This is a genomic window from Huaxiibacter chinensis, from assembly GCF_022171985.1.
GTDB classification, from domain to species: Bacteria; Pseudomonadota; Gammaproteobacteria; order Enterobacterales; family Enterobacteriaceae; genus Enterobacter; species Enterobacter chinensis_A.
Genome location: NZ_JAJVHF010000003.1, coordinates 1 through 57,671, shown reverse-complemented (window position 1 = coordinate 57,671; position 57,671 = coordinate 1). Strand labels below are relative to the sequence as shown.

Sequence of the window (57,671 nt, the reverse complement as noted above, 5' to 3'; positions counted from 1 at the left end):
CGGCAGTCCGGTCAATCAGGCGGATATTCCCATGTTCATCGGCAAGACGGAGATATTCAGGTTCCATTTGTAGCCATTCGGCGCTGCCTTCAGAACCATAAATTCGTATCCGCAGACCATTCCGGTAACCCAGCGCGGCTTTGCCGTACCAGTAATTGCACACCATGTCGTCGCCGTAACGGGAAATCAGATTCACCGTATCAACAACATTCGGGACGCGCGCGAACGTGCTATTAATCGCATAGACATCCTCGGCACGTTTATCCGTCAAAAACTCAACCAGTTGATGCACATGGACACCCAGGTCGAGCGAAACGGTGGGAATGTCACCATCAACCCGACGCCACTCCTGAGGCTGAGCCACACTTCCATCATCCCGGCTGCGAATGAACCCTTCCTGAGGCATTTCCACCATGACGTGTTGAATGCTCCCCAGTTCACCGCGACGTAACCGTTCACGCAGCTCGCGCACCATCGGATAGCCGGTATAGTTATAGGTGACGTACAATTGTCCGTTGATGTCCGCTACGCGCTGGGCGATATCGTGCGCATCTGTGACGCTGGCGACCATGGCTTTTTCGCTGATCACCGGAAGACCGTATTCAAGGCAGGCCAGAATAATTTCGCGATGGGCCGGCGTTGGCGTCAGAATAACAACGGCATCCATCTGCGCGTGCTGTTCTTCCAGCAGGGTCGCGGCGTTCGTATAGATGGCGTCATCCTGAAGGCCCCATGCCTGCCCAGTCTGTTTGCTGAGCGACTTGTCGCGACTAAAACAGCCCGTCGTCAACGCGAAATGACCGTCCATTTGACTGGCAATTTTGTGCGTAAGACCAATTGCAGAATTGATTCCTCCGCCAATAAACCCAAGAGATAGAGGCCTGTTCATAGTCCGGTCCTTACAAAGAAGAAAAAGAAAAATAGTTTTTAAGCACAGGCGTATGGCTTGCCATTGCATCAAGATCGCTAAATTCGGCAAAAATTAACCCTGCCCGATCTCCGGGCGCAGGGCCGATTTCATCGCCTGGCTGTTTTAGCGGTATCGCCTGAATAAGGTTGGCTGGCAGAGGGGCACAATCAAAACCGAAGTAAAGGCTTCGATGCAAAGAAGAGACCGTATGCCGGGCAATATTGCGCTGACGTGCAGGACGACGGTGCGAAAACTGACTTGTCTGCCCGATGAAAGGCGCAACGAATTCGCGGGAGTAGTCAACGCCCGTTGAAAGCTCAATCAGTTTCGAATAGAGATCGCCTGGACAGCGGCGAGTGACTTCAATCAGCCAAAACTGCCGTTCGTCGGCAATAAGTTGAGTATGTAAGAGGCCATCGACGAGGCCTAAATCACTGACCATGGCCTGCATACATTCACTGATCTGATTGCGCATCGACTCGGTCAGGTTGACACTCAGACAACTGCTGTTCACCTGCCACGGATAGACCGTGCAATATTCATCGACAAAGAACTCGCAGGTGATTTCACCCCCACGAATAAATGCCGAGTGGCTATACAGCGCCCCCTGGCAGAATGTTTCGATGACACATTCCCCGCCCGCCGACGCAGCACGCGCAACGAGTACCGCCGCATCAAGTTCATCTGGCCGATGAATTAATGAGATCCCTTTTCCACTGTACGCGTCCACGGGCTTCACCAGCAGCGGGAACCGCATCGTGCGCGCTTCCTGCACGCTGCTGGCTGCTTCTGGAATAGGATATCCCTTCTCGCTGGCCCATTTCCTGAAGCGGTCCTTGAGGAAAAGGAGATCGCTGACCTCGGGTGAGTCATAGCCCGGAAGGCCCAGCGCCTGCGCCACGCGGCAGCCAGAAAGATACGAGACGTCCGTCACCCCAGGCGACAAGGCCGTGATGTTTTCCTTGCGGGCGATGGCCAGTACCGCGTCGCTATCAGCGTAATTTTGCTCCCAGGTGGCATCGGCATATTTCATCCCTGCATCCTGGGCTTTCCCGCTGCAGGCAATTGTTCGAAACCCTGCGGCTTTAATAGCCTGCTGTAAGGGCAACGAGGCAAAGCCTGCATCGAGGATCATGGCGGTACGCGTCAGGCTCATACCGCAATCTCCGTCACTGGCGTCGGTTCGTTACCCTGTGCCTGGCCTACCAGGGAAGCACGCTTGAGAGCATTCACGACCCGATCCTGTTCCTCCAGCGTCATTCCTGGATAGATCGGCAAGCACAGCACTTTTTCGGCGATGTCATTGGCAACCGGCAGATGTTCTTCCGCAGATGTCGGGAAACCTCTGTACATGGCAAATGAACTGATGAGCGGATAGAAATAGCGACGCGTCAGAATGGCATCCGCTTTGAATAATTCATACACCCCATCACGACTCATTCCGAAATGTGGTTCGATGAGCACAGGGAAATAGGCGTGGTTCCAGCTCACATCATCGGGTACGTCGACAAATGTTAAACCTTCCAGTCCGTTTAACATTTCACAGTAGCGTTGATAAATGGTCTTTCTTTCGTCCAGTGCTTTATCAATATGTTTAAGCTGGAGAAGACCAAATGCGGCTTCCACCTCATTCATTTTGGCGTTAATACCGGGAGCCACAATGCGTGTTTCACCCGCAAAACCAAAGTTCTTAAGGTAATCAATGCGCTGTTTAGTTTTGAGATCGTGGCTAATAATGGCCCCGCCCTCGAAGGTGTTAAAGACTTTGGTGGCATGGAAACTGAGTACAGATAAATCACCGTGATTTAAAATGCTCGTCTCGTTTTTACGGACATTAAAAGCATGCGCCGCATCATAAATCACCCGCAAACCATACACGTCCGCAATTTTCTGAATCTTCTCGATATCACAGGGGATCCCATAACAGTGAACCGGCAAAATTGCGGTGGTATTAGGGGTAATTAACTCTTCAATGCGATCCGGATTAATATTATAGGTGTGTGGATCGATGTCCGCGAAGACCGGCGTTAATCCGTTCCACAGTAAGCTATGTGAGGTCGCAACAAAGGAGTACGGCGTGGTAATCACTTCGCCGGTCAGACGTAATGCCTGAAATGCCGTCAACAGGGCCAGCGTTCCATTGGCAAAAAGCGAAAGGTGCTTTACTCCCAGATATTCCGCCAGCGCCTGTTCCAGTTGCTGATGAAAAGGCCCGCCGTTTGTCAGCGTTTTATTTTGCCAGATTTGCTCCAGATAAGGGATAAACTCTTCCAGAGGGGGCAAAAACGGACTGGTTACGTAAATTTTACTCATATCCTACCTCGGCAATGATACCGTCAAATTTTGCCCATATGGCTGGTTTAGTTAACCCTTGCGAGTCAGGAATGCAGTTCAGTAATGAGAAACGCATGCGGCTCTTCTCCCCGACAATAAATTCCCCACGCTTCACGCAGCGCCCGTTCAAAGTTTTCGGCAATATTAAAATCTGGCACGTGGTCTACCGGGATCCGGTCTCGCATCCCCCGACGGATTTCAGCAAGTTCTGGAATATGCTGACGCCAGGCGATTGCTTTGGAAATATAATCACCCTCATCATTCGCGATAAACTGTTCGAGCTTGTAAGAACGCATAATATCCACGCCCTGCTGACAGGGAATTGTCGGCCCATTCATCGTAATGGTCGGAACGCCCATCCAGGCACCGTGGTGCGTCGTCGTTCCGCCGCTATACGGGAATGCATCCAGTAAGATATCGATCGTATTGTGTATCGCGAGGTACTCATCCATTTCCACGAGTCCCCTGAAAAGTAATCTGTCGCGAGAAATTCCACGCTGTTCCAGGCGTTCCGTCATGGCCGCAATCATTTCGGCATCGGTCATATTACCGATTAACAGCCTGGCTTCGGGGTAGCCCGTTAAGATTGACGCCCAGGCATCCAGCACCTGGTCGTTAATTTTCTTAGACCGGTTAAAGCTGGCGAAGGTGATATAGCCATTTTTCAGCGCGGGCAACGGGTTAATGTCCGGACTGAGTGGATGGGGTTCAAAACTCTTGCGCGTGGCGACGAACATTGCCTTTTCCACCAGCTGCTGCTGAAGCGTATCGGATTGCGCCAGGCTTGACGAAAGAAGTATATAGTCCATCTCTTTCATGCCTGTCGTACCGGGATAGCCAATCCACGTGATCTGAACGGGAGCTGGTCGCAACGCAAATACAGGTAGCCGGTTGTAGGCTGTATGTCCCGATAAATCGAACAGAATATCAATACCGTCTTCGGCTATCTGTTTCGCCAGTTCACTATCACTAATAGCATCAACCTGACGCCATAACGTTGCGCTCTGGCGAAGATGACAATAGGTGTCATCCTCTTCCAGAAACAGGGTACTGTAAGCGACCAGATCATATTTTTCACGATCGATAGCATCCCAGTAGGGCAGAATGAAATTCGCCACCGGATGCTTGCGTAAATCCCCTGAAACAAAGCCGAGTCGAAGTTTGCGATGAGGATCTCGCGTATTCGAGAGAACCAGTTTTACCCCACTCTCTTGTGCCCAGGCGTCAGCACGGCGACCATATTCAATATGCTTCTCCAGCAGCTCATCGGCCGTTACGCTGGCGTCATGGCTCATCACAAAGAGTAAGTTGCTGAAGTAACCAAAATTGTAATTGCTCAGTTCAACGGCTTTTTCCATAAAATAGCGCGCTTCAGCCATTTTATGGTTATCACTCAGGACAATGCCGGTGAGCCCAAGAGAACTTGCCCCCGGATGCTGAAAACGCATAATTTCTCTGCAGCATTTTTCCGCTAAGGCCATATCTCCATAAGCATGATGAAGCGATGCCAGACTAAGCCAGTAATCGATATTTTTCTTATTCAGACGAAGCAACGTACGGATAATTTGACGTGAGCCGTAGAATTCGCGTTTACGCTGCAACACCGTGGCAAGGTCATAATAAATATCGAGACTGGAGAAGTAATACCCCATTAATTTGCAAAGCGATGCCAGTGCCTCATCCCAGGCCGAGGTCAGCACACAGGTTTTGGAAAAACAGCGCAGCACGTGAATATTATCTGGATGTTTATCCATTAACCCACGGGCATACTCCCGGGCCTCTTTTGAACAGCCTTTATGGATCAGTTTGTTTGCATGCTCATAAATGGCATCCACGTCCGGGTCGGCTAATTCGGGTTCGGCATTTCCTTTCAGAAACATCCCGCCCTGCTCTTTATCGACGCTCAATAATAACAGCAGAGAAAGCTGTGATTTTAATACGTCGAGCATGCCCGCACGCAGAAACACCTGCAGCTGCTTTTTCCAGGCCTCGGGCGATCCTGTCAACAAGCCTTTGATTTTTAATGAGGAGTAATGCTCCCAGTTCGTTTGACTGGCCGTATTCATGTCATAGCGCAGATAAGTCCACTCCTCGGGGGTCAATGCAACCCACTCTCCCCAGAGATTCATCATGCTTATATTTTGTTCCGGGCGTTCTGAAGGCAGTAACCCTGCCAGCGCCAGTTCATCATTTTGCGCGGCGTTGTATGCCCCAGCGGAGCCACTCCAGAAAAAACCGTCCGCACAGGTCATAAACAGCGTGTTTAACGCCTCCCACACCGTCTCGTTGTAATCCTTATTGGTTTCAGGTGCGCGGCAGTTGAGCACGAGCTGTTCAAAACTTAAAGACATCGGCCAGGCGTTACCCAGCAGCTCCATGATTCTGATAACAATGGCATTATCACTACGAATAATCCGGCCGTTGTTATTTCTGAATACGTTAGGCGCTTTTGCAGAATCCCGCTCGACCGGCACAAAGCTTCCTGCCCAATGCAGATTTTTGAGCTGCTCAAGATCCGGGTTAACCGGAGGAGAGGTGCGACTGGCGTGACAGAGCAACGTAAAGCGTTCGTCACGCTGAACGGCATAATCAAGATACTGCTGTGCCATGGTTCGGCTAGCGCCATCGCTGACGGCACCCAGCAGCTGTTCGATTGTCGGGTTAAAGTAGTTTCCCAGTTCCGACTGGGGCAGCACATCCCCCAGGAATTGCAGCCCAATATGTTCAGCCTGTGCGTTAAACGCGCTCAGGGTGCTGGCGCCGTCTGTCGGGCTTAAATAGGCCAGAATCAGTGCGTTATCGTCCATCTCTTCCGCGAGACGAACCTCATTTTTCAGCGCGCTTTCTTCGAGCGTTAAAAGCATAAAGCTCAGCATGGCGCGGGCTGACGCCAGCAGGTCGCTGCCCTCTTCTGCGCGCTCCAGGTGGAAACGCAACGCTTCACCTAACGATATGCGAGCAAAACTGCCCGGCAGTACTGACCATTTTATGGCGACAACGCCGTTGGCAGATAAATGCGCGTGGCACCATGTCAGCAGCGCTTCACGTTCGCTTTTCCCGAGAAAAGCAAAGGTCTGATGAATGATGATGTAATCAAACTCGCCGGGATCCGCTGCAAGCAAATCCCCTAACCCGGTAGCAAACAGTTCAATATTGCGACATCCCAACTCTGCGGCAAACTGCTGCCCCTTCAGGATCGCCTCTTCGTCAATATCAATCCCTATGGCGATACTCTCGGGATGCGCCCAGGCTTGCATAATGAGACGCGTTGCTGAACCACAACCAATCTCCATAACGCGCGCATACGCGGGCATGGGTGTTGTCAGGTGATTAAGCACCGCAGCGGCTTGCAGGGTCCCGGGGCTGACCCGATAGTTCGGATACTGTGTCGTCACGTTTTTTCCAGATTCTGTTTTTGCATTCACAGGACAAGTTTCAGCGTTGGTATGTGCCGCTAAGCGACGTTTTATATGCCTGGAACGACGCATCGGCACTGCCCGATACCCAACAGAATGCGTTCTCGTCAGCCTGGCTATTCAACATGACGCTACGTTCAACACGCTCGATTGCCAGACGATCTTCCGGAGAAAGCTTATCCAGACAGGCAAAGAGGGCGACTTGTTCAAGACCGGGGACGTGATTACCGCTGGCAAGGTTGGTCATAATGAACGACACAACGTGGTCGAAATAGCGTTGCGCGACGCCGCCGGGCGTTGCGTAGATAAAACCGGCAAAGACCTCTTCCCAGAAAGGTGAGGATTCGGTTTGTAAAAGCATAAGTGGGGTTTCTGACGCCACCCACGGTTTACGCACCAGTACTCCAGCGTTGATCGCAAGGACGGGAGTATTAAAGGTTTGCAGTGCATGGCGCAGGAACACGAGACGACGGGCAGCAGTGACCACCGGCTTATTTTCATTCTCGGTAATCTGCTCATGGCTTGCTGAAAGGTTAAGTGCAGGAAGCTGTTCCCGAAGCGCCATCAGGCTATGTTTAATTTCGTCATTGCCGTTAATAAGATGCACGTGTACGTCGAGTACGTCACGATTGGTCTCATACAGGGAATAGAGCATCGGTACAGCGTGTTTGAAATAATCCTCGCTGTCGCACGTCACCAGCACCGTCGTTTTCGACGCTGTCTTTTTTTCAATCCAGTAATCCCAGGATTCATTCACCACTGCGGACTCGCTCGCATTAAGCGATCGGAAATCGATGTACGAATCGGGAAATCCCCCTAACCTGTAGATCCCGCAGGTGATCATCAGCAGGGTCATAGGATCTTCACCAATTAACGCCGAATCTGCGGTCAGCGCCTGGATAACGACCATCGCCTGATTGAAATCATTTTCCATTAAACAGATCAACAGCAGGATTTTCAGCACGGGCGCTGAATTGCTTACCAGCGAAAGATTGTTGTTAATTAAGAACAGCGCTGAGCTAATTTCATTGACGCGGAACAACAGCTGAATGGCGGCGACCAGATAGTTAATGTTGCCGTCAGCTTTCAGTGCCGAAACGACATAGTCTGTCAGCTGGGTAATCGCGTCGGCTGAAAGAGTCTGCTCTTCACCGACAAAGGTCTCGTTCAGGGCGTTATTGGCCAGCACGACGGCACAAAGCATGTCTTTCAACGCCGCATCTTTTTCAGCATCCAGCCCGGTTTTGGCCGCACGAATCATGGGTTCGAGAGCGGTTAACTGAGTGCTTTTAAAACTGAATATTTCCGCCGTGATGTTGGCGGGCATGACATCGGCTTCCGGCAGATCAATGAATCGGGTAAACACATTCCGATAAAACTGACGCATAGCCCGGGTTCGTGCGAATTCACTCATCTTATAACTCTTCGGTAAACTGTCGTCAGACGACCGGAAAAGGAGATTTTAGGCAGAGTAGCACTCTGTGAGAGGGGATGAAGGCGGGAAAACGCTGCTAAATGCAGCCTTATTTTACAGATTACGATCCGGTAATTTTGAGGAAAAATAACGAAAAAAAAGGCTGCTGTTTCCAGCAACCTTTTTAAAGCGTGTGCGTAAATTAACGCAGCAGAGACAGCATTGCCTGTGGAACCTGGTTTGCCTGAGACAGCACGGAAGTACCAGCCTGCTGCAGGATCTGCGCGCGAGACATGTTAGATACTTCAGTTGCGTAGTCAGCGTCCTGGATACGGGACTGAGCAGCAGACAGGTTAGTGATAGAGTTGTTCAGGTTGTTGATGGTAGATTCGAAACGGTTCTGAATCGCACCCATGTTTGAACGAGCTTTATCAATTTTGTTGATAGCGTTGTCAGCAGCAGTGATGAATGCTTTAGCAGAGCTGTTATCGGTGATGGTACCGGTCAGGCCAGCGTCGAGGCTGGTTGCTTTAGCGTCGATCAGTGCGCCAGTGGTGATAGCGATGGTATCAGTTGCACCAGTACCTGCGCCAACCTGGATGTTCAGGGAAGCAGTCTGGCTACCGTCCAGCAGTTTTTTGCCGTTGAAGTTAGCTGCGCCAGCGATACGGTCGATTTCACCCAGACGCTGAGTAATTTCAGTGCTGATTGAGGTGTAGTCAGTAGTACCGTTAGTATCGTTAGCAGCCTGTACAGACAGTTCACGGATACGCTGTAAGTTGGAGTTGATCTCGTTCAGGTTACCTTCAGCGGTCTGAACCAGAGAGATACCGTCGTTGGCGTTACGAGCAGCCTGAGTCATCCCTTTAATCTGAGAGTTCATACGGTTTGCAATCGCCTGACCAGCAGCATCGTCTTTAGAGCTGTTGATACGCAGACCGGAAGACAGACGCTCAATCGCGGTGCCCAGAGAAGACTGAGATTTGTTCAGGTTGTTCTGAGTGGTCAGGGACAACAGGTTAGTATTGATGACTGACATAATTTTAATTCCTTCAAAAATGGTTTCTAGGGTCGGTGCCTAACACTCACGGCGTCTCTCACCGTCATCAAGGTTATCGACGCTCCCACAGCAGACTTTAGAAAATATCGAAGAAAATATTTAATTTATTGTTTTTTAATGATTTATTTTCCATTAAAGCCGTTACCAAGCGCATACTGAATAAAATGTTCACCTCTAAAACCACTTTTTTATTCTGATCTCCCCCCTCTTCTTAACGCGCTTGTTTGATGTAAAAAGACACATTTAGCTCGCTTATTAGGCGATATATTTTTTGAGCTTGCCGTAAACTTTTCAGTAAACAGGCCGATAAACGACTGAAACATCCATTAAGAAGGAACATGATATGGCGACTATCAGTAATCTCGGGGTGGGCTTGCCCGGCCTGTCAGATCTGTACGATAAGCTGCAGGCAGCAGAAGAGACGAAATTAACGGCGATTGCCAAACAGAAAACGACTTACGATGCGCAAATCACCGCGTTTGGTAAATTGCAAAGCGCACTGACGAATCTGCAAACGGCAGCGGCAAAGCTTGGAAAAGTGGATACGTGGAACTCAACGTCCATTAGCAGCACCAATACTGCCTTTTCGGCAACCACCTCCACCGGTGCTAACGTTGGCGATGTCACCATCAACGTTAATAAAATCGCTAAAGGTCAGGTGCTGACCACGGCTGCCGGCACCATCGACAGCAATACAAAACAGTTAGGGGCCACCACGGGCACCAACAGCAGAACCATTACCATTACCCAGGCGGGAGCTGACAGCAAACCCCTGACGGTTACGCTCGCGGATGGTGATACCTCCCTCAATGGGATTGCTAAAGCCATTAACGCGGCCAATGGCGGCGTTTCGGCAAGCGTGGTGAAGGCTGACACTGGCGACTATCGCCTGATGCTGACGTCAAAAACCACCGGTACCGATTCGAATATGACGGTGACGGTGACCGGCGACGATACGCTGAAGTCTATTATTGGCAGCGACGCGCTTAATGAGCAGGTCAAATCACAGAATGCCATCGTTGACGTCAACGGTATCCAGATTGTCCGCCAGAGCAATACCATCACCGACGCCATGCCAGGGGTGACGTTAACGCTTAAAGCACAGAGCACCGCTAACGAAACGCTGACGGTCGCGCGTTCTACTGACGATAACAAAAAAGCGGTAACAGAATGGGTTACTGCCTATAACTCCCTGCAGTCCACTATTGCCACTCTGACAAAATATGAGCCACCTGCCGTGGGTGCAACGGCCCAGTCGTCGAACAACGGCGTGTTGATGGGTGACAGTACTATCCGTGGAGTACAATCCGATCTGCGTGCTTTATTGACCAATGTACAGAGCGGTTCTTATGCCATTATGGCTCAACTTGGCATCACTCAGGATCCGGTTAAAGGCGCTGACGGCGCGTTAGGCAGCCTGAAGATTGATGATAAGAAATTGACCCAGATCCTTACGGATGACCCTTCTGGTATACAGGCCTATTTTGTAGGTGATGGAAAGACGACCGGTTTCGCTACCCAGATGAATAACAAGCTCACTGAAATGTTGAGCACGTCTGCAGGTAAAGAAGGCGTTATTCAGAATGCGAAAGACGGCATCAACAGCACGCTCAAATCCATTGGCAAACGTTATGATGCGATGGAACTGACGATTGAAGCGACGATGGCGCGTTATAAAAAACAATTTAACGATTTGGATAAACTGGTCACTAAATTCAACGGCACGGCCAGTTACCTGACCCAACAGTTCAGCAGTAAGTAAGAAAGGAACCGATATGTATAGCAAATCTGGTGTACAAGCCTATCAGCAGGTAGGTCTTGAATCTGCTGTCTTGAGTGCCAGCCCGCACCAGTTGGTTGTCATGTTGTTCGACGGTATCCATAGCGCGCTAATACGGGCGCGCCTTTTCCTTGAGCAGGGAGACATACCTGCTAAAGGAGAGGCCCTGTCCAAGGCCATCAATATTATTGAAAATGGCCTTAAGGCTGGATTGAATATGGATGTAGGAGGAGATCTCCCCCAAAACCTTTCCGCGCTTTACGACTACATGGTACGCCGTTTGTTACATGCGAACCTGCGCAATGACATTGAGGCCATCACTGAAGTCGAGGCACTACTGCTCAATATTTCCGACGCCTGGAAGCAAATTGGCCCGGGTTATTCCCCTCAGCAGGATTAATGTTAATGAACGACTCCAGCTCATCCCTTAAAAAGTGGCATGCTCTCTATGCGCTTAGCAATACGATGCTGAGCCTTGCTCAATCCGGGAAATGGGATGAGCTCATCGAACAGGAGGTCGCGTACGTTTCACTGGTGGAGAAGATCAGTACTACCCCCTTCCCACCTGACAGTAAACAGATTCAGGACCAGGCGATGGGTATTCTGAAACAGATACTTCAGAATGAACTCCTTCTCAAGGGCTTGTTGCAGGAAAGGATGAGTGAGTTAAGTGGCCTTATTGCTCAAACCAATAAGCAAAAAAACGTTAACGTGACCTACGGGAAGCTTTCAGGAAATATATTATTTCCCGGAGAGATGAATCAATAATCCACATTAGCGATTCATCAGCCATACTCCAGAAGTCAGCCAAACGGCTTCTGGAGCACGGACGAAGATGAAAAACCCCACGCTATTACAATGCTTTCACTGGTATTACCCCACGGGTGGCGGGTTATGGCAGGAAGTAACCGCACTGGCACCCAACCTGAATGAAATCGGCATCAACATGATCTGGTTACCCCCGGCGTACAAAGGTGCATCGGGCGGTTATTCTGTCGGGTATGACTCTTACGATCTCTTTGACCTGGGCGAATTTGACCAAAAAGGCTCCGTCGCGACCAAATACGGTGACAAGGCGCAGTTGCTTGAAGCCATTGCGGCGTTAAAAGCGAACGACATCGCGGTGCTGCTCGACGTGGTGGTGAACCACAAGATGGGCGCCGATGAAAAAGAGCCGGTCAGCGTACAAAGCGTCAATGAGCAGGACCGCACGCAAATCGATGACGACGTGATCGAATGCGAAGCCTGGACGCGTTACACCTTCCCTGCCCGCGCAGGCAAGTACTCTCAGTTTATCTGGGATTACAAATGCTTTAGCGGCGTTGACCATATCGAAAACCCCGACCAGGACGGCATCTTCAAGATTGTTAACGACTATACGGGCGAAGGCTGGAACGAGCAGGTCGACGACGAAATGGGTAATTTCGATTACCTGATGGGCGAAAACATCGACTTCCGTAACCACGCGGTGACCGAGGAGATCAAATACTGGGCGCGTTGGGTGATGGAGCAAACCGAGTGCGATGGTTTCCGTCTCGATGCGGTCAAACATATTCCTGCCTGGTTCTTCAAAGAGTGGATTGAACACGTCCAGGAAGTGGCGGACAAGCCGCTGTTTATCGTGGCGGAATACTGGTCGCACGAAGTCGACAAACTGCAGCAGTATATCGATCAGGTCGAAGGTAAAACCATGCTGTTCGACGCCCCGCTGCAGATGAAATTCCACGATGCCTCGCGTCAGGGTCGGGATTACGACATGAGTCAAATCTTCACCGGCACGCTGGTGGAAGCCGATCCGTTCCACGCGGTGACGCTGGTCGCAAACCACGATACGCAGCCGCTCCAGGCGCTTGAAGCCCCCGTCGAAGCCTGGTTTAAACCTCTCGCCTATGCGCTGATCCTGCTGCGCGAAAACGGCGTCCCGAGCGTCTTCTATCCGGATTTATTCGGCGCCAGCTATGAAGATACCGGCGGCGACGGCGAAACCTACCAGATCGAGATGCCCATTATTGAGCAACTGCACGAACTGATACTGGCCCGTCAGCGTTTCGCCCACGGCGTCCAAACGCTCTATTTCGATCATCCTAACTGCATTGCCTTTAGCCGCAGCGGAACCGATGAAGCACCGGGGTGTGTGGTGGTCATGTCCAACGGCGATGACGGCGAAAAAACCATCTGCCTGGGGGAAAACTACGGAGATAAAAACTGGCGTGATTTCCTTGGCAATCGCGAAGAGATCGTCACCACCGGATCCGATGGTGAAGGGATCTTCACCTGCAACGGCGGCAGCGTCAGTATCTGGGTAATGGAAGACGTGTTATAAGAGCGAACCGGGCAGCGTGCTGACGCTGCCCGGCCTGCAATACTGTTCAGGTCTGTGCCTGAAAAACCCTTCGTCTAAGGGTTAAGGCAAGGTACTTTCGAGAGGATGTTTGGTCAGATACGTTGCGCATTCCACCGTCGGGCGATCCACACGCTGTAACGTCATTCCATCATACTCCAGCCTGCTGCCTTCCGGGTCGAGAGAGTATATGTCCAGCTTACGCGTCACGTTGTAGATTTCATCGGAGCGCATCATGAGTTTACCCGGTACGGCCACAACACGTAGCCACTGACGACAGTCCAGGGTATCCCCCTCTTTGGTCACCACCAGCGTCGCAATAGCTTCCGGGCTGACCATTTTGCTTTGCGGCCCTTTTGACTGCCAGTACCCCATAAGCTCCGCTGGCGCAGGATGCTTAACGACTTCATCGTAATTATCGACCTGTGCACATCCCGCTAACGCCAGCAACACGCCAGCCACTGCTATTTTTTTCATCATCTTTTCCGCATGCGAAGAAAAAAATATTGTGGCATTAAAGCGTTAAAGCCGCCAGCGTAAGATTCTGAGTCGAGCCAGGGTGTTAGACCTGCATGCCCATCACTTCCTGATAGGCTGCCACCAGCTTATTACGCACCTGAATACCCATCTGCATGGAGACAGAGGCTTTTTGTAAGTCGGTCATGACATCGTTCAATGCTACGCCAGGTTCGCCCAGGGTGAATTTTTCGGCCTGGGTACGGGCGACGGTCTGCGTGTCGCTGATGCGATCGAGCGCTGCGTGCAGTTGACCTGCAAAACTCACTTCCGACTGAACGTCTGACACGTTCTGATTACGGGCCGTCATTGCCGCTGCCTGCAGCTGACTGATGACGCCTTCAATGCCCTGTATAGCCATGACTCTCCCCTGGATGGATTTTTACGCGGTCAAGACTAGCACCTTGTCAATAAGATAAAGGCGGTAAATAGCGATAAAAAACCAGGTTATTTGACGCATAGAAAATCCTGATTCATCAAATAATGACGTTGCCATCCATATGGAACTTTTGTCGTGTTTGCCGACCCGGGAGTCTGTTTTGTTTCTCTACACGAATAACGTAATCCACAAAGCCTTACGAGGTGCGAAATGACTGCGACAGTCTCACCTGCGCCGCAAACTAAATCGCTTGAGTGGATGAACCGCCTGCGTGCGAACCCTAAAATCCCGTTGATCGTGGCAGGCGCTGCCGCTATTGCGATTATGGTCGCGATGGTACTGTGGGCAAAAAGCCCCGACTATCGCACCCTGTTCAGTAATCTCTCCGATCAGGACGGCGGGGCCATCGTCACCCAGCTGACCCAAATGAATATCCCTTACCGCTTCGCTGATAACGGCGGCGCGCTGGAAGTCCCTGCCGATAAAGTCCACGAATTACGCCTGCGTCTGGCGCAGCAAGGTCTGCCGAAAGGCGGCGCCGTGGGGTTTGAATTACTGGATCAGGAAAAATTCGGCATCAGCCAGTTTAGCGAGCAGGTCAACTACCAGCGTGCGCTGGAAGGTGAACTGGCCCGCACCATCGAGACGCTCGGCCCGGTAAAAAACGCACGTGTTCACCTGGCCATGCCAAAACCCTCTCTGTTTGTTCGTGAGCAAAAAGCCCCTTCTGCATCCGTTACCGTCACCCTCGAACCGGGTCGCGCACTGGATGAAGGTCAAATTAGCGCCGTGACGCATCTCGTCTCCAGCGCCGTGGCAGGTTTGCCGCCGGGTAACGTTACCCTGGTCGATCAGGGCGGTCATTTACTGACGCAGTCCAACACCAGCGGTCGCGACCTTAACGATGCACAGCTGAAATACGCCACCGATGTTGAAGGCCGCGTACAGCGCCGCATTGAAGCCATTCTTGGCCCCATCGTCGGGAACAGCAATGTTCACGCTCAGGTCACCGCGCAGATCGACTTTGCCAATAAAGAGCAGACCGAAGAGCAATACAGCCCTAACGGTGATGCCTCTCAGGCCGTGATGCGCTCTCGTCAGTTGAATCAAACGGAACAGATTGGCGGGTCAAACGTGGGCGGCGTGCCAGGCGCACTGTCGAACCAACCTGCCCCAGCCAATAATGCGCCGATTTCAACGCCGCCAGCGAACCCGCAAAACGGCCAGCAGAATAATCAGCAGCAAACCACGTCGACCGCGAACAGCACAGGTCCTCGTAACACCAGCCGCAACGAAACCACAAACTACGAAGTGGATCGCACCATTCGCCACACCAAAATGAACGTCGGCGATGTGCAGCGTCTCTCCGTGGCCGTTGTGGTCAACTATAAAGTGCTGCCGGACGGCAAGCCTCTGCCGCTCACTGCCGATCAGATGAAGCAAATCGAAGATCTGACGCGTGAGGCGATGGGCTTCTCTGAAAAACGCGGTGACACGCTGAACGTGGTGAACTCGCCGTTTACCGCCTCTGACGAAAGCGGTGGCGAACTTCCCTTCTGGCAACAGCAGTCGTTTATCGATCAGCTGATGTCCGCGGGCCGCTGGCTGCTGGTGTTGATTGTTGCCTGGCTGTTGTGGCGCAAAGGCATCCGTCCACAGCTTAATCGCCGTGCGGAAGAAGCCAAAGCTCTGCAGGAGAAGATGCAGAACCGTCAGGAAGTGGAAGAGTCGGTGGAAGTACGCCTCAGCAAAGACGAGCAGCTTCAGCAGCGTCGTGCTAATCAGCGCATGGGCGCTGAGGTCATGAGCCAGCGTATTCGTGAAATGTCAGATAACGATCCGCGCGTGGTTGCGCTGGTCATTCGCCAGTGGATGAGCAACGAAGATGAGTAACCTTACCGGTACGGATAAAAGCGTCATCCTGCTGATGACCATCGGTGAAGACCGGGCGGCAGAGGTGTTTAAGCACCTCTCCCAGCGCGAAGTGCAGGTTCTGAGTGCGGCGATGGCCAACGTGCGTCAGATCTCCAATAAACAGCTGACCGAAGTGCTGGCTGAATTCGAGCAGGAAGCGGAACAGTTCGCGGCGCTCAATATTAACGCCAACGACTATCTGCGTTCGGTCCTGGTGAAAGCGCTGGGCGAAGAGCGTGCCTCCAGCCTGCTGGAAGATATTCTGGAAACCCGCGATACCGCCAGCGGCATCGAAACGCTCAACTTTATGGAACCGCAGAGTGCCGCTGACCTTATTCGCGACGAGCACCCGCAGATCATCGCCACTATCCTGGTCCACCTCAAACGTGGTCAGGCAGCCGATATCCTGGCGCTGTTCGACGAGCGTCTGCGTCACGATGTGATGCTGCGTATCGCCACCTTCGGTGGTGTGCAGCCAGCCGCGCTGGCAGAGCTGACCGAAGTCCTGAACAGCCTGCTCGATGGTCAGAACCTCAAGCGCAGCAAAATGGGCGGCGTGAGAACGGCGGCCGAGATTATCAACCTGATGAAAACGCAGCAGGAAGAAGCGGTTATCACCGCCGTGCGCGAATTCGACGGCGAGCTGGCGCAAAAAATTATCGACGAAATGTTCCTCTTCGAAAACCTGGTGGAAGTGGACGACCGCAGCGTGCAACGCCTGCTGCAGGAAGTGGACTCCGAGTCCCTGCTCATCGCCCTCAAAGGTGCCGAACAGCCGCTGCGCGAGAAATTCCTGCGCAACATGTCTCAACGTGCTGCGGATATCCTGCGCGACGACCTTGCCAACCGTGGCCCGGTCCGTCTGTCTCAGGTGGAAAACGAACAGAAGGCAATCCTGCTTATTGTGCGTCGTCTGGCAGAGACCGGCGAGATGGTGATCGGCAGCGGAGACGACACCTATGTCTAATGAGCTGCCGTGGAAACCCTGGACACCTGACGATCTGGCGCCACCTTTAGCCGAGTTCGTCCCGGCGCTGAGCGCATCAGCAGAAGAGGAGTCGGAAGAAGACGCCCCGGAGCTGAGCGAAGAAGAACAGCGTGCGCAGATGCTGGCACAGCTGCAAATGCAGGCGCACGACCAGGGCTATAAGGCGGGCATGAATGAAGGCCGTCAGCAAGGGCATGATCTGGGGTATCAGGAAGGCCTGGCAAAAGGGCTGGAGAACGGCATGGACCAGGCGCGTCAACAGCAGGCGCCTATTCATGCACGCATGCAGCAACTGGTCAGTGAGTTTCAGAATACCCTCGACGCGCTGGACAGCGTCATTGCCTCGCGCCTGATGCAGATGGCGCTGGAGGCCGCGCGTCAGGTCATTGGTCATACCCCGGCCGTAGACAACTCTTCTCTGATTAAACAGATTCAGGGCTTGCTGCAGCAGGAGCCGCTGTTTAGCGGCAAACCTCAGCTTCGCGTTCATCCTGACGATTTACAACGCGTCGAAGAGATGCTCGGCGCGACCTTAAGCCTGCACGGCTGGCGCTTGCGCGGCGATCCGTCGCTGCACCACGGCGGCTGCAAGGTCTCCGCTGACGAAGGCGATCTGGACGCCAGCGTTGCCACACGCTGGCAGGAGCTGTGCCGTCTGGCAGCGCCGGGAGTCGTCTGATGACCGCCCGACTCACGCGCTGGCTGACGACGCTCGACAATTTTGAAACGAAGATGGCTCAGCTGCCGTCCGTGCGTCGCTACGGTCGTCTGACCCGTGCGACCGGGCTGGTTCTGGAAGCCACCGGCCTGCAACTGCCGCTGGGCGCCACCTGCGTTATTGAGCGCCAGGACGGTAACCACACCCAGGAAGTTGAAAGCGAAGTGGTGGGATTTAACGGGCAACTCCTGTTTCTGATGCCGCTTGAAGAAGTCGAAGGCATTCTGCCCGGCGCCCGCGTGTATGCAAAACAGATCGCGGGCGACGGGCTGCACAGCGGCAAACAGTTGCCGTTAGGCCCGGCGCTGTTAGGTCGCGTGCTGGACGGAAGCGGCAAACCGCTGGATGGCCTGCCCTCCCCTGATACAACCGAAACCGGCGCACTGATTACTCAGCCTTTTAACCCGCTCCAGCGTACCGCCATTGAGCATGTCCTGGATACCGGCGTGCGCCCTATCAACGCCCTGCTGACCGTCGGACGCGGTCAACGTATGGGTCTGTTTGCCGGGTCAGGCGTGGGGAAATCGGTTCTGCTCGGCATGATGGCACGCTACACCCAGGCAGACGTCATCGTCGTGGGGCTGATTGGTGAACGTGGCCGCGAAGTCAAAGATTTCATCGAGAACATTCTCGGGGCTGAAGGCCGTGCGCGTTCAGTGGTGATCGCCGCCCCGGCGGACGTTTCACCGCTCCTGCGTATGCAGGGGGCCGCCTACGCCACGCGCATCGCGGAAGATTTTCGCGATCGGGGTCAGCACGTTCTGCTGATCATGGACTCGCTAACGCGCTACGCGATGGCACAGCGTGAGATTGCGCTGGCCATCGGCGAACCGCCTGCGACCAAGGGCTATCCGCCGTCGGTCTTCGCCAAGCTGCCTGCGCTGGTTGAACGCGCCGGGAACGGCATTAACGGCGGTGGTTCGATTACCGCTTTTTATACGGTGTTGACCGAAGGTGACGACCAGCAGGACCCGATTGCGGATGCTGCACGCGCGATCCTCGACGGGCATATTGTGCTGTCGCGCCGTCTGGCGGAAGCCGGTCACTATCCGGCCATTGATATTGAAGCGTCAATCAGCCGCGCCATGACCTCGCTTATCACCGAAAAGCATTACGCCCGCGTGCGTAATTTCAAACAACTGCTTTCCAGCTTCCAGCGCAACCGCGATCTGGTGAGCGTTGGGGCATATGCAAAGGGCAGCGATCCGATGCTGGACAAGGCGATTGCGCTTTGGCCGCACCTGGAAGCATTCCTGCAACAGGGCATTTTTGAACGTGCCGACTGGGAAGATTCTCTCCAGGCTCTGGAGCTGATTTTCCCTCAGGTGTAACACAGGTGGAGGGCGAGGATCATGGCGCAAAATGGCGCACTTGCGACGCTGAAAGATCTGGCTGAGAAAGAAGTGGATGACGCCGCACTGCAGTTAGGCGTTATGCGACGTGGATACCAGCAGGCTGAAGAACAGTTAAAGATGTTAATTGATTATCAGCATGAGTATCGCACCAACCTCAATACCGACATGACACAGGGCATTGGCAGCCAGCGCTGGATTAACTACCAGCAGTTTATTCAGACCCTGGAAAAAGCCATTGAACAGCATCGCCAGCAGTTATCCCAGTGGGATCAGAAAGTCGACAAGGCCCTGACGTACTGGCGAGAGAAAAAGCAGCGATTACAGGCATGGACTACGTTGCAAGACCGGCAGAGTGCCGCCAGCCTGCTCGCCGAAAACCGCCTTGATCAGAAGAAAATGGACGAGTTTGCCCAACGCGCATCAATGAGGAAACCTGAATGATCACACTGCAACAGCTGCTGATGACCGACACTGACCTGTCCGGCAGTACGCAGACCGGAAAAGGCGCTGCCGATGGCGCGCAAGATTTCCTTTCGCTACTGGCCGGGGCGCTAAGCGAAACCGCGGGTAAGGGAAAAGAGGCGCCGCTGACGCTCGCCGATTTGAAAGCGGCAGGCGGTAAGCTAACGCAACTGGCCTTGCAGAAAGGCGGTGATGAGTCGGTCAAGGCGAAGCTTACCGATCTGCTCGCCCGTCAGGCCGGGCTTGCGCCCGATACCCTGGACCCGGACACGACGGAGATCGCCCCGATTGCCGGGCTTATTCCTGCTGCACAGGGCGACGTTCTGAAAACGCTGACGGCACCGACGTCGGTGAAACCCGACGACAAAACCGAGCTGAACGAAGAGGAACTGGCAGGCCTGAGCGCGCTGATGGCCATGCTGCCGCACCAGCAAACCACGACGGCGACGGCGACGGCGAAGCCAGACGCTGCGGACGCGGTGGGCTCAAAGACGCCTGCGACTCTGGGCAGCGCGGCTCGTCCATCCTTAAGCAATGAGCTTTTATCTCGCGGACAAACCGGCACCAAAGGCCAGGACGTGGATAACGCACCGTCTGCCAGTTCAGCCAACGTGCCGATGACGCAGGTGGTCGCCGCCGTAGCCGCAAAACAAGAGAGCGCCAGCACTCCGTCTTCCACTACGCCAACCGCGACGCTGGCACCGATTATGGCACCTCATACCGCTGCACAGCCTGCGGCAGCGGTGGCGAGCGCGCCAATTATTAGCCAGCCTCTTGGGACACACGAGTGGCAGCAGGCCATCAGCCAGCACGTCACGCTTTTCACCCGTCAGGGCCAGCAAAGCGCGGAGTTGCGTCTGCATCCGGAAGATCTGGGCCAGGTGCAAATTTCCCTTAAGCTTGATGACAATCAGGCTCAGCTACAGATGATTTCTGCGCACAGCCACGTTCGCGCCGCACTGGAAGCCGCCCTGCCGATGCTGCGTACGCAGCTGGCCGATAACGGCATTCAGCTAACGCAAAGCAACATCAGCAGCGACAGCTCCGCTGGCCAGCAGCAGTCCTCCTCCGGACAACAACATCACGCCTCGCGCTCCGGCCAACAGGGCGGATTTAACGAAGAAAGTGATGAGCTGCTGACAACGCCAGCGTCGTTGCAGTCCGCCGCGCGTGGAAACGGCGCGGTCGATATCTTTGCCTAAACGCAAGAGGTAGCGTGATTATCTCCGTCTTTTCCACGCTTTGACGCAGACAGGACACGGGATAATCACTCCTATTAGCTGTACCGAACACAGGAAGCTCGTATCAGATGACTGACACCGCTATTACCAAGAAAAGCAAGCGCTCCATCTGGATCCCGCTGCTGGTGCTGATCACGCTCGCCGCGTGCGCCACCGCTGGCTATAGTTACTGGCGTATGCAGAAAGAACCGACTGCTGCTGCCAAAGCTGAACTCCCGCCGCCACCGGCGCCGGTGTTTTTCGCCCTGGATACCTTCACGGTGAACCTTGGCGATGCGGATCGCGTGCTTTATATCGGCATTACGCTGCGTCTGAAAGACGAGGCCACCCGCACCCGCCTGAGCGAATACTTGCCAGAAGTGCGTAGCCGTTTACTGCTTCTTTTCTCGCGTCAGGACGCTTCCGGACTGGCTACCGATGACGGTAAGCAAAAGTTGGTCGAGGCCATTAAGCAGACGCTCGCGCAGCCGCTGGTAAATGGTCAACCTAAGCAGGAAGTCACTGACGTTCTGTACACAGCCTTCATCCTGCGGTAACGACATGGGCGATAGTATTCTTTCTCAGGCAGAAATCGATGCGCTGCTCAACGGCGACAGCGATAAAAATGATGATCCAACGCCAGGCGCGGTTGGCGATAGCGACATTCGTCCCTACGATCCCAATACCCAGCGCCGCGTGGTGCGTGAGCGTTTACAGGCGCTGGAGATCATCAACGAACGTTTTGCCCGTCAGTTCCGCATGGGGCTGTTCAACCTGCTGCGCCGAAGCCCGGATATCACCGTCGGGGCCATCCGCATTCAGCCTTATCATGAGTTTGCACGCAACTTACCCGTGCCGACCAACCTTAACCTGATTCATCTGAAACCTCTGCGCGGCACCGGTTTGTTCGTGTTTTCTCCGAGCCTGGTGTTCATTGCAGTTGATAACCTGTTTGGTGGAGACGGGCGTTTTCCGACCAAAGTGGAAGGACGCGAGTTTACCCATACCGAACAGCGCGTCATTAACCGCATGCTGAAGCTGGCGCTGGAAGGCTACAGCGACGCGTGGAAGGCCATACACCCGCTGGACGTGGAGTATGTGCGCTCGGAGATGCAGGTGAAATTCACCAACATCACCACCTCGCCAAACGACATTGTGGTTAACACGCCTTTCCACGTAGAGATCGGTAACCTGACCGGCGAATTCAATATTTGTCTGCCGTTTAGCATGATCGAACCGCTGCGCGAAGTGCTGGTAAACCCGCCGCTGGAAAACTCCCGCAATGAAGATCAGAACTGGCGAGAGAATCTGGTGCGTCAGGTTCAGCATTCGCAGCTGGAGCTTATTGCCAACTTTGGCGACGTCCCACTGCGGTTATCTCAGATCCTGAAATTACAACCCGGTGATGTTCTGCCAATAGATAAACCTGACCGCATTATTGCCCATGTTGATGGCGTACCTGTGCTAACCAGCCAGTACGGCACCGTTAACGGCCAGTATGCGTTACGCGTTGAGCACTTGATCAACCCGATATTGAATTCGCTGAATGAGGAACAGCCCAAATGAGTGACATGAACAATCCGTCCGATGAGAACAGCGGAGCACTGGACGATCTGTGGGCTGACGCGTTAAACGAGCAAAAAACGACACCGGCCAAAAGCACGACGGATTCCGTCTTCCAGCAGCTGGGCGGTGGCGACGTGAGCGGCACGTTGCAGGATATCGACCTGATTATGGATATTCCGGTCAAGCTGACCGTCGAGCTGGGTCGTACCCGCATGACCATCAAAGAGCTGCTGCGCCTGACGCAGGGTTCCGTGGTGGCGCTGGACGGTCTGGCGGGTGAACCGCTGGATATTCTGATTAACGGCTATCTGATTGCCCAGGGCGAAGTCGTGGTGGTTGCCGATAAATACGGTGTTCGTATCACGGATATCATCACCCCGTCCGAACGTATGCGTCGTCTGAGCCGTTAAGCATGAAAACACAGGCAATTGTCTCGCCGCCCTCCGCCGTTCCTGGCTCTCCGTTATTACAGGTGAGCGGTGCGTTGATCGGCATTATTGCCTTTATTCTTATTGCCGCCTGGCTGGCAAAGCGTTTTGGCCTGGCGGGTAAAACCGCCCATGCGCGCGGCCTGAAAGTCAGCGCCAGCGCGTCACTCGGCCCGCGTGAGCGGGTGGTGATTGTCGACGTTGAAGACGCGCGGCTGGTGTTAGGCGTTACCGCTTCTCAAATTAATCTGCTTCACACCCTGCCGCCTGCGCCCGCCGCGGGCCAGGAGAATGCAGAGACCCCCGCGGATTTTCAGTCCGTTATGAAGAGTTTGCTTAAGCGTTCCGGGAGATCGTGATGCGCCGTTTGATGTTCCTTGCGCTGGCAGGCGTGGGTCTGTTTGCTCCCGCCGTGTATGCCCAGCTGCCGGGTCTGGTTTCCACACCGCTCGCCGGGGGCGGACAAAGCTGGACGCTGCCCGTCCAGACGCTGGTGTTTATCACCTCGCTGACCTTCATTCCGGCGATTTTGCTGATGATGACCAGCTTCACCCGCATCATCATTGTGTTTGGTCTGCTGCGAAATGCCTTAGGTACCCCCTCCGCACCGCCCAACCAGGTCCTGCTGGGGCTGGCCCTGTTTCTGACCTTTTTCATTATGTCGCCGGTCATCGATAAGATTTATGCCGACGCCTATCAGCCGTTCAGTGAAGACAAAATTTCGATGCAGGAAGCGCTGGATAAAGGGGCACAACCGCTGCGCGAATTTATGCTTCGCCAGACGCGTGAAGCCGACCTGGCTCTGTTTGCTCGTCTGGCGAACGCCGGTCCGATTCAGGGACCTGAAGCCGTGCCGATGCGCATTTTATTGCCGGCATATGTGACCAGCGAACTGAAAACCGCTTTCCAGATTGGCTTTACTATCTTCATTCCGTTTTTGATTATTGACCTGGTGATCGCCAGCGTTCTTATGGCACTGGGTATGATGATGGTGCCGCCTGCGACCATTGCCCTGCCCTTTAAAATCATGCTTTTTGTTCTGGTGGATGGCTGGCAGCTGCTTGTCGGTTCGCTGGCGCAAAGTTTCTACAGTTGAGGAGCGCGCAATGACGCCAGAATCGGTCATGATGATGGGCACGGAAGCGATGAGAGTCGCCGTGTCCGTCGCCGCCCCTCTGCTGCTGGTCGCGCTGGTTACCGGGCTTATCATCAGTATCCTGCAGGCCGCCACGCAGATTAACGAAATGACGTTGTCGTTTATCCCAAAGATTATCGCGGTATTTGTTGCCATTATCGTCGCCGGGCCGTGGATGTTGAACCTGCTGTTGGATTACATGCGTAACCTGTTTACCAACCTGCCTTACATCATCGGCTAATCCCTCATGTTGCATTTCACCAGCGATCAATGGATACACTGGCTTGGCCTCTATTTCTGGCCTCTGCTACGCGTCATGGCATTGATTATGACGGCCCCCATCCTGAGTGAACGCGCCATCCCCAAGCGGGTAAAAGTCGGTTTAGGGATTATCATCACTGTCGTGATCGCCCCTACGCTGCCTGAAGTGGACGTGCCGATTTTCTCGGCGAAAGCCATTTGGCTGGCGCTTCAGCAGGTGATGATTGGCGTGGCCATTGGTTTTACCATGCAGCTGGCGTTTGCCGCGATCCGAACCGCAGGAGAGTTGATTGGTTTGCAAATGGGGCTTTCCTTTGCAACCTTCGTCGATCCCTCAAGCCACCTTAATATGCCGGTACTGGCGCGCATTATCGACATGCTGGCGATGCTCCTGTTTCTGTCGTTCAATGGTCACCTGTGGCTCATTTCGCTGCTGGTAGACACCTTTCACACGCTGCCGATTGGCGGCAATCCGGTCAACAGCAATGCCTTCCTGGCCTTAACGCGCGCCGCCGGGCTGATTTTCCTTAACGGTTTGATGCTGGCCTTGCCGGTTATCACCCTGCTGCTCACCGTCAACCTGGCATTAGGCTTGCTTAACCGAATGGCCCCGCAGCTTTCGGTATTTGTAATCGGTTTCCCAGTCACGCTGACGGTAGGAATGATATTAATGTCGCTGTTAATGCCGCTTATCGCCCCCTTCTGTGAACATTTATTCGGCGAACTTTTCAATCTGTTATCCGATATTGTTCGCGAACTACCGAAAAATAGTAACCCCTAGTCTTTATATTGTCTCTCTGAGGATATTCCTAAAGTAAAACATGAAAAACATCTTCCAGGATATATCTGGTGCGGTTTAATTGTTTTTATGCTCCTCACAATACTTAATATTTACTTTACTTTAAGAAGATTCCTGGCAAATTATACGTAACTTTACGGGATAGTGAGTTCGCCTGAAAGTTTTTGTAACGCTCACAGGTTATTACCTTTTTCCATCCCGTATGGCTGTTTATGAGCTCTCAGGCAGATGGTGAATTATCGTTACGCATTGAGTGAGGGTATGCCATGTCAACGATCATTATGGATTTATGCAGTTACACCCGGCTAGGGCTAACCGGGTATCTGGCGAGTAGAGGGGTAAGAAAAAGAGAAATCAACGATGTTCACACCGTTGACGAACTTTCAGCCGCTTGTGATGCGCACAAGCCTGGCGTGGTGTTTATTAATGAGGACTGTTTCATACACGATCCAGTCGACAGTCAGCAGATTAAGCAAATCATTAATCAACATCCTAAGACCTTGTTTATTGTTTTTATGGCAATTGCCAATATCCATTTCGATGAATATTTACTGGTACGAAAAAATTTACTGATCAGCTCCAAATCGATTAAACCGGAATCCTTAGATGACATTTTGGTCGATTATTTGAATAGAGAAGTTAAAAGTGTAGGAGCATTTAACTTACCCACGTTATCATTAAGTCGCACTGAATCAAGTATGCTGCGAATGTGGATGGATGGGCAAGGTACGATTCAAATATCTGATCAGATGAATATTAAGGCGAAGACCGTATCGTCACATAAAGGTAATATTAAAAGGAAAATAAAAACGCATAATAAGCAAGTCATCTATCATGTTGTTCGTTTGACGGATAACGTGACAAATGGAATTTTCGTTAACATGCGTTAATCGTTTTCACCTTTTCAGCGTGCTTCCTGTCAATCTCTGGCCTGGCCAGAGATTTTTTACCGATTCCCTTCTGAACCGTCACGACTCAGCCCGTTCCACAAAGATACCGTCCGGGTGCCCACTCTCGTTGAAGAACCAGATACCGAGCGGGTAATCCTCCAGCGAGACCAGATACATAATGCCTTCATTAAAGGGCTCAACGGCCAGCACGACGCCAGAGCGGCGTGGCCCGCCATCCGTTTTCACAGTGACCCGATCGTTAACCTTCATACATTCCTCCTGTGGTTTTTTGCCAGTGTAGAACAAAACGTCCTGACTGGCAGCCCTGGTAACGGAATTTGGCCCTTTCCCATACCGTCTATAATGAAGGGGGTACACCCTGAAGGAGGAAAGGTAATGAAGACAGCCAAAGAGTACAGCGACACCGCAAAACGAGAAGTGAACGTGGATGTCGATGCGCTGCTCGCTGCCATAAATGAAATCAGCGAAAGCGAAGTCCGACGTGCGGAGGATGATCCTACCCACGTCATGGTAAACGGACGGGACTATCATACATACCGCGAACTGGCGGAAGCCTTTGAACTGGATATCCATGACTTTAGCGTGACTGAAGTAAATCGCTAAGGCATAAAAAAATCCCGGTCATGGGGTGACCGGGATCAAGCTTGCAGCTGCAAGAAGCACTTATAAAATTCGTTACACCAGGAAATCTGATGTGAGACACACCTTATCCCCAATTTTTTTGGCTGACAAGGATATATTCTCCGTAATATCACCTGGTTAGCTCAGGAGCCCCTATGTCCCTACTTAAGGATACCTTATTAATTTTTACCGATCTGGACGGCACGCTGCTGGATATCCATACCTACGACTGGCAACCCGCGTCGGCATGGCTGGAAAAATTACAGGATAATCAGATCCCGGTCATTTTATGCAGCAGTAAAACCGCTGCCGAAACCCTGGAGATTCAGCACGATTTGGGTCTGGCAGGATTACCCTTTATTGCCGAAAACGGCGCCGTCATTCAGCTTGACGTGCGCTGGGACGATCACCCGAACGCCCCGCGGCTGATCAACGGCACGCCGCACAGCGATATTCGTCAGGTCGTCAATCAGCTTCGCGACAAGGACGGATTTAAGTTCACCACGTTCGATGATGTCGATGAACGTGTCATCGGTGAATGGACCGGGCTTAATCGCGACCGGGCGGGGCTCGCGCGCCTGCATGAGGCCTCAGTTACGCTCGTCTGGCGCGACAGCGACGATCGGATGAAGCAGTTCGCGTCTCAACTGATGCAGCTCGGTTTTAAATTTATTCAGGGAGCCCGCTTCTGGCATATCCTCGATGTGCGCGGCGGTAAAGACCAGGCGGTGAACTGGCTCATTGATGAGTATCGCAAACGCGAAGGGGTTGTCCCCACGACCATAGGCCTGGGCGACGGGCCGAATGATGCGCCGCTGCTGGATAACGTCGATTACGCGGTGGTCGTCAAAGGCATAAACCGGCTGGGCATCCAGTTGCAGGACGACCTGCCCGAGCGGGTTTACCACACGTCGCAGCCCGGCCCTGAAGGCTGGCGGGAGGGCCTCGATCACTTCTTATCCGGTTCCCGGGAGACGACCTGATTACGCCCCTGCTCTTTTGCCTTATATAAACGCGCATCAGCAATGGATTGCAGTTGCTCAAAATCGAAATTACCGTTTTCCTGCGTGCTGCTCACCCCCAGCGAGGCACTGACCCGGATCGTCGTACTCTTTTTCACTAAAATCTCTTTTCGATTGAGCTGAGCACGTATCCGCTCGGCAACCACCGCCGCCTCTTCTGCGGTGGTGCAGGGAAGCACTACGCAAAACTCCTCGCCCCCTACGCGTCCGGCAACGTCGGTGCTGCGCAAGGCGCTGGCAATCAGCCCTGCGGTATGGGACAGCACGCGATCGCCTGCCTGATGACCATACCGATCGTTGATATTCTTAAAGTGGTCAAGGTCGAGCTGAATAACCGAAAACGGTTTGTCCTGCGAATGACACTCTTCCGCCAGCGCCGTGGCGCGTTCAAACAGCGCGCCACGGTTGTTCAGGCGGGTCAGCGGGTCGTGCCAGGCCTGCCATTGCAGCGAGCTTTGCAGGGTAAACATATTGCTCACCATGCGCCGAATAACCAGCCAGGAGATCAACAGCATGGCGGTAAACAGCGCCCACAGCAGCGCCAGTGCAATACTGATACTGCCAAAGTCACCCTGAACGCCCTCTTCCAGGGTGTGAATGCGTAACACAACGCCGTCGAAATGGTCCAGCCGCTGCCAGCTGACAAACCGGCTTGCCAGGCGTAGGCCGCCTCGGGTGTCGCCTTCAATGGCGTGCGCGATTTGCGCAAGCTCACGTTTATCGAATTGTCCGATCGTCTCCGGCGTGGGCTCTGTCGAGGCGATCAGATTCAGACGGCCATCGTAGAGTTGATATTCACCCTCTTCATAGCCGTCGCTTGCGCTTAACAAGAGTTTTTTCATCGCCTGGAGGGTAAAGTCCATCGCCAGGACGCCATACCAGTAGTGGTCGAAATAGACCGGGATGCTGGCAGTTATCGTTCTTTCACCCGAGGGAGATTGCGCTGCAGGCGTGATAAACCACCTCACGCCGCGCGCGCGATTATCGCGTTCAGATTGCAGGGTAAACCAGGGACGGGTAACGCACTGATAGTAAAGTGACGGCACATCCTGGTTCTGGTTAAGGCTATCGGTAGAAAGGTAAAAGCCCGCGCGGGAAACATACTGGACGCGTTTTTCAAGCCGATCGGGGCGGGCCGCCAGGCGCAGCAAATAACCCACCTCAAACGCGGCAGAGAGCTCGTTTTTGATCCGGCTGTCATCACGCACCAGCAGCGTGGTCCGTTCGACAAACGCGTCTGACACCCCTTTAAGGGGCAGCGTACGCCGCCGATCGATATCCATTTGCCAGTAGGGCAACGTGCGCAAATGGCTAAAGTTGGCCACCGCATCACGCAATACCTCAAAAGAGAGGGGCGTCTGAAGGGCCTCCCCCATGCTCTGACGAAAGAAAAAGAGCTTATCAATGCTGAACTGGAGCTGTCGGTCAAAGTCGCTGGAGACGCTTTCCAGGTGGTTACGCTGGCTGGAAATGTACGCATCTTCTAAAACCACCACTTCTCGCCAGGTCAGAAGCGTAGAGAAAATCAGTACCACCACAAAACAGAGATTAACAATACGCTCTGGATGATTTCGGTACCGCGTTATCCGTTCTTTTTTTGCCACCAAAGGTTCGCGCTGCACGCTTTCTCCCTGCTCACAACCTTGCGCCATCCGGCAGGAGTGGATAGTCAATAAAAACGCCCGGACCAGCCGGGCGTTACGTGATTAAGCCTTGTCGCGGCTTTGCCGTCCATCACCCCGCTGAAGCTCGTCTTCACGAAACGCTTCTCGCTTGATGCTGTATCCGTCATGCCATCGACATTCCACCATGCCACTGGCAAAACCCGTGACAATCATCCGTGGACCACCCGATTTAGGCTTAACTTCATCACTGACCAAAAAGACCATACCCGCCTCCTGTATCAGGGTGAAACTGTTTCAATCTAGACGAGAAACAGACGTTTTGCATAGCCTTTTAGTGAACAGGCTCGACTATTTGCCGCGGAGTTTGCCAATCACCTTCACGCCAGCGATCACAAGGGCACCAATGATAAAGCCCACAACCAGATTCACCAGCGTCGGTAAGATGGCCGCCACCACGCTGCCGTGCCCTTCGGCGAAATGTTCAATGGCGTGATGTAATGCCGGGATACCGTGTACCACGATCCCACCACCGACCAGGAACATCGCCAGCGTGCCGATCACCGACAGGCTTTTCATCAGCCACGGGGCGGTGACCAGGAGCCCTTTACCGACCAGTTTCGCCAGCGCACTGGATTTATCCGCCAGCCAGTAGCCCATGTCATCAAGCTTGACGATCACGCCGACCAGGCCGTATACGCCGATGGTGACGATAATGGCAATCCCGGAAAGGATGAGCACCTGATTCAGCAGCGGCGCTTCAGACACAATGCCCAGGGTAATGGCCACAATTTCTGCCGACAGAATAAAATCGGTGCGAATCGCCCCCTTAACCTTGTCCCGTTCAAAGGCTTTGGGATCCTGCGCCGCAAGCGCTTCCAGACGCGCCTGACGCGCTTGCGGCGACTCTTTCTCTTTGCGGGATTCAAAGGTGTGCAGCACCTTTTCGACGCCCTCATAGCACAGGAACGCGCCGCCAATCATCAATAACGGCGTGATTGCCCAGGGTATAAACGCGCTGATCAAAAGCGCCAGCGGCACCAGGATCACTTTATTGATAAAGGAGCCTTTCGCCACCCCCCACACCACCGGGAGCTCCCGGTTGGCGCGCACGCCGCTGACCTGCTGCGCGTTCAGTGATAAATCATCTCCCAGCACACCCGCCGTTTTTTTCGCGGCGATTTTCCCCATCACCGAGATGTCATCCAGTAAGGTGGCGATATCGTCTAACAAGGTTAATAAGCTACTTCCTGCCAAAATATCTATCCTTCTTTTTGTCGTTAAGTGAATAGTATGGAGCAAAAGCGTCGACCCTGAAACAGGCTCTTTTAGTCAACAAAAAATTCACATCTTCAATACAATTAAAACACTCGCCTGGCGAATCGTTTTGTCATTTACTATAAGCGACCTTTTTATTTCGCCGTGAGGGATTATGCGTTTCAGGCAATTATTACCGCTTATCGGAGCGCTTTTTTCGCTCTACATCATTTGGGGTTCTACCTATTTCGTGATTCGGATCGGCGTGGAGAGCTGGCCACCGCTGATGATGGCGGGCGTGCGCTTTCTCTCTGCGGGCATCCTGCTGCTGGCTTTTCTGCTCATTCGGGGTCACCGGCTCCCACCGCTGCGCCCGCTGCTGAATGCCGCGCTTATAGGTGTGCTGCTGCTTGCCGTGGGGAACGGGGCCGTCACCGTGGCCGAACATCAAAATGTGCCTTCCGGTATCGCCGCCGTAGTGGTGGCAACCGTTCCGCTGTTTACGCTTTGCTTTAGCCGTTTTTTTGGCATCCGCACCCGTAAACTGGAATGGATTGGGATCGGCATTGGCCTGGCGGGGATCATATTGCTGAACAGCGGCGGCAACCTGAGCGGGAATCCGTGGGCCGCTGTGTTGATCATGGTGGGTTCTATGAGCTGGGCATTTGGTTCCGTTCTGGGTTCGCGGATTACCCTTCCCACCGGGATGATGGCCGGTGCCATTGAAATGCTGGCGGCGGGGATTGTGCTGCTGCTTGCCTCGACGCTGGCGGGCGAAACGCTTAACGCGATGCCGACGCTTTCCGGTTTCCTGGCGGTGGGTTATCTGACCCTGTTCGGCTCGATCATTGCAATCAGTTCATACATGTTCCTGATCCGTAACGTGAGTCCGGCCGTCGCCACCAGTTATGCCTATGTGAACCCGGTGGTGGCCGTGCTGCTTGGCACCACGTTCGCAGGGGAAGTGCTGTCGACGGTGGAATGGCTTGCGTTGGGGGTCATTATCATGGCGGTGGTGCTGGTAACGCTGGGGAAATATGTCTTTCCGGCAAAACCTGTGATTACGCCTTGTGAGACGGGTAAGCCGTAATATCCTGAATGCCCTGAGTGTCGATCTGCGCCGATTGCCCGCCACCGCAGATCCACTCTTCAAGTCGCTCGATAAGCGCGGCGTCATCGAGTTTTAACCTGCCCCGCAGTGCACATTCCCACACCACCAGCACCCGCCAGCCCTGAGCCAGCAGCGCGGCGCGATCCCGCGCATCGCGAATGACGTTTTTACCGATTTTATCCAGCCAGAATTCAGTGCGGGTGGCCGGCACTTTGAACAGATAGCAGTCGTGGTGATGCCAGAAACAGCCATGGGTAAAAATAATGCACTGATAGCTGTCGATAACGAAATCAGGACGCCCGGCCAGCGCGGCATCCTGTACGCGATACTCGAAACCGGCCTGGGTCAGCAATCCGGCAAGACGTTTTTCAATCGCCGTGTCGCGGGTCCCGATCGCCCGCATATTCTTGCTGCGGGTCGCTTTATCATGCACATCCGTCATTGACGGCCTCACTCAGGCGGAGCTGAACGGCACGCCTGATGCGCGACTCAAGCAGTTTTGCCACCGCGGCAAAGGCGGGCACCACCACCGAATTACCAAACTGGCGATACGCCTGGGTGTCAGAAACGGGTATGCGGAACTGGTAACCTTGCGGCGTCTCGAATCCCATCAGACGGGCGCATTCACGGGGTGTCAGACGGCGTGGCCGATGTCGCTGGTTTTCGGGATCGTCAAAATGACGTTCGCCCAGCGCTTTATCCCACCCACGATCGATAAGGATTTCCGCGCCGTCTTTATAATAACGTGCCGACAGGGTGCGGGTGACGCTGTTTGGGTTGGTCGGATCGACCATGCCGAAGCCAAAACCGTTGCCTTTCGCCTGATGCTTTTTGGCATAGCGGTAGAGGTATTTCCACAGCACGGGGGTGAGAATAAATTTTGCGTCGACCACCGGCTCCAGCAGCTCGGCGACAGACGGCCGCCGCGCCGGATAGAGTGACGGAATATCCCGCAGGGTAAAATCGCCCTTCAGATTCAGCTCACGACGAAAGCCCACCAGCACGATGCGCTCCCGGTGCTGCGGCAGGAAGTGTTTACCGTCGATAATTTTAGGGTCGTCTGCCCCCATCACCTCTGAATCGGCAACGTCATAGCCCAGCTCATCGAGCGTTTGCATAATAATGCGGAAGGTTTTGCCCCCGTCGTGGCTCTTGAGGTTTTTGACATTCTCGAGGACGAAAATAGCCGGACGTCGGGCGTCAATAATACGCACAACGTCGAAAAACAGCGTGCCCTGGGTATCGCAGGCGAAACCGTGGGCGCGCCCCATGGCGTTCTTTTTCGAGACCCCCGCCAGCGAGAAAGGCTGACACGGAAATCCTGCCAGTAATACGTCATGCGCGGGGATGACCTGCCGAATATGCCGGGCGGCTTCTTCATCGCTGACGCCGCTTTTATGGCTGAGCGTGACGTCGCGGATATCTTCGTTAAACTGGTGCGCAGCGGGATCGCAGTACCAGTTGGCTTTATAGGTACGCACCGCGTGTTTATTCCATTCGCTGGTAAACACGCACTGCCCGCCTATCGCTTCAAAACCGTGGCGGATCCCACCGATACCCGCAAAGAGATCGATAAAGCGGAAAGCATAGTCAGGATGCGCGGCCGGCGGGCGCGGCAGCAGATTTTGCAGAAAATGATACTCGCCTTCACTCACGCGCAGCCCGGCGCGATCGCTGGTCACCAGACGTTTAAGGATTGCCGGGCTCCAGTGGCTCTCACCCTGCGCATTCAGATAGTTGACCAGCGTTTTGGCATCATAAATTGTCAGCAGCCGATGTAATAACGCCTGCACCGCTGCCGTGGATTTTTCTGCCAGCGGATACGCCGCCTCCCTCACTGCTTGTTTTTCCTGCATACCTTTAACCGGCCAATTGAGACTGAAGACAGATTAACATAGTTCCGTCCTACAGATGCGGCCTGAAACGGCACAACAGATTCTCATCCATCCCTGTACTGTCCCCCTGTAACTCCGCGCTGAGCTTCGCCATAAACTGCAGCAGGAAATCGGCATTGTGTCGGGCCAGTTCCCGCCCTTTTTCCGTCTGCATTGATTCAGGCAAGCGTAAAAGTTTGGTCTGAAAATGGTCCAGTGCAAAGGCCTTGTCGTTTAAGGGCCGGTGGTCGGCAAAGGGGTCGAGGGCATCGAATAACGCCACGCCCAGGGCGCCAGATATCGCGAAGACGCGCGCTAATCCGATGGCCCCGAGCGCCTCCAGCCTGTCGGCATCCTGCACAATTTTGGCTTCCTGCGTTTGCGGCGCAATACGCGCGCTAAAGCTGTGCGCCTCGATGGCATGCGCGACGGCAGAATAGCGGCTGGCCGGAAAATCAGGGAAGGCTTCTGCAAGGATCTGGCAGGTCTTCTGCGCGGCAAGCTGTGAGGAGCGGCTCCGCTCGGGATGATTTTTTGGCAAACTGACGATGTCATGGAAATAACACGCGGTCAGAATCACCAGCGGGTCGACCGTCTCCCCTGCCATAATGCGCTGCGCACTCTGCCATACCCGCCGAAAATGCGAGAGGTCGTGCGCGGTATCCTCCGTCGTATGATTGCCGTTTAACCACGCCTCAAAGCGCTGCTGCCACTGCAGAATGTTCATAGGTTCTCCTTGTCTAATGCGCCACCATAGCAATTTTTCTGCCTGACGATCTATGTCTCCCGCGTGGCAAAATGCGTCTTCAGAGTCTTTACCGCCCCTTTTCCCTTCCCTTGCGAAGGGCATCACACTTTAACGTTTAATCGACGCGGAGAGCGTTATCTGGATGCAGAAATGAATTTTAATTTGATCGAAAGCAATACCTTTACTGAGATATTTATTTCAGGTTCTGAACGGTACATATTATTTAAATATATTAATAAGCAATATTATTCACCGGAAAAATAATGAGATCGATAGAAATATTATGAAATAAATTACATCATTTAATTACATTTATTTTTGAAACTAATTCCTCACTCCTGGAATAGTATCGAAAATGTAGTTACGGAGGTAATTACGTATATTCACAGCAATTATATTTAAAGGGAATATATAATGAAAAGAAAAGTTCTGGCTATTCTTGTACCCGCATTACTTGTTGCAGGCGCAGCAAATGCGGCCGAGATGTATAACAAAGACGGCAACAAAGTTGACCTGTACGGTAAAATCGATGCGCGTCATACCTTCTCCGATCACGCCGGGGATGATGGCGATGAAACCTACGTCCAGATTGGCTTTAAAGGCGAAACGCAAATTAATCAGGACCTGACGGGTTACGGTCAGTGGGAATACAAAACCTACGCGAATGACACCGAAGATGCAGGCGATACCTCTTTTAATCGTCTGGCCTTTGCGGGTCTGAAATATGCTAATTTGGGTTCGTTCGATTACGGACGTAATTACGGCGTCGTGTATGACGTTGAAGCCTGGACCGATATGCTGCCGGTATTTGGTGGCGACTCCTATACCTGGACCGATAACTTTATGACAGGCCGTGCGAACGGCGTGGCAACCTATCGTAATGCCGGTTTCTTTGGTCTGGTTGATGGCCTGAACGTTGCGCTGCAATATCAGGGCAATAATGAAGGTTCAAATGCCGATGAAGATCAGGAAGGCACTAAGAATGGTCACGACGATGTGCGTTTCCAGAATGGTGACGGCTTCGGTATGTCGACCTCTTATAACTTCGACTTCGGTCTGACCCTGGGTGCGGCTTACGCCTCTTCTGACCGTACTAACGATCAGGTGGCTTACGGCGCGGGTAGCCTGAACCGCTATAGCAAAGGTGCGGGTGGTAACACGGCTGAAGCCTGGACCGTTGGCGCGAAATACGATGCTAAGGGTTACTACCTGGCGATGATGTACGCCGAAACCCGTAATATGACGCCATACGGTGACGTTGGTATTGCGAACAAAACCCAGAACTTTGAAGCGGTTGCACAGTATCTGTTCGATTTTGGTCTGCGCCCTTCTCTGGCCTGGGTTTATTCAAAAGGTAAAGATCTGGGTGGCAACGACTACCATCCAGGTAACGGCTACGACTATGTTGACCAGGACCTGGTTAACTACGTCGACGTCGGCATGACCTACAACTTCAACAAAAACTTCTCAACCTACGTTGATTATAAAATCAACCTGCTGGATGAAGATGACGCCTTCTATGCTGACAACGGCATCGCCACCGATGACATCGTTGGCGTGGGCATGATCTATCAGTTCTGATTGCCCTCATCTAAGGCCGCACGCGCGGCCTTTTTTATGCGTGTAAAGTCATGGCGCCCCTTGCACCGGACAGAATCACCACCGTTTTCTCCCGCACGTTCCCTTTTCCCTTACTTTCCAATCGCTTTGAGCAGGTATTCTGCGCGTTTAATATTATTGCCCCGTAAAGCAAGTCGTTAAATAAACTGCATTTGTAAACTTTTACATGGCTTTGAGAAAACGCCGTCTTCAGCGATAATTACCCTTTCTTATTTGCTATGGGGTTTTAGTGAGCGATTTGCCTTTTACCACGACGCGCAAGCGCCCAATGAAACTCAGCACGCTGGTCACCCTGATGGTATGCAGTGTGATTGGTTCCGTTTTAGCCGTTCTGTTTACCCTCTACTTTCTGCAAATCACCCAGGCGACCCGCAACGGCGTCAAGGACACCGCGCTGGCCATTGCCCGCACCCTCGCCGATAGCCCTGACGTGAAACGCGGACTGATGACCACGCCTGACAAAAATATTATCCCGCCCGTAGTGGACGCGGTTAGCCAACGCAACGGCCTGCATTTTGTCGTGGTCACCAATATGCAGGGCATTCGTTATTCTCACCCCAACCGCAGCCTGCTTGGAAAAAGCTTTATCGGCGACGATCTGAAACCTGCCCTGCTGGGGCATGAGAACGTCGCGGTCAATCATGGCGTTCTTGCAGAAGCCCTGCGGGTGTTTACGCCGGTTTATAACGACAGCCACCAGCAAATCGGGGTCGTGTCGGTCGGGATCTCCCTCGAAAAGGTCGATGAACAAATCAGCCGCAGTCGCTGGAGCGTCATCTGGACGGTGCTCTTTAGCGCCTTCATGGGGACGTTAGGCACCTGGGGGCTGGTCTATTTTCTCAAACGGATATTGTTTGGCCTTGAGCCGCACGAGATTTCCACGCTGTTTGAACAACGTCAGGCCATGCTGCAATCGCTTAAAGAGGGCGTCATCGCGGTGGATAGTCAGGGGGAGGTGACCATGATTAACCATGCTGCACGCCAGATCCTGCAGCTGCCGGCACAAAAAAAACCTGAACTGCTTCATGTCCCGATGCTGGCGGCCCTGCGCCGCGTCTCGCAAACCGGCACAGCATTGCAGGATCAAGAAATTGACTGTAACGGCCGCCTGCTGCTCTGCAATACGGTCCCGGTTAAAAATCAAAATCATGTAATCGGCGCGATTAGCACTTTCCGTGACAAAACCGAGATCCGAGAGCTGATGCAGCGCATGGATGGCATGGTGAACTACGTCGACGTCCTGCGCACCCAGTCCCATGAGTTTATGAACAAACTGCATGTGATCCTTGGGCTGCTCCACATGAAGCGGTACGACAAGCTGGAAGCGTATGTGCTGCAGACGGCACAAAATTATCAGACCGATATCGGTGCTATTCAGCGTAAAATTAAATCACCGGTTATCGCGGGCTTCCTGCTGGGGAAAATCAACCGGGTCAAAGAAGCGGGCTTTACCCTGACGCTTTCGGATGCGTGCCAGGTTCCCGACACGCCCAATGAAGAGCAGGTCACGGTGTTGATCACGGTTATCGGGAATCTGATCGAAAATGCGCTCGACGCCATGGCCGGGCAGGCCGAAGGCGAAATCAGCCTGATGCTGCACTATCAGAAGGGCTGGCTTAGCGGTGAGGTCAGCGATGACGGTCCGGGTATCGATAGCGAGCGTATAGCGCATATTTTTAACCGGGGCTTCTCCACCAAAGGTGAAAACCGGGGCGTGGGTTTGTTCCTGGCTCGCCAGCAAATTGAAAGGCTGGGCGGTGAAATCACCTGTGAGTCAGAACCCGGCGTATTTACTCAATTTTTTGTCCATATTCCCTGGGATAGCGAGAGGAAAATCGCGTGATAAATGTCTTAATTGTCGATGATGATGCCATGGTGGCCGACCTCAACCGTCTGTACGTTAATCGCGTTGAGGGATTTAGCTGCTGTGGAATCGCCTCTACGCTCGGCCAGGCCGAAGCGGTTATAAATGACCCCCATCACCCTGTCGATCTGATTTTGCTGGATGTGTTTATGCAGCAGGATAATGGCCTGGATCTCCTGCCCATGATTCGTGCCTCTGGCCGCGCAATTGATGTGATCATGATTTCATCCGCCTCGGATGCCACCACGATTCAGACCTCGATGCACTACGGTGTGGTGGATTATCTCATTAAGCCGTTCCAGTTCCCGCGTTTTGAAGAGGCGCTAAAAGGCTGGAGCAAAAAAAGACAGCTGATGGGCTCTCATCAAAACTACAAACAGACCGATGTCGATCGATTGCTGCATGGCGGCGCAGCGGAGCTGGCGGACAGTAAGCGCCTGCCAAAAGGGCTGACGCCGCAAACCTTACGCACGCTCTGCCTGTGGATTGATGCGCACCCGGACGCTGAGTTCTCGACGGATGACCTGGCGAACGCGGTGGCTATCTCGCGCGTCTCCTGCCGCAAATACCTTATCTGGCTGGCCCAGGTGACTATTCTGTTTACCAGCATTCACTACGGCGCTACGGGGCGTCCGGTGTACCGCTACCGGCTTCAGCCCGAGCAACGGGCACTGCTCAGACAATATTGTCAGTAACGCGCGCGCTCAACTCACCACGTCAAACGCAAAGGGCCAAAAGACAGCTGAATGCGCTGTTTCGCCTGGGTGGCGAAGCCCGGCCCATTATCCTGCCGAGCGCCAGAGCAGCGGCATCAGTGCCAGCGTTTCATCAATCATCGCCCGCTTATCGTTCCCCGGTTTCCAGATCGTTACCATCGTCTGGCTTATGCCCTGATTTCCTACTTCCGTGCGTAACGGCTGCACATCCCGCCAGCGTTCCGCCTGAAAATGCGTGGGTAATAGCCCCCACCCTACCCCTTCTTCAAGCAGGCCGCGCACCATTTCCTGCGCGTTCGCCCGAACGGTGTTTCCAGAAATTTGCAGGCGGCGTGCAACAGGTTCATCCGACGCTGCATGCATAACGATTTGCGGAGTCAGTGACAGTTCGAGCAGCGAGAGCGGCTGCCGATCGGCGGCAAAAAGCAATCTGGAGGCGTAAAAATCCATGTCGATCGCCCCTAAGGCGCGCCACTCCATCTCATTACCGACGCTTCGGTTGCGCGCCTGACAGACGCCCAGATCGGCTTGTCCTCGCTCCAGCATCTGTTCCGCTTCATCGCGCGAGGCGCTGACCAGACTGAGACGTCTGTTCTGTGCGGCCATCTCGCGGATCAGCGCCTGCAAAAAAGCCACGGGGGTAAAAGGATCGTAAACGAGGGAGATGTCCTGCGTTGCGCTTCGCGGCACATCCCGGGCAAAGGCCTCAAACGCTTTTACCTGGCGCATCAGTAAGTGAGCCTGACGCTGAAGCTGTTCCCCTTCCGGGGTCAGCCGCAGGCTGCGCCCTTCCCGCAAAAAAAGGGGGTAGCCTAACCCGTCTTCAAGAAAATCAATGAGATCCCGAAGCGTCGTTCGGTCCTTGCCCAGCTTAACCGCCGCTTTTGCCAGGCTCCCATACTCCACCACGGCCGTGAACGCTTCGAGTTGGGCAAAGGAATAAATCAACGATGGCACCACATGCTCCTGTCAAATTTACGGGGGATTTTCCCCCATAACGCGTTTTTCATTATAAGCCGGGAATTTTTAAACTGGCAGCACTCCTTACTGATGCGAGATACCTCATGACAAATAAAACATTCAATTCCACACTGTTAGCCAGCCTCGTCGTTGGACTGTTCAGCAGCGTTGTCGCTCCGGATGCGCTGGCGGCATGTAAAGGCACCGAACTCAGCGTCTGTCCTGCGCCATACGATACCCAGCTCCCGGATACCCGCAACATGCTCACCTGGAGCCAGTCTGACCGGGTAGTCGGTTTTCGCAATGATTACCGTAATTATGCAGGCGATGTCTTCCATCACGGAAACGCCACGCCCCTGCCGGTTTCCACCACGCCTCTGAAGGAGGCTCACTATGAGGTCAACGGGCAGACCCGGAACCTGAAAGAGTATCTTAAACGGCAGAATGTCAGCGGGATGCTGGTACTTAAAGACGGCAAAATTGCGTATAAATATCTGGCTGAAGGCAACACGGACTCCACGCTATGGACCTCCCGCTCGGTGGGTAAATCGGTGGTATCTATACTCGTGGGGGTGGCGATAAAAGAGGGAAAAATCCACTCGTTGGACGATCGCGTGACGCAGTACGAGCCTGATTTAAAAGGGACGGCCTGGGAGGGCGTTACGCTTAAGCAGCTAATCACCCATACCTCTGGCGTCGCCTGGAATGAAGACTACACCCAGCCAACGTCGGATTTTGCGAAGCTCACCCAGTGCGAAGCCAGTCCTGGCACCTACGCCTGCGTCCGTAAGCTGGTTGCCGAATTACCTCGCGCGCACCCTGCCGGGCAAAACTGGTCTTACTCCTCGGGTGGGGCATGGTTACTGGGGGATGTGTTAGAGCGTGCCACCGGCATGACGCTGGCGGCTTATCTGGAAAAAAGTATCTGGCAGCCATGGGGGATGGCAAGCGACGGCGTGTGGCATGCTTACGCCAAAGGTGAGCATGACGTGGGCGCACATGGATTTAACGCAACGCTGGAAGACTGGGGACGCTTTGGCGAGTTTGTCCTGAACGACGGTAAATTACCAAATGGTAAGGCCATTTTACCCGAAGGCTGGGTTGCACAATCCGCCGGCTGGACGCACGCGAAAGGCTCTGTCTCGGCGGCGCATCCAGAAGGACTTTACGGCTACCAGTGGTGGAATAATGAAGTCCCGGTCAATGCTAAAAACGTCACGCCAGCGCCAGATTCATCGTTAAAAGATTCGCTGTGGGCCTTGGGCATTTTTGGACAAATGATTATGGTCAATCGCGCGGAAAATCTGGTTATTGTGCAATGGTCAACCTGGCCGCAGGCTGAGCCTTCTTTCAGCGCACAACCGCTTGAAGCCTCACTGATGTTTAGTGCAATCGCGAACGCGCTACGGTAATGCGAGGGATGCCCGATAATGTGGGCATCCTCACAGCAGACTCAACACCGCACGACACGACTTAGTTCACAGAATGAATGACATAGTGGCAAAGCACTACCGTGTGAGGCAAACGAAGTGGTAACGTGTGGGCCAGGGAAGGTTGGCGGAGAGAGGGGAATGTAAGCCGTTCCCTTCCTGCAATTTTTTCATGTGATGAGTTTGCGAGCAAAGCGATGATAAAGTGGCCCTGGAAATCGAATGACACCGCCCGGAGCGCGGCGCTCCCCTGGAATGATGCGCTGGCAATCCCTGTTCTGGCGAACCTCACCCAGCACGATCGGACCCGACTTATCTCACTGGCAGACAAATTTTTGCAGCAAAAGCGGCTGGTTCCCCTTCAGGGCTTTGAACTCGATGAGGTGAAAAGCGCGCGGATCGCCCTGCTCTTCTGTCTGCCTGTACTGGAGCTGGGCATCGAGTGGCTCGATGGCTTCCATGAGGTCTTGATCTATCCTGCGCCATTCGTGGTGGATGACGAGTGGGAGGATGATATCGGGCTTGTGCATAATCAGCGCGTCGTTCAGTCCGGGCAAAGCTGGCAGCAAGGTCCCATTATTCTTAACTGGCTGGATATTCAGGACTCTTTCGATGCGTCAGGTTTCAATCTGATTATTCACGAAGTGGCGCATAAGCTGGATACACGTAACGGCGACCGCGCCAGCGGCGTGCCTTTTATCCCCTTGCGTGAAGTCGCGGGCTGGGAACACGATCTGCACGCGGCAATGAATAATATCCAGGATGAGATCGACCTGGTGGGTGAAAGCGCAGCGAGTATTGATGCCTATGCCGCCACCGATCCGGCAGAATGCTTTGCCGTACTGTCAGAGTATTTTTTCAGCGCACCCGAGCTTTTTGCCCCACGTTTTCCTGCATTGTGGCAGCGCTTTTGTCATTTTTACCAGCAGGACCCCTTACAACGCTTGCGTGGACATCAAGGCCCTGATGATAAACTTTCCCCACAAGTACACTAAAACAGCAGTTTGAATCAAAATTAATCATTTGAATCAGCGTGTTAATTTTAGTGTTGACACAAATTAGCGGGGCTATTAACATTCGCCTCGTTCACACGATTCCTCTGTAGTTCAGTCGGTAGAACGGCGGACTGTTAATCCGTATGTCACTGGTTCGAGTCCAGTCAGAGGAGCCAAATTTAGAAAAGCCTGCTTTCGAGCAGGCTTTTTGCTTTTCTGAATTTACAGTCCATTTCCGTCATCAACGCAGAATGGCTTCCAGTCTGGCAAGCACTTCATTGATGACACCCTCCGGTATGCGTTCCAGACGCTTGCCGTTGCGAGCATCCAGTTCGAGGGTTCCCGGCTGGTCGCGGCGAATAACACCCGTCGTTTTTGTCCCTGCGCCATCCAGCGAAACGGTAAAGCCCGCTGTACGGGCAAAGTTCCCTCCACTGGTGACGGGAACCACGACGGGTAATTGGGTGAGCTTGTTGAACGGTATCGAGTTCATGGCCCCATGGTCAGGCCAGACTATCTTTACTCGTTGCCCCACTGGTTCAGGAACGACGCGATTTCATCAATGCGTTGCGCGTTGATGCCCGCTTCCTCCGCCATCTCTTTTTGTGCGTCCTCGTCGATCTCCTGGTTGTCCATCAGACGGGTGATCAGCAATTGAAAATAGCGTGCCAGAGAGTCGCGTTCCGTCTCGCTTACCTGCTCGGCGGTCTCTGTCGAATACTCATCCACGATGTCATAGAATTTCAGCGGTATTTCGGTGCTCATAAGGGGCCTTAGGGGTTAACACCCGGGTCAGTGGCCGATTTTTGTGGCCTGGATAAACTGCTGCATTTTGTCTCTTTCTTTGCCGAAGAGTCAAATTCGCCAGCCCGCTAAAAATTGGCTATTATCCGCATCCCGTCTTCTGCTGGCAGCACTATGTCCACCATCATCGATAATTTCATTGCCCCGCCCTGTCATGACGAAATAGAGGTTCTCTATTGCGACGACCATCTTGTGCTCATTAATAAACCCAGCGGGCTGCTCAGCCTGTCAGGGAAAAACCCGCAAAATAAAGATTCGGTCCATCATCGCCTGGTACAGCTATTTCCGGGCTGCACGCTGGTTCATCGGCTGGATTTTGGCACTTCAGGTTTACTGTTAGCTGCCCGTAATAAGGCGATGAATGCGGTGCTTTGCCAGCAGTTTAGCGAGCGTACGGTGAACAAGGTCTACAGCGCCCTGCTGTGCGGGCATCTTGAGCAGGATGTCGGTGAGATTGATGCAGCCATCGGCAGAGATCCTGCGCTGTTTCCGCTGATGTCGATCTGCGCGATTCACGGCAAGCCCGCGCGATCGCACTATCGCGTCGTTGAGCGCTTTTATCGCACTTCAGAAGACGGTACGGCCCTGCCCGTAACGCGCGTTCAGCTTACGCCGCTGACGGGTCGGACCCATCAGTTGCGAATTCACTGTCAACATTTGGGCCACCCTATACTGGGCTGCGACCTGTACGGGGGTCTTTTATTGCCGGGTACACAACAGACGCCCCGGCTGATGCTGCATGCCAGTGCGTTAGATTTCGTCCACCCCGTCAGCGGCGAACATATTCACGCCAGGCATGCCAGTCCGTTCTGACGCCTGAGCGGGCGGGCATTATTAGCGTTAAATCTGATAATCAATGGCGACTTCCTCAGGCTCCATCACCTGCCGTTTGATCTCATCAACCGACAGCCCGGCATTGCACAACTCTATAAATCGCCAGACATAATTTCGCTGTAGCTGACCGCGCTTCATCCCGAGCCAGACGGTATTGGCGTCAAACAGATGACGCGTGTCCAGTCGCACCAGCGTTCCCTCCTCTTTTTCCCCTGCGGATTGTTCTGCTACCAGACCGATGCCTAACCCCAGCTCAACATAGGTTTTGATCACATCAGAATCCTGCGCGCTAAGGACGACATCCGGCGTAATGCCTTTGCGGTTGAACGCCTCATCAATACGCGAGCGTCCGGTGATACCCTGACGATAGGTAATAAGCGGCCATTTCCCGATGGCCTCCAGCGTCAATGGCGATACCTGCGTTAAAGGATGATCCACCGGCAAGAGCAGACTGTGATACCAGCGAAACCACGGGAAGGCCACCAGCAGAGGATCATTGCTTAAACGCTCGCTGGCGATACCGATATCTGCGCCACCGTTTTGCAGCAAACCCTCGATCTCCTGAGGCGTGCCCTGGATGAGTTCCAGCCGCACGTCCGGGAAGAGTTCCCGAAAAGCTTTAATGACTGGCGGCAGACTGTATCGCGCCTGAGTATGGGTGGTGGCGATCGTCAAAACCCCAGAGGCATCGTTAGTGAAGAGATCCGCCAGACGACGGACGTTACTGGCCTCGTTGAGAATGCGCTCGGCAATAATGAGCAGCGCTTTACCCGGCTCGGTCATCCCTAACAGGCGTTTGCCCCGACGGATAAAGATCTCGATGCCCAGCTCCTCCTCCAGTTCGCGAATATGGCGACTGACGCCTGACTGAGAGGTATAAAGCATGTTGGCGACGTCAGTCAGGTTGTAATCCCGCCTTGCCGCCTCACGAATAATTTTAAGTTGCTGGAAATTCACGTTTCACTCCACCCCATCTCGTATGCCTCTATTGTTAGAGTCAGCAGCGCGGCAGAACAAATAATAAAAACCAGCATCTTATGCTTTTAAGGAATATTAACTCACCAGCTGAAGTTCGCGGTTCTCAAGCGACGGACGGCTGACCAGCGACATCAGTATCTCTTTCACCGCCTGGGCCTGCGGCGTTAACGATCCGCGGGCGGACATGTTCAAAGAGAGCGGCAGGCTCATGGATGGCGTAGTGATCCGCGCCATCCAGCCGTTTGCGGCGCTGCATAACGAACGTGCAGCAGACTCGGGCAGGACCGTGACGCCCATTCCGCTCGCAATCGCAGCGGTCAGCGTGGAAATAGAGTCAATTTCACCGATGATTTTTGCCGTCAGGCGGCGCAGTGAAAAGGCTTCGTCCACGCGTACGCGTACCGCGCTGTAGTCGCGGGGTAAGAACAGATTCATCTCAGCGACGGCAGTCAAATCGACGCTCTGGCCCGGGCAATCCCGCGTTCCGACAAGATAGAGATCTTCTTTCAGCAACGGCTGGCTGGTGATCCCGGCAATCGGCGAACGGTCATAAAGCACCGCCATGTCCAGCTGACCATTGAGAAGTTTGTCGTTTAAGACAGCACCGCTGTTTTCGTGCAGATAAACCAGCACTTCCGGCAGTTCGGCGCGAACCGCCTGCAGCAGCGGCATGGTAATCGAAGAGGCCGCCGTACCTGGTGCAAGGCCAATCGAGACCTGTCCACTCAGGGTTTGCCCCACGTTGCACACCGCAAGCTGCGCCTGTTCGCACTGGCGAAGAATGGTGCGGGCATGCGTATAAAGAATTTTTCCGGCTTCGGTTGGCGTCACGCCGCGCTTGGTACGGATTAATAACTGTTGATCCAGTTCACCTTCCAGAGTGGCCACCTGCTGACTCAGTGCAGGCTGTGCGATATGTAACACTTCTGCTGCCTGGGTCAGGCTGCCGATGTCGACGATTTTTACGAAGTATTTTAGTCGTCTTAAGTTCATGTTGCCCCCTGTTCAAAATAGAGTGCCGGTACTGGCGCGAGTTGTTGAGAAAGGTTTTGCAATATGAATGCCAGTTTTTTAGTGAGGTCCGATATGTCTGCTAAATGGCTGAAAATAAGAGAAACTAATCACTCCGCCCGGTTTAATGAATGAAACAGCGGTTTAAGATCTGCCCCATAAGGGGTACGTCTGCACCACAACCGTGCAATACGTTGACGAAAACCGCAATTTGATGCTTTTGTCAGCAAACGATCGGCATGAGTGATTCTCCCCTTTGACATCCGGAACTGACGTCGATAATATGCGCCCCGTTCACACGATTCCTCTGTAGTTCAGTCGGTAGAACGGCGGACTGTTAATCCGTATGTCACTGGTTCGAGTCCAGTCAGAGGAGCCAAATTTAGAAAAGCCTGCTTTCGAGCAGGCTTTTTGCTTTTCTGCCCTGTCACCGCCTTCTCTGCTTCTTACGACGACAATTAATGACAGGCGTTCGCCCCCGAATTTGTTACACTTCTCGCGCAACGGAACATCCCGATATCCAACGTCAGGACATGCTCAACGACAATGCACGCGACCGGACTTAACATCATTAAAACGCTGGGCTGTATGACAGCGGTGACCTTTTTTACGATCTACAACACCTGGGATCGTTATGACTACGATTACCACTGGATCCTGGGTTTTCTGACCTTTATTTCCACCATCGCCACCCCGCTGTTTTTTGTCGTCTCCGGGTATCTCGACGCGCAATCCCGCCACGGTTACCGCTGGCAGATCGATAAAATTAAAAATCTGGTCATCGTCTTTCTGTTCTGGATGACGCTTTATTACGTCTGGGAACCTTACCAGCGCGGTTATCTCATTCAGCCCTGGTTTGTATTCGCGTTCCTGGTGATTTACACCCTCCACCCCCTGCTGAAGTGGTTAAGTCAGCGTCGACGCCTGTTTATGGGGGTCATCGCTGTTCTGCTGCTCTTTTCTTACGGTTACGATCTGCTCTCCGCGCTGTATCCTGAAAAGCATCTCTTTTCGTTACCGCCGCAATACCGTCTCTGGACCTGGCTGCTGTTCTATCTGACCGGACAACTGTTCTGCGATCCGTCCATCGCGGCATGGATAAACCGTAAGCGCGTCATCAATACGGCCCTGATTTCTATTCCGTTCATTTATCTGTTCACCTGGTTTTACGAGCGTCACTTTTTCTTCGCGTTGTTTAAAGCCGACCGAAACGCTTTTATTCTGACCGGGTCACAAATTTATATTCTGATTGTCGCCCTGGTGATTGCCGCGAACGGCGTCCGGTTTCGTAAGAACAGTGAAGTAAAAGAAGCCATGCTGGCGGCGATCAGCAAAACGATGACTGGGGTGTATATCCTGCACTACTCCGTTTTCCATTTGCTGGCCGCGCTGATCCCCATTACGTCGCTGACCACCAAACTTCTGCTGATCGCGCTGACGTTTATCAGCTCCGTGCTCATCTCCATGCTGGCGCTGTCGAACGTGTACATTAAAAAAGTGATCACGCTGTAGGCCGCACCTGTCACATCACTACCGTTTCCCTTACGACCTCAATACGTCACTCCTGGACTTAACCCTGAACACCCGTGGCCCATCATTCGGCTGTACGGCGCGCCGGGCCGACAGTTCTGCAGTGGCGTTTAAGCGCTTTCTGGAAAGATAAAATTGTTTTCACCAGCCCACCATCGCGGTAGTCTCATCAGTTCCGTTTATATGACGGAGGCAATGTGAGTGACCTTTTCTTATACCAATAATTAAAAATCAGTACAGACAGGACAACTATGGACACCACCCTCATCTCCGATCGTGCCAACGAGGAGACACCTTCACTTCATCGTGCGCGCCGCGCCGCACTGGGTAGCTTCGCCGGCGCCGTCGTCGACTGGTACGATTTTCTGCTTTATGGCATCACGGCCGCGCTGGTCTTTAATCGCGAGTTTTTCCCGCAGATTAGCCCCGCCATGGGAACGCTTGCGGCCTTTGCCACCTTCGGCGTGGGGTTTCTGTTTCGCCCGCTCGGCGGGATCATTTTCGGCCATTTCGGCGACCGTCTCGGGCGTAAAAGAATGTTGATGCTCACGGTCTGGATGATGGGTATCGCCACCGCGCTTATCGGGCTGTTGCCCTCGTTTGCCGCCATTGGCTGGTGGGCACCCACGCTGCTGGTGACGTTACGCGCCATTCAGGGTTTTGCCGTTGGCGGAGAATGGGGCGGCGCGGCGCTGTTATCCGTGGAAAGCGCGCCCCGCCATAAAAGAGCCTTCTACAGCAGCGGCGTGCAGGTAGGGTACGGCGTGGGGCTCTTGCTCTCCACCGGGCTGGTTTCACTGGTGAGCCACTACACCACCGACGCACAGTTCCTGAGCTGGGGCTGGCGTATCCCGTTCCTGTTTAGCCTCCTGCTCGTCATCATTGCCCTGTGGATCCGAACCGGGATGGAAGAGTCGACCGAGTTCGAGCAGCAGCAGCGCGATCAGCCCGTGGTTAAACAAAGACTGCCGGTAATTGAAGCATTACTTCAGCATCCCGGCGCGTTTTTAAAGATTATCGCCCTGCGCCTGTGCGAACTGCTGACGATGTATATCGTGACGGCATTTGCCCTCAACTACTCCACGCAAAATCTCGGCCTCTCGCGAGAGTTGTTCCTTAACATCGGTCTGCTGGTGGGCGCCATAAGCTGCCTGACTATCCCCTGCTTTGCCTGGCTTGCCGACCGTTTTGGTCGGCGTCGGGTGTACATCACTGGCGCACTGATAGGGACCTTCAGCGCCTGGCCGTTCTTTATGGCGCTGGAGGCGCAATCGCTGTTCTGGATTGTGTTTTTCGCCATCATGCTTGCGAACATCGCGCATGACATGGTGGTGTGCGTGCAGCAGCCCATGTTCACCGAGATGTTTGGAGCGCGCTACCGTTACAGCGGCGCGGGCGTCGGATATCAGGTTGCCAGCGTGGTGGGCGGTGGATTCACGCCGTTTATCGCGGCGGCACTGGTGACCTTCTCAGGAGGAGACTGGCGCAGCGTGGCGGTCTATCTGCTGGCGGGCTGTCTGCTCTCGGCGCTCACCGCCATGTTCATGAAAGACAGCCCATCCTGATCTCTGACTTTTGTTTCACAATCGTGTGACATACTATCGGGTAAGCCGCACACCTGTGGAACAAGGAGACAGAGATGAATAATAAGGGCAACAGCCTGACCCCGGCTCAGGCACTGGAAACGCTGGAAGCGTTGTACGAACAGTCCGTCAACGCCCTGCGCAGTGCCATCAGTGAATACATTGAAAACGGGACGCTTCCTGATCAAAAGGCCAGAAATAGCGGCCTTTTTGTTTATCCGTCACTGTCCGTGACCTGGGATGGGAGTTCAACCACCAATCCTAAAACGCGTGCCTATGCGCGATTTACCCACGCGGGCTGCTATTCGACCACCGTCACACGTCCAGCGCTGTTTCGCGCCTATCTCGAAGAGCAGCTCACGCTCCTGTATCAGGATTACGGCGCGCATATCTCCGTTGAACCTTCGATGCATGAAATTCCCTATCCCTACGTAATCGATGGGTCGGCCTTAACGCTGGACCGCTCGATGAGCGCGGGGCTGACGCGCCATTTCCCGACCACCGAGCTGTCACAGATTGGCGATGAGACCGCCGATGGGATTTACCATCCTGCGGAATTTTCGCCTCTTTCGCACTTTGACGCCCGTCGCGTGGATTTCTCGCTGGCCCGTCTGCGCCACTACACCGGCACGCCGGTCGAACATTTCCAGCCTTTTGTTTTGTTCACCAACTATACCCGCTATGTTGACGAATTTGTCCGCTGGGGGTGCAGTCAAATCCTCGACCCTGATAGCCCCTATGTCGCGCTGTCCTGTGCGGGAGGGATCTGGATCACCGCAGAAACCGAAGCTCCCGAGCAGGCGATTTCCGATCTGGCGTGGAAAAAGCATCAGATGCCCGCCTGGCACCTGATTACGGCGGAGGGTCAGGGGATTACGCTTATCAATATCGGCGTGGGTCCGTCGAATGCCAAAACCATCTGCGATCATCTGGCGGTATTGCGCCCGGACGTCTGGCTGATGATTGGCCACTGCGGTGGCCTGCGTGAAAGCCAGGTGATTGGCGACTATGTCCTGGCGCATGCCTACCTGCGTGATGACCATGTGCTGGACGCGGTGCTGCCGCCGGACATCCCTATTCCAAGTATTGCTGAGGTGCAACGCGCCCTGTACGACGCCACCAAAACGGTGAGCGGCATGCCGGGTGAAGAGGTCAAACAGCGTCTGCGTACCGGCACCGTCGTCACTACCGACGACCGCAACTGGGAGCTGCGTTATTCGGCCTCCGCGCTGCGGTTTAACCTCAGCCGCGCCGTGGCCATTGATATGGAAAGTGCCACCATTGCCGCCCAGGGCTATCGCTTCCGCGTCCCTTACGGCACGCTGCTGTGCGTGTCCGATAAGCCGCTTCACGGCGAAATTAAGCTCCCCGGGCAGGCAAATCGTTTCTACGAGGGGGCAATTTCCGAGCACCTGCAAATTGGTATCCGCGCCATCGATTTACTGCGTGCGGAGGGTGACAAACTGCATTCACGCAAGCTGCGGACGTTCAACGAGCCGCCGTTCCGTTAATAACAATAAGGAAGAAACATGCACACCACATCACCGCTTAGCCGCCTGCGTTCGTGGCTGGAGATTAACCAGCTCGACGGGATGATCGTGCCGCGTGCCGACGCCTGGCAGAGCGAATATTGCGCCCCCTTCGATGAGAAACTGGCCTGGCTGACGGGTTTTGACGGCTCTGCGGGGCTGGCGCTGATTTTAAAAGATCGCGCATTGTTGTTTGTTGACGGGCGTTATCAGGTGCAGGCGCGGGTTCAGGTGGATATGGAGGCGTTTGAGATCCATCATCTGCATAACGAACCGCTGGCCGACTGGTTACAGGAAAACGTCCCTGCGGGAACGCGCATCGCCTTTGAATCCTTGCTGATGACGAACAGCGACTATACCGCCCTGACGCAAACGCCGTGCGAGCTGGCGCCTTTGGCAGCCTCGCCTTTTGATACGCTCTGGACGGATCGCCCTGCCCCGCCCGCAGGGTTGATTCGTGAAATGCCGGTGTCCGTGAGCGGTGAAAGCAGTGAGGAAAAGCGCCAGCGTATTGCGACCCGTCTGGCAGACCAGGAGGCGGACTATCTGGCGATTACCCTGCCGGATAATATCGCCTGGCTGCTGAACGTGCGTGGCGCAGATATCCCCACAAGTCCCGTTCCCCTCTCCTTCGCCTTGCTTGCGCGTGACGGCGGCGTGGAGTGGTTTGTAGACGGCGATAAACTTATCGAACTGCCCCCTTCCGCCGTCAGCGGTTTGGTTATTTCACCCCAGGACGATTTTATTAAGCGCATTCAGCAGGTGTCGGAGGGCAAGCGCGTCTGGCTGGACGCGGACTCCGCGCCTGTCGCGCTGCGCTTTGCGATTGAACCTCATGGGAACATTCTCTGGCAGACCGATCCCATTACGCTTTTAAAGGCGCATAAAAATCCGGTTGAGCTGGCGGGCTATCGCGAAGCCCATCATTACGATGGCGCTGCCTGGGTTAACTTCCTGGCGTGGCTGGCGCAGGAAGTTCCGCAGCGTGAAGCGGCGGGCCAGCCCCTCACCGAACTGGAAGCGCAGGAAAAACAGCTGGCGTTTCGCGAGCAACAGCCTGGCTTTATTGAGCAGAGTTTTGCCACTATCTCCGCTTCGGCAAGTAATGCCGCAATGTGCCATTACCACGCCAGCGTGGCGACCAATAAAGCGATCACCAGCGGTGATTTTTATCTGAATGACTCTGGAGGGCAGTACCACAATGGCACCACAGACGCCACGCGCACCCAGTCGTATGGCCGCCGTGACGCCCAGCAGCGCCTGCACTACACGGCGGTACTGAAGGGCTTTTTATCGCTCATTACCCTGCAGTTCCCGTCAGGCAGCCAGGGGCATCAGCTGGACGCCTTTGCACGCCGGGCGCTTTGGGAGATGGGTCTGGATTACGATCACGGCACCGGACATGGCGTGGGACATCAGCTGTTGATCCATGAGAACCCGCACCGTCTGGCGAAAAAGTTCAACCCATGGCCGCTGGTGGCAGGGAATATCATGACCATCGAACCTGGCTATTATCAGGCCGACAGCCACGGGATCCGTATAGAAAATCAGGTTGAGATCGTCGAAAGCCAGCCCGGCTTTTGCCGCTTTGCCTCCCTGACGCTGATTCCTGTCGATCTCAGTCAGGTCGAAATGCATCTGCTCAGCGAGCAGGATAAACAGTGGCTGGACGATTATCATCAGCAGGTCCGGGAGGCCCTCTCCCCGCTGGTGGACAGCGATGCGCGCCCGTGGCTTTTCGCCGCAACGGCACCGATTCGCGTGCAGGCCGCCTGACCTTAACCGCCGGGCCACGTGCCCGGCATGTTTCGTGACGCGCAGACAGCAAAAAGCCCGCTTAAGTTTCCTTAAGCGGGCTTTTCTGAATATGGCTCCTCTGACTGGACTCGAACCAGTGACATACGGATTAACAGTCCGCCGTTCTACCGACTGAACTACAGAGGAATCGTGTGAACGGGGCGCATATTATCGATGGCCCCTTCCGATGTCAAAGGCTGAATGCGTAAAATGAATCGTTTGCCGATTTATTCTCCACTTTGTGCATTTGTCAGGCTGGCTCCGGCGATTTTCTCCGATTTATTCTTTTCTCGCGGGTATTTCCACAGCCAGCGCCCGCTGACCATGCGCCAGTAGAACAGCGCGCCGCGCACGGCCCAGTCGAGGAACATCCCCAGCCAGACGCCGACCACACCCATGCCCAGCATAATCCCCAGCGTATAGCCCGCGACAACACGACAGCCCCACATTCCCAGCATGGAAACCCACATCGCAAAGCGGGCGTCCCTTGCGCCTTTCAGGCCCGCAGGCAGTACCCAGGACGCGGCCCAGATTGGCATAAAGGCGGCATTCAGCCAGATCAGGATTTTCACCACCTCTTTAACGTCATCTTCATGGGTATAAAACGAGGCCAACAGTCCGGCAAAGGGAGCCGATCCCCAGGCGATCAGCGTCAGGCCAATCGTCGAGAGCCAAAATACGTGACGCAGCTGCCGCTCGGCCTGATAAATCTGCCCTTTCCCCAACCGCTTGCCGGTAATGATCGTTGACGCCGACCCCAGGGCGTTGCCCGGCAGGTTAATCAGTGAGGCGATGGAAAAGGCAATAAAGTTACCGGCAATCACGTCGGTCCCCATGCCTGCCACAAACATTTGGGTCAGCAGCTTGCCGCTGTTAAACAGCACCGATTCGATGCTGGCCGGAATGCCAATGCCCATCACTTCCCAGATAATGGCGAAATTAAACGGGCGGAAGTAACTTTTGAGCGAGATACGCAGCGCAGGATTGAAGCCCACCATCAGCACCACAATAATCGCGATGGCACCAATGTAACGGGAGATCGTCAGCCCCAGTCCGGCGCCGATAAAGCCCAGACCGTCCCAGGAGAAAATGCCGTAAATCAGAATACTGCTGATGATGATATTGAGGATGTTCATCCCGCCGTTGATGAGCAGCGGAATTTTAGTGTTCCCGGCACCACGCAACGCTCCGCTGCCGATCAGGGCTATCGCCGCCGCCGGATAGCTCAGGACGGTCATCTCCAGGTAGGTTAGCGCCAGGCCTTTGACTTCGTTGTTCGCGTCCCCGGCGACAATATCGATAATCTCTTTGCCGAAATAGTGGATCACTGCCGCCAGAACGATCGAGAAGATGGTCATGATCATCAGCGACTGACGGGCGGCCTCGCGGGCACGTTTAGGGTCGAGCTTGCCCAGGCTAAAGGCAACCACCACCGTGGTCCCCAGATCAATGGCGGCAAAGAAAGAGATCACCACCATGTTGAAGCTATCGGCCAGCCCCACGCCGGCCATCGCTTCTTTACCCAGCCAGCTGACCAGGAACGTGCTCAACACCCCCATCAGCAGGACGCAGGTGTTTTCCAGAAAGATAGGCACAGCAAGCGGGGTGATTTCACGCCAGAACAGAACACGGTAACTTTTTCGTTTGGCATACCAGGGCGTTCGCATGACGGCCTGGCGTAAAGCGGCAGTGACGTTCAAAATGGACCTTAAAGAGAGAAAGTTGAAACTCCATTTCAAATGATGAGTGAGAAACCCTCATCCTGCAAAGTATTTTCCATAAAAAGATGTGTGGAAAGACAACAAACTGCGTACAGATTCAGCAATTGAACCCAACCTACTAAGATCGGGTTTGACAAAACTTTTTAGCTCGCTAAGATAGGCCTCCAAACCGATTCCTCTGTAGTTCAGTCGGTAGAACGGCGGACTGTTAATCCGTATGTCACTGGTTCGAGTCCAGTCAGAGGAGCCACATTCAGAAAAGCCCGCTTAAGGAAACTTAAGCGGGCTTTTTGCTACCTGGCGTTTGCCGTGCGGTCAATGATGCAGTAAACGAAGTCAGTCAACGCTTTACGTCAACCGTTATATTCCCCCTTTTCAATAATAATTCACAAGCCGAATATTTATGTCGGTTGCTAACCAATTAAATACACTGCTAATGCATTATAATTTATTTATTCTTAAATCTGCCAAAAGTAAAACTTAATATATACAAATAACGAATTACATAAACCGGCTAAACCCCTGTTTATTCTGAAAAATAAATAATTATTAATGATGGATGATAAGCATTGATAGATATTCCGTCATTTTCACCCTCTATCCTGCCCGTCCTTTCAGAAATATACTATTTAATATCAGAATGACCCGAAGTTCTTCATTTCGCACAAAGCATTAATCCGCACCATAACAAGGATGTCATACAATGAAAAAAAGCATACTTTCCTTATGTATTGCTCTCGCGTTGCAATCCAGCGCGCTCTCTGCCTACGCCGAGGAGAGCGAGTTAAATGCCGCGTCAGCATGCCCGGACAATATCGCTTCCCTGAGCCAGGACGAGCAAAAAAAGCTTAGCCTGAAGTGCCAGAAAGAGGAGAATAACGATGACGTGTTGCTCTGGCTGGGCGCAAGCGTGGCAGCCATTGCCAGCAGCGTGGGCATCATTGCTTATAACGATCACGATTCGGACTCGTCGTCATCCGACGTGGCGCCTGTTCCGCCTACGCCGCCCTCACCCCCTGAGCCACCCTCACCGCCTGAGCCACCGTCACCGCCTGCGCCACCGTCACCGCCGGAACCTGACACCCGTGTCACCACCTACAGTAACGGCCTGACGCTGGACAGGGGTAAGGACACCCTCAATTTCGATGACATTAAACTGGCCGACGGCACGCATCCCGGCGCCGCCACGCTTAGCTATTCACAGCAAAACGACAAGTGGCAGATCACCACGCCGGATGGAAAAATACTGAATGTGACTGGCTGGAACGTCACTGACAATAATGCCGCCGTAATCGAAGGTACGCAGGAAAATGGCCGGTACTGGAAATACGACAGTCGCGGCTACCTGATCCTCGCCAGTGATAAAACGCAGGTTATCGCCGAAAACAACGCCACCAATACCAGCGATCGCGGGCTGGAAATCAGTGGCAAGAAAGCGATCGGCGCGATTATTTCCGGTGATAACGCCACCAACACGCTTAGCGGCGATACCCATGTCAGCGATGGCGCAACGGGCATTGTCATCACCGGCGACGGCACCACTAACGCGATTTCCGGCCATTCCACTATTGATGGCGCAACCGGCGCGCTGATTTCTGGCAACAACAGCAAAACCGCCATCGCTGGCGATATCACCATCACCGGCGGCGGCACAGGCATGGTCGTCGACGGCGACAATACCCTGCTGGATAACACGGGTACGACCACCGTCAGCGGCGCAGGCTCAACCGGCTCTGTTATTTACGGCAAAGATACGCACGTCATCAACCATGGTGCGGTCAACGTCTCCGATGGCGGTACCGGGGCGAAAGTCATCGGTGACGGCGCGGTTGTTGACAACATCGGCGACACTACCGCCAGCGGCGCTGGCTCGGTAGGTCTGTCTGTCAATGGCGATAACGTAATGGTTATCAGCGAAGGGGAGATGAATATTGCCGATGGCGCAACAGGCGCAATTATTGACGGCGATAATGCGCAAATTGTGAATACCGGTGCGACCACCGTTGACGGAGCGGGCTCTACCGGGACGCTTATTAATGGCAATAAAACAAACTTAACGCAGAACGGCAATATGGTGGTCACCAACGGCGCCAATGGTGTTCTGGCGAATGGCAAAAACAGCCAGATCACCAATAAAGGGAAGGTCACGGTTCGCGATGCGGGTTCTGTCGGTTTTCTGATCGCGGGCAGCGAGAATATTTATGTCAACGAAGGGGATATTGATGTCAGTCTGCTGGGTACAGGCGCATTGATTAGCGGCGATAACTCGCAGGTCACGCTGAACGGTAGTATCAACGTTAATGCTGAAACAGACAGCGACGGCGTTTCCCGTGGGGCGACCGGTATCAGTGTGACGGGCAATAACACCAGTACGGTGATTTCCGGTAACGTCAACCTGAAAGCAGAGTACGGTAAAGACGGTAAGGCTGCCTCCAGCGACAAACTCATCGGTGTGACGGTAAGCGGTACCGGCAATGATGTCGTTCTGAACGGCAAAATGGATGTCTCCATGAGTGATCAAGTCGTCGAAGATGGTCAGTTCATGGATGCCTATGGCCTGGACGTTCAGGGTAACGGCAATACCGTTGAAATTATGGGCGGCGTGGATGTCAATTACGCGCACTACCCCAGCTACGATGTCTCAACGCTTACAGGGATCAACATTAACGGCGCCAGTACGGTAACGCTGAGCGGGGAATCGAACGTTGAAATCAACGCTTATATGGGTGCTCCCGCCATGCTCGCCAGCGTGGAAAACGGTGGCACACTGACTCTGGACGAAAATTCCGAAGTCGATGTTAATTACATTCCCTCCAAAACAACTGACTACTATCACATCTTTGCCATCCTGAGGGCATCGGGCGAAGGCTCTACGATTGAAAACAAAGGCTCGGTAAACCTTACTGGTTCAACACCCCTGTTCCGTGCCGAAAAAGGGGCTCATGTTATCAATAGCGGCAAGGTGACGGCCACCGAGAGTCGGGCAGGGAGTTATCCTGTCGCCCTTATGGAAGCCAATGGTTCTGGTTCACTGATGGAAAATAGCGCGGGCGGGAGTATCACGATAACGTCTACATTGACGCCAGCCAAGAGCTATGGAATGTTCGATTTCCCTATTGCATATTACGGAAATTCTAACTACGCCATGCTGGCCGAAAGTGGCGCAACCGTCATTAACAATGAAGGCGCCACCATTACCTTACAGGGCGCTGGCGTTTTCGGCGTTTCCGCCAGTAAAGGCACCGCCATCAACGCGGGCGATATCACTCTGGATGGCTTTCAACCCACGCTGGATGCCGAGGGTAATATCACCGACACCCGCTACTGGCAACCTTCAGATCTGTATATCACCAGCGCGGGTATGGTCGCCGGCTCCACCAAAAGCGGTTATGGCGGCGGCACAGCCACCAACACGGGCAACATTACGGTTAATAATGCCGGTTTCGGCATGATGGCGCTTAACGGCGGCACCGCCATCAACCAGGGCAGCATTACCCTGACGGCTGATGCCAACGTGACACAAACCGACGAAAACCAACTGGTCGGGATGGTGGCGCTGAACGGCGGCAAGGTGGTTAACGACTCGATGGGCACCATCAACATCATCGCCGACTACGGCAAGCCGTTCTATACCGACAGCAGCAGTTCCATGGTTAACTACGGCACCGTCTGTATTGGCGGGGAGTGCCAGTCTGCGCAGGCAGGTAACGTCGAATCATCTCCTGCTGGCTCTTACGCCCTCTCCGGCTACGTCGTCGGCACCAGTGCGAACGGCAGCGCCGGACAGCTGACGGTGAACAACGCCAGCCTGAACGGTGTCGGCATCAACACCGGCTTTACCGCAGGCACTGCCGATACCACCGTCACCTTCGATAACGTGGTGGAAGGTGACAACCTCACCAACGCCGATGCCATCCGGTCCACCAGCGTGGTCTGGAACGCCCAGGGCACCACCGACGCCGACGGCAACGTTGACGTTACCATGACCAAAAATGCCTATACCGATGTGGTGACGGACGGTTCCGTCAGCGACGTGGCGCACGCGCTGGACGCGGGCTACACCAGCAACGAGCTCTACACCAGCCTCAACCTGGGCACCACCGCCGAACTGAACAGCGCCCTGAAGCAAATCAGCGG

The 57,671-nt window shown here is 53.8% G+C and carries 52 protein-coding genes, 4 tRNA genes and 1 pseudogene (1 of these 57 running past the window's edge); 35 read left to right on the top strand and 22 right to left on the bottom strand.

The genetic code is table 11. The features are described 5' to 3' along the window. The 6 genes from LZP96_RS08980 to LZP96_RS08955 form a co-directional block, all read right to left on the bottom strand. On the bottom strand, positions 1-889 hold the 5' portion of the coding sequence (locus LZP96_RS08980; protein ID WP_064326587.1) for a Gfo/Idh/MocA family oxidoreductase. Its footprint begins 227 nt before the window's first position; only the first 889 of its 1,116 coding nucleotides appear in the window; its start codon is at positions 887-889; the stop codon falls past the left edge of the window. A gap of 10 nt (positions 890-899) precedes the next feature. Then, the gene (locus tag LZP96_RS08975; RefSeq protein WP_064326588.1) at positions 900-2,066 is read right to left on the bottom strand and encodes an ATP-grasp domain-containing protein; all 1,167 of its coding nucleotides are present in this window, start codon (positions 2,064-2,066) and stop codon (positions 900-902) included. Next, complete coding sequence (locus LZP96_RS08970; RefSeq protein ID WP_064326589.1) at positions 2,063-3,223, bottom strand: DegT/DnrJ/EryC1/StrS family aminotransferase; 1,161 nt, start codon at positions 3,221-3,223, stop codon at positions 2,063-2,065. Before LZP96_RS08970 ends, LZP96_RS08975 begins: the two co-directional genes overlap by 4 nt. A gap of 65 nt (positions 3,224-3,288) precedes the next feature. After that, on the bottom strand, positions 3,289-6,639 hold the full coding sequence (locus LZP96_RS08965; protein WP_064326590.1) for a bifunctional class I SAM-dependent methyltransferase/glycosyltransferase: 3,351 nt from the start codon (positions 6,637-6,639) through the stop codon (positions 3,289-3,291). A gap of 40 nt (positions 6,640-6,679) precedes the next feature. After that, positions 6,680-8,074, bottom strand: a complete 1,395-nt coding sequence (locus LZP96_RS08960; RefSeq protein ID WP_064326591.1) for a hypothetical protein — start codon at positions 8,072-8,074, stop codon at positions 6,680-6,682. Positions 8,075-8,276: 202 nt separating this feature from the next. After that, entirely contained in the window at positions 8,277-9,113 is an 837-nt protein-coding gene (locus tag LZP96_RS08955; RefSeq protein ID WP_064326592.1) for a flagellin N-terminal helical domain-containing protein, read from the bottom strand. Between the two features lie 364 nt (positions 9,114-9,477). Here LZP96_RS08955 and fliD point away from each other — a divergent pair, with 364 nt between their 5' ends. The 4 genes from fliD to amyA all read left to right on the top strand — a co-directional run bounded on the left by fliD (position 9,478) and on the right by amyA (position 13,237). Next, the gene (fliD, locus tag LZP96_RS08950) at positions 9,478-10,896 is read left to right on the top strand and encodes a flagellar filament capping protein FliD (RefSeq protein ID WP_064326593.1); all 1,419 of its coding nucleotides are present in this window, start codon (positions 9,478-9,480) and stop codon (positions 10,894-10,896) included. A 13-nt stretch (positions 10,897-10,909) separates the two neighbouring features. After that, positions 10,910-11,314, top strand: a complete 405-nt coding sequence (gene fliS, locus LZP96_RS08945) for a flagellar export chaperone FliS (RefSeq protein ID WP_064326594.1) — start codon at positions 10,910-10,912, stop codon at positions 11,312-11,314. 5 nt (positions 11,315-11,319) lie between these two features. Further along, a complete protein-coding gene (fliT, locus tag LZP96_RS08940) occupies positions 11,320-11,682 on the top strand; it encodes a flagella biosynthesis regulatory protein FliT (protein ID WP_064328155.1) in 363 nt (120 codons plus the stop codon). A 67-nt stretch (positions 11,683-11,749) separates the two neighbouring features. Continuing rightward, on the top strand, positions 11,750-13,237 hold the full coding sequence (amyA, locus tag LZP96_RS08935; protein WP_064326595.1) for an alpha-amylase: 1,488 nt from the start codon (positions 11,750-11,752) through the stop codon (positions 13,235-13,237). A gap of 81 nt (positions 13,238-13,318) precedes the next feature. On the opposite strand, the gene yedD is transcribed toward amyA, so the two are convergent. Both yedD and fliE read right to left on the bottom strand, forming a co-directional pair. Continuing rightward, complete coding sequence (gene yedD / locus LZP96_RS08930) at positions 13,319-13,732, bottom strand: lipoprotein YedD (protein ID WP_064326596.1); 414 nt, start codon at positions 13,730-13,732, stop codon at positions 13,319-13,321. 85 nt (positions 13,733-13,817) lie between these two features. After that, positions 13,818-14,132 carry a flagellar hook-basal body complex protein FliE gene (gene fliE / locus LZP96_RS08925; protein WP_064326597.1) on the bottom strand — a complete coding sequence of 105 codons (315 nt, stop codon included), beginning with the start codon at positions 14,130-14,132 and terminating at the stop codon, positions 13,818-13,820. A 228-nt stretch (positions 14,133-14,360) separates the two neighbouring features. On the opposite strand from fliE, the gene fliF reads away from it, so the two are divergent. The 14 genes from fliF to rcsA all read left to right on the top strand — a co-directional run bounded on the left by fliF (position 14,361) and on the right by rcsA (position 25,886). Then, positions 14,361-16,043, top strand: a complete 1,683-nt coding sequence (fliF, locus tag LZP96_RS08920; RefSeq protein WP_064326598.1) for a flagellar basal-body MS-ring/collar protein FliF — start codon at positions 14,361-14,363, stop codon at positions 16,041-16,043. Continuing rightward, complete coding sequence (fliG, locus tag LZP96_RS08915; RefSeq protein WP_064326599.1) at positions 16,036-17,031, top strand: flagellar motor switch protein FliG; 996 nt, start codon at positions 16,036-16,038, stop codon at positions 17,029-17,031. Before fliF ends, fliG begins: the two co-directional genes overlap by 8 nt. Further along, a complete protein-coding gene (fliH, locus tag LZP96_RS08910) occupies positions 17,024-17,731 on the top strand; it encodes a flagellar assembly protein FliH (protein WP_064326600.1) in 708 nt (235 codons plus the stop codon). Before fliG ends, fliH begins: the two co-directional genes overlap by 8 nt. Continuing rightward, a complete protein-coding gene (fliI, locus tag LZP96_RS08905) occupies positions 17,731-19,101 on the top strand; it encodes a flagellar protein export ATPase FliI (protein ID WP_258925844.1) in 1,371 nt (456 codons plus the stop codon). The genes fliH and fliI overlap by 1 nt, the downstream gene beginning before the upstream one ends. 21 nt (positions 19,102-19,122) lie before the next feature. Further along, positions 19,123-19,566, top strand: a complete 444-nt coding sequence (gene fliJ, locus LZP96_RS08900) for a flagellar export protein FliJ (RefSeq protein WP_064326602.1) — start codon at positions 19,123-19,125, stop codon at positions 19,564-19,566. Beyond that, positions 19,563-20,789 carry a flagellar hook length control protein FliK gene (gene fliK / locus LZP96_RS08895; RefSeq protein ID WP_064326603.1) on the top strand — a complete coding sequence of 409 codons (1,227 nt, stop codon included), beginning with the start codon at positions 19,563-19,565 and terminating at the stop codon, positions 20,787-20,789. Before fliJ ends, fliK begins: the two co-directional genes overlap by 4 nt. 107 nt (positions 20,790-20,896) lie before the next feature. Beyond that, on the top strand, positions 20,897-21,364 hold the full coding sequence (gene fliL, locus LZP96_RS08890) for a flagellar basal body-associated protein FliL (RefSeq protein WP_064326604.1): 468 nt from the start codon (positions 20,897-20,899) through the stop codon (positions 21,362-21,364). A gap of 4 nt (positions 21,365-21,368) precedes the next feature. Then, on the top strand, positions 21,369-22,373 hold the full coding sequence (gene fliM / locus LZP96_RS08885; protein ID WP_064326605.1) for a flagellar motor switch protein FliM: 1,005 nt from the start codon (positions 21,369-21,371) through the stop codon (positions 22,371-22,373). Beyond that, positions 22,370-22,783, top strand: a complete 414-nt coding sequence (gene fliN / locus LZP96_RS08880; protein WP_064326606.1) for a flagellar motor switch protein FliN — start codon at positions 22,370-22,372, stop codon at positions 22,781-22,783. Before fliM ends, fliN begins: the two co-directional genes overlap by 4 nt. Positions 22,784-22,785: 2 nt before the next feature. After that, positions 22,786-23,160, top strand: a complete 375-nt coding sequence (gene fliO, locus LZP96_RS08875; protein WP_064326607.1) for a flagellar biosynthetic protein FliO — start codon at positions 22,786-22,788, stop codon at positions 23,158-23,160. Beyond that, positions 23,160-23,897, top strand: a complete 738-nt coding sequence (gene fliP, locus LZP96_RS08870) for a flagellar type III secretion system pore protein FliP (protein WP_064326608.1) — start codon at positions 23,160-23,162, stop codon at positions 23,895-23,897. The genes fliO and fliP overlap by 1 nt, the downstream gene beginning before the upstream one ends. Before the next feature lie 10 nt (positions 23,898-23,907). Then, a complete protein-coding gene (gene fliQ, locus LZP96_RS08865; protein ID WP_064326609.1) occupies positions 23,908-24,177 on the top strand; it encodes a flagellar biosynthesis protein FliQ in 270 nt (89 codons plus the stop codon). A 6-nt stretch (positions 24,178-24,183) separates the two neighbouring features. Continuing rightward, a complete protein-coding gene (fliR, locus tag LZP96_RS08860) occupies positions 24,184-24,978 on the top strand; it encodes a flagellar biosynthetic protein FliR (RefSeq protein ID WP_064326610.1) in 795 nt (264 codons plus the stop codon). A gap of 284 nt (positions 24,979-25,262) precedes the next feature. After that, on the top strand, positions 25,263-25,886 hold the full coding sequence (gene rcsA / locus LZP96_RS08855; protein ID WP_064326611.1) for a transcriptional regulator RcsA: 624 nt from the start codon (positions 25,263-25,265) through the stop codon (positions 25,884-25,886). Positions 25,887-25,964: 78 nt separating this feature from the next. Here the strand turns inward: rcsA and dsrB are convergent, their stop codons facing one another. Beyond that, positions 25,965-26,156 (bottom strand): protein DsrB, encoded by a 192-nt coding sequence (dsrB, locus tag LZP96_RS08850; RefSeq protein WP_258925843.1) that lies wholly within the window; start codon positions 26,154-26,156, stop codon positions 25,965-25,967. Between the two features lie 126 nt (positions 26,157-26,282). Here dsrB and yodD point away from each other — a divergent pair, with 126 nt between their 5' ends. Further along, complete coding sequence (yodD, locus tag LZP96_RS08845; protein WP_064326613.1) at positions 26,283-26,510, top strand: YodD family peroxide/acid resistance protein; 228 nt, start codon at positions 26,283-26,285, stop codon at positions 26,508-26,510. 173 nt (positions 26,511-26,683) lie between these two features. Further along, positions 26,684-27,511, top strand: coding sequence for a mannosyl-3-phosphoglycerate phosphatase-related protein (locus LZP96_RS08840; protein ID WP_064326614.1), 828 nt, complete (start codon positions 26,684-26,686; stop codon positions 27,509-27,511). Here LZP96_RS08840 and dgcQ read toward each other — a convergent pair. From dgcQ to LZP96_RS08825, 3 genes are all read right to left on the bottom strand, one after another. Next, positions 27,478-29,172: a cellulose biosynthesis regulator diguanylate cyclase DgcQ gene (gene dgcQ, locus LZP96_RS08835; protein WP_258925842.1), complete on the bottom strand. Its 1,695-nt coding sequence runs from the start codon at positions 29,170-29,172 to the stop codon at positions 27,478-27,480. The two genes, LZP96_RS08840 and dgcQ, sit on opposite strands and share 34 nt — an antisense overlap. An 84-nt stretch (positions 29,173-29,256) precedes the next feature. Beyond that, positions 29,257-29,439: a YodC family protein gene (locus LZP96_RS08830; RefSeq protein ID WP_064326616.1), complete on the bottom strand. Its 183-nt coding sequence runs from the start codon at positions 29,437-29,439 to the stop codon at positions 29,257-29,259. 84 nt (positions 29,440-29,523) lie between these two features. Further along, positions 29,524-30,432 (bottom strand): DUF808 domain-containing protein, encoded by a 909-nt coding sequence (locus LZP96_RS08825; RefSeq protein WP_374230110.1) that lies wholly within the window; start codon positions 30,430-30,432, stop codon positions 29,524-29,526. Between the two features lie 172 nt (positions 30,433-30,604). Here LZP96_RS08825 and yedA point away from each other — a divergent pair, with 172 nt between their 5' ends. Next, positions 30,605-31,519: a drug/metabolite exporter YedA gene (gene yedA / locus LZP96_RS08820; RefSeq protein WP_258925841.1), complete on the top strand. Its 915-nt coding sequence runs from the start codon at positions 30,605-30,607 to the stop codon at positions 31,517-31,519. Here yedA and LZP96_RS08815 read toward each other — a convergent pair. From LZP96_RS08815 to LZP96_RS08805, 3 genes are read right to left on the bottom strand one after another with little or no spacing between them, the layout of a single operon-like run. Continuing rightward, positions 31,491-31,982, bottom strand: a complete 492-nt coding sequence (locus tag LZP96_RS08815; protein ID WP_258925840.1) for a very short patch repair endonuclease — start codon at positions 31,980-31,982, stop codon at positions 31,491-31,493. The genes yedA and LZP96_RS08815 overlap by 29 nt on opposite strands. Then, on the bottom strand, positions 31,966-33,396 hold the full coding sequence (locus LZP96_RS08810; protein WP_258925839.1) for a DNA cytosine methyltransferase: 1,431 nt from the start codon (positions 33,394-33,396) through the stop codon (positions 31,966-31,968). Before LZP96_RS08810 ends, LZP96_RS08815 begins: the two co-directional genes overlap by 17 nt. Before the next feature lie 49 nt (positions 33,397-33,445). Next, entirely contained in the window at positions 33,446-34,141 is a 696-nt protein-coding gene (locus tag LZP96_RS08805) for a phosphohydrolase (RefSeq protein WP_258925838.1), read from the bottom strand. Positions 34,142-34,576: 435 nt separating this feature from the next. On the opposite strand from LZP96_RS08805, the gene ompC reads away from it, so the two are divergent. From ompC to dcuR, 3 genes are all read left to right on the top strand, one after another. Beyond that, entirely contained in the window at positions 34,577-35,743 is a 1,167-nt protein-coding gene (gene ompC, locus LZP96_RS08800; protein WP_258925837.1) for a porin OmpC, read from the top strand. Between the two features lie 268 nt (positions 35,744-36,011). After that, complete coding sequence (locus LZP96_RS08795) at positions 36,012-37,625, top strand: sensor histidine kinase (RefSeq protein ID WP_258925836.1); 1,614 nt, start codon at positions 36,012-36,014, stop codon at positions 37,623-37,625. Then, positions 37,622-38,341 (top strand): two-component system response regulator DcuR, encoded by a 720-nt coding sequence (gene dcuR, locus LZP96_RS08790; RefSeq protein ID WP_258925835.1) that lies wholly within the window; start codon positions 37,622-37,624, stop codon positions 38,339-38,341. The genes LZP96_RS08795 and dcuR overlap by 4 nt, the downstream gene beginning before the upstream one ends. An 87-nt stretch (positions 38,342-38,428) precedes the next feature. Here the strand turns inward: dcuR and LZP96_RS08785 are convergent, their stop codons facing one another. Beyond that, positions 38,429-39,319 (bottom strand): LysR family transcriptional regulator, encoded by an 891-nt coding sequence (locus LZP96_RS08785; protein WP_258925834.1) that lies wholly within the window; start codon positions 39,317-39,319, stop codon positions 38,429-38,431. 107 nt (positions 39,320-39,426) lie between these two features. Here LZP96_RS08785 and LZP96_RS08780 point away from each other — a divergent pair, with 107 nt between their 5' ends. From LZP96_RS08780 to LZP96_RS08770, 3 genes are all read left to right on the top strand, one after another. Continuing rightward, positions 39,427-40,734: a serine hydrolase domain-containing protein gene (locus LZP96_RS08780; RefSeq protein WP_258925832.1), complete on the top strand. Its 1,308-nt coding sequence runs from the start codon at positions 39,427-39,429 to the stop codon at positions 40,732-40,734. 215 nt (positions 40,735-40,949) lie between these two features. Then, on the top strand, positions 40,950-41,747 hold the full coding sequence (gene mtfA, locus LZP96_RS08775) for a DgsA anti-repressor MtfA (RefSeq protein ID WP_258925830.1): 798 nt from the start codon (positions 40,950-40,952) through the stop codon (positions 41,745-41,747). Positions 41,748-41,847: 100 nt separating this feature from the next. Then, positions 41,848-41,923: transfer RNA gene (locus LZP96_RS08770), tRNA-Asn, on the top strand. A gap of 65 nt (positions 41,924-41,988) precedes the next feature. Here the strand turns inward: LZP96_RS08770 and LZP96_RS08765 are convergent. Together LZP96_RS08765 and LZP96_RS08760 are read right to left on the bottom strand one after the other, a co-directional pair. Then, a pseudogene (locus LZP96_RS08765) lies at positions 41,989-42,225 on the bottom strand (type II toxin-antitoxin system PemK/MazF family toxin); the annotation flags it as partial. Positions 42,226-42,266: 41 nt separating this feature from the next. Next, entirely contained in the window at positions 42,267-42,512 is a 246-nt protein-coding gene (locus tag LZP96_RS08760) for a DUF2543 family protein (RefSeq protein WP_064326626.1), read from the bottom strand. 153 nt (positions 42,513-42,665) lie between these two features. On the opposite strand from LZP96_RS08760, the gene LZP96_RS08755 reads away from it, so the two are divergent. Then, positions 42,666-43,364: an RluA family pseudouridine synthase gene (locus LZP96_RS08755; protein WP_258925828.1), complete on the top strand. Its 699-nt coding sequence runs from the start codon at positions 42,666-42,668 to the stop codon at positions 43,362-43,364. A gap of 27 nt (positions 43,365-43,391) precedes the next feature. On the opposite strand, the gene cbl is transcribed toward LZP96_RS08755, so the two are convergent. Further along, positions 43,392-44,342, bottom strand: a complete 951-nt coding sequence (cbl, locus tag LZP96_RS08750) for an HTH-type transcriptional regulator Cbl (RefSeq protein WP_258925827.1) — start codon at positions 44,340-44,342, stop codon at positions 43,392-43,394. A gap of 96 nt (positions 44,343-44,438) precedes the next feature. Further along, positions 44,439-45,356, bottom strand: coding sequence for a nitrogen assimilation transcriptional regulator NAC (gene nac / locus LZP96_RS08745; protein ID WP_064326628.1), 918 nt, complete (start codon positions 45,354-45,356; stop codon positions 44,439-44,441). A 321-nt stretch (positions 45,357-45,677) separates the two neighbouring features. Here nac and LZP96_RS08740 point away from each other — a divergent pair. The 5 genes from LZP96_RS08740 (at position 45,678) to LZP96_RS08720 (ending at position 51,792) form a co-directional block, all read left to right on the top strand. After that, positions 45,678-45,753, top strand: a tRNA-Asn gene (locus LZP96_RS08740). Positions 45,754-45,962: 209 nt separating this feature from the next. Further along, the gene (locus LZP96_RS08735) at positions 45,963-46,886 is read left to right on the top strand and encodes an acyltransferase (protein ID WP_258926028.1); all 924 of its coding nucleotides are present in this window, start codon (positions 45,963-45,965) and stop codon (positions 46,884-46,886) included. 269 nt (positions 46,887-47,155) lie between these two features. Next, a complete protein-coding gene (gene shiA / locus LZP96_RS08730; protein WP_258925825.1) occupies positions 47,156-48,469 on the top strand; it encodes a shikimate transporter in 1,314 nt (437 codons plus the stop codon). Positions 48,470-48,543: 74 nt separating this feature from the next. Beyond that, on the top strand, positions 48,544-49,998 hold the full coding sequence (locus tag LZP96_RS08725; RefSeq protein ID WP_064326630.1) for an AMP nucleosidase: 1,455 nt from the start codon (positions 48,544-48,546) through the stop codon (positions 49,996-49,998). An 18-nt stretch (positions 49,999-50,016) separates the two neighbouring features. Continuing rightward, positions 50,017-51,792, top strand: coding sequence for an aminopeptidase P family protein (locus LZP96_RS08720; RefSeq protein WP_258925824.1), 1,776 nt, complete (start codon positions 50,017-50,019; stop codon positions 51,790-51,792). A 92-nt stretch (positions 51,793-51,884) separates the two neighbouring features. Here LZP96_RS08720 and LZP96_RS08715 read toward each other — a convergent pair. Continuing rightward, positions 51,885-51,960, bottom strand: a tRNA-Asn gene (locus tag LZP96_RS08715). 80 nt (positions 51,961-52,040) lie between these two features. Then, positions 52,041-53,480, bottom strand: a complete 1,440-nt coding sequence (gene emmdR / locus LZP96_RS08710) for a multidrug efflux MATE transporter EmmdR (RefSeq protein ID WP_064328159.1) — start codon at positions 53,478-53,480, stop codon at positions 52,041-52,043. Positions 53,481-53,708: 228 nt separating this feature from the next. On the opposite strand from emmdR, the gene LZP96_RS08705 reads away from it, so the two are divergent. Together LZP96_RS08705 and LZP96_RS08700 are read left to right on the top strand one after the other, a co-directional pair. Next, positions 53,709-53,784: transfer RNA gene (locus LZP96_RS08705), tRNA-Asn, on the top strand. 453 nt (positions 53,785-54,237) lie between these two features. Further along, positions 54,238-57,671: beta strand repeat-containing protein (locus tag LZP96_RS08700; RefSeq protein ID WP_374230094.1), on the top strand; the 3,434-nt coding region annotated here is incomplete at its 3' end.

Excerpts from the sequence above, each read along its gene's own strand:
- fliF (WP_064326598.1), top strand. The coding sequence starts at position 14,361 with ATGACTGCGACAGTCTCACCTGCGCCGCAAACTAAATCGCTTGAGTGG.
- LZP96_RS08815 (WP_258925840.1), bottom strand. The coding sequence starts at position 31,982 with ATGACGGATGTGCATGATAAAGCGACCCGCAGCAAGAATATGCGGGCG.
- shiA (WP_258925825.1), top strand. The coding sequence starts at position 47,156 with ATGGACACCACCCTCATCTCCGATCGTGCCAACGAGGAGACACCTTCA.
- rcsA (WP_064326611.1), top strand. The coding sequence starts at position 25,263 with ATGTCAACGATCATTATGGATTTATGCAGTTACACCCGGCTAGGGCTA.
- fliL (WP_064326604.1), top strand. The coding sequence starts at position 20,897 with ATGACTGACACCGCTATTACCAAGAAAAGCAAGCGCTCCATCTGGATC.
- LZP96_RS08755 (WP_258925828.1), top strand. The coding sequence starts at position 42,666 with ATGTCCACCATCATCGATAATTTCATTGCCCCGCCCTGTCATGACGAA.
- fliD (WP_064326593.1), top strand. The coding sequence starts at position 9,478 with ATGGCGACTATCAGTAATCTCGGGGTGGGCTTGCCCGGCCTGTCAGAT.
- LZP96_RS08720 (WP_258925824.1), top strand. The coding sequence starts at position 50,017 with ATGCACACCACATCACCGCTTAGCCGCCTGCGTTCGTGGCTGGAGATT.
- nac (WP_064326628.1), bottom strand. The coding sequence starts at position 45,356 with ATGAACTTAAGACGACTAAAATACTTCGTAAAAATCGTCGACATCGGC.
- LZP96_RS08960 (WP_064326591.1), bottom strand. The coding sequence starts at position 8,074 with ATGAGTGAATTCGCACGAACCCGGGCTATGCGTCAGTTTTATCGGAAT.
- LZP96_RS08805 (WP_258925838.1), bottom strand. The coding sequence starts at position 34,141 with ATGAACATTCTGCAGTGGCAGCAGCGCTTTGAGGCGTGGTTAAACGGC.
- LZP96_RS08840 (WP_064326614.1), top strand. The coding sequence starts at position 26,684 with ATGTCCCTACTTAAGGATACCTTATTAATTTTTACCGATCTGGACGGC.
- LZP96_RS08830 (WP_064326616.1), bottom strand. The coding sequence starts at position 29,439 with ATGGTCTTTTTGGTCAGTGATGAAGTTAAGCCTAAATCGGGTGGTCCA.
- fliR (WP_064326610.1), top strand. The coding sequence starts at position 24,184 with ATGTTGCATTTCACCAGCGATCAATGGATACACTGGCTTGGCCTCTAT.
- fliG (WP_064326599.1), top strand. The coding sequence starts at position 16,036 with ATGAGTAACCTTACCGGTACGGATAAAAGCGTCATCCTGCTGATGACC.
- yodD (WP_064326613.1), top strand. The coding sequence starts at position 26,283 with ATGAAGACAGCCAAAGAGTACAGCGACACCGCAAAACGAGAAGTGAAC.
- LZP96_RS08735 (WP_258926028.1), top strand. The coding sequence starts at position 45,963 with ATGACAGCGGTGACCTTTTTTACGATCTACAACACCTGGGATCGTTAT.
- fliK (WP_064326603.1), top strand. The coding sequence starts at position 19,563 with ATGATCACACTGCAACAGCTGCTGATGACCGACACTGACCTGTCCGGC.
- LZP96_RS08970 (WP_064326589.1), bottom strand. The coding sequence starts at position 3,223 with ATGAGTAAAATTTACGTAACCAGTCCGTTTTTGCCCCCTCTGGAAGAG.
- fliO (WP_064326607.1), top strand. The coding sequence starts at position 22,786 with ATGAAAACACAGGCAATTGTCTCGCCGCCCTCCGCCGTTCCTGGCTCT.
- fliI (WP_258925844.1), top strand. The coding sequence starts at position 17,731 with ATGACCGCCCGACTCACGCGCTGGCTGACGACGCTCGACAATTTTGAA.
- fliJ (WP_064326602.1), top strand. The coding sequence starts at position 19,123 with ATGGCGCAAAATGGCGCACTTGCGACGCTGAAAGATCTGGCTGAGAAA.
- yedD (WP_064326596.1), bottom strand. The coding sequence starts at position 13,732 with ATGAAAAAAATAGCAGTGGCTGGCGTGTTGCTGGCGTTAGCGGGATGT.
- LZP96_RS08810 (WP_258925839.1), bottom strand. The coding sequence starts at position 33,396 with ATGCAGGAAAAACAAGCAGTGAGGGAGGCGGCGTATCCGCTGGCAGAA.
- LZP96_RS08975 (WP_064326588.1), bottom strand. The coding sequence starts at position 2,066 with ATGAGCCTGACGCGTACCGCCATGATCCTCGATGCAGGCTTTGCCTCG.
- LZP96_RS08725 (WP_064326630.1), top strand. The coding sequence starts at position 48,544 with ATGAATAATAAGGGCAACAGCCTGACCCCGGCTCAGGCACTGGAAACG.
- fliS (WP_064326594.1), top strand. The coding sequence starts at position 10,910 with ATGTATAGCAAATCTGGTGTACAAGCCTATCAGCAGGTAGGTCTTGAA.
- fliN (WP_064326606.1), top strand. The coding sequence starts at position 22,370 with ATGAGTGACATGAACAATCCGTCCGATGAGAACAGCGGAGCACTGGAC.
- ompC (WP_258925837.1), top strand. The coding sequence starts at position 34,577 with ATGAAAAGAAAAGTTCTGGCTATTCTTGTACCCGCATTACTTGTTGCA.
- fliM (WP_064326605.1), top strand. The coding sequence starts at position 21,369 with ATGGGCGATAGTATTCTTTCTCAGGCAGAAATCGATGCGCTGCTCAAC.
- amyA (WP_064326595.1), top strand. The coding sequence starts at position 11,750 with ATGAAAAACCCCACGCTATTACAATGCTTTCACTGGTATTACCCCACG.
- LZP96_RS08955 (WP_064326592.1), bottom strand. The coding sequence starts at position 9,113 with ATGTCAGTCATCAATACTAACCTGTTGTCCCTGACCACTCAGAACAAC.
- mtfA (WP_258925830.1), top strand. The coding sequence starts at position 40,950 with ATGATAAAGTGGCCCTGGAAATCGAATGACACCGCCCGGAGCGCGGCG.
- fliE (WP_064326597.1), bottom strand. The coding sequence starts at position 14,132 with ATGGCTATACAGGGCATTGAAGGCGTCATCAGTCAGCTGCAGGCAGCG.
- dsrB (WP_258925843.1), bottom strand. The coding sequence starts at position 26,156 with ATGAAGGTTAACGATCGGGTCACTGTGAAAACGGATGGCGGGCCACGC.
- emmdR (WP_064328159.1), bottom strand. The coding sequence starts at position 53,480 with ATGCGAACGCCCTGGTATGCCAAACGAAAAAGTTACCGTGTTCTGTTC.
- fliP (WP_064326608.1), top strand. The coding sequence starts at position 23,160 with ATGCGCCGTTTGATGTTCCTTGCGCTGGCAGGCGTGGGTCTGTTTGCT.
- fliQ (WP_064326609.1), top strand. The coding sequence starts at position 23,908 with ATGACGCCAGAATCGGTCATGATGATGGGCACGGAAGCGATGAGAGTC.
- LZP96_RS08760 (WP_064326626.1), bottom strand. The coding sequence starts at position 42,512 with ATGAGCACCGAAATACCGCTGAAATTCTATGACATCGTGGATGAGTAT.
- fliT (WP_064328155.1), top strand. The coding sequence starts at position 11,320 with ATGAACGACTCCAGCTCATCCCTTAAAAAGTGGCATGCTCTCTATGCG.
- LZP96_RS08780 (WP_258925832.1), top strand. The coding sequence starts at position 39,427 with ATGACAAATAAAACATTCAATTCCACACTGTTAGCCAGCCTCGTCGTT.
- yedA (WP_258925841.1), top strand. The coding sequence starts at position 30,605 with ATGCGTTTCAGGCAATTATTACCGCTTATCGGAGCGCTTTTTTCGCTC.
- fliH (WP_064326600.1), top strand. The coding sequence starts at position 17,024 with ATGTCTAATGAGCTGCCGTGGAAACCCTGGACACCTGACGATCTGGCG.